This is a genomic window from Pseudomonas sp. AC229, assembly GCF_979254655.1.
In genome coordinates this window covers 114,008-170,742 of record NZ_CEEDHK010000006.1, presented here as the reverse complement: position 1 = coordinate 170,742, position 56,735 = coordinate 114,008, and the positions used below count along the sequence as shown (strand labels likewise).

At 60.4% G+C, this 56,735-nt stretch carries 54 protein-coding genes (2 of these 54 running past the window's edge); 19 read left to right on the top strand and 35 right to left on the bottom strand.

The window, feature by feature from the left end; translation table 11 throughout:
• From AC0IW7_RS10415 to AC0IW7_RS10380, 8 genes are all read left to right on the top strand, one after another.
• Nucleotides 1–291, top strand: the 3' end of a protein-coding gene (locus AC0IW7_RS10415) for an ABC transporter permease (RefSeq protein ID WP_463551045.1). It extends 570 nt beyond the left edge of the window; only the last 291 of its 861 coding nucleotides appear in the window; the start codon falls outside the window, past its left edge; the stop codon is at nt 289–291.
• Nucleotides 288–1,094 (top strand): ABC transporter permease, encoded by an 807-nt coding sequence (locus AC0IW7_RS10410; RefSeq protein ID WP_471817678.1) that lies wholly within the window; start codon nt 288–290, stop codon nt 1,092–1,094. The genes AC0IW7_RS10415 and AC0IW7_RS10410 overlap by 4 nt, the downstream gene beginning before the upstream one ends.
• Nucleotides 1,095–1,101: 7 nt before the next feature.
• On the top strand, nt 1,102–2,229 hold the full coding sequence (locus AC0IW7_RS10405) for an ABC transporter ATP-binding protein (RefSeq protein ID WP_122492303.1): 1,128 nt from the start codon (nt 1,102–1,104) through the stop codon (nt 2,227–2,229).
• Nucleotides 2,230–2,269: 40 nt separating this feature from the next.
• Entirely contained in the window at nt 2,270–3,553 is a 1,284-nt protein-coding gene (locus tag AC0IW7_RS10400) for a nucleotide disphospho-sugar-binding domain-containing protein (RefSeq protein ID WP_471817677.1), read from the top strand.
• Entirely contained in the window at nt 3,546–3,908 is a 363-nt protein-coding gene (locus tag AC0IW7_RS10395) for a cupin domain-containing protein (protein WP_471817675.1), read from the top strand. Before AC0IW7_RS10400 ends, AC0IW7_RS10395 begins: the two co-directional genes overlap by 8 nt.
• Before the next feature lie 106 nt (nt 3,909–4,014).
• Complete coding sequence (locus AC0IW7_RS10390; RefSeq protein ID WP_122449875.1) at nt 4,015–4,359, top strand: cupin domain-containing protein; 345 nt, start codon at nt 4,015–4,017, stop codon at nt 4,357–4,359.
• Nucleotides 4,360–4,364: 5 nt separating this feature from the next.
• Complete coding sequence (locus AC0IW7_RS10385; RefSeq protein WP_471817673.1) at nt 4,365–5,363, top strand: aminoglycoside phosphotransferase family protein; 999 nt, start codon at nt 4,365–4,367, stop codon at nt 5,361–5,363.
• A gap of 52 nt (nt 5,364–5,415) precedes the next feature.
• Nucleotides 5,416–6,897 (top strand): aldehyde dehydrogenase family protein, encoded by a 1,482-nt coding sequence (locus AC0IW7_RS10380; protein WP_471817672.1) that lies wholly within the window; start codon nt 5,416–5,418, stop codon nt 6,895–6,897.
• 21 nt (nt 6,898–6,918) lie between these two features.
• On the opposite strand, the gene AC0IW7_RS10375 is transcribed toward AC0IW7_RS10380, so the two are convergent.
• From AC0IW7_RS10375 to cbiE, 4 genes are all read right to left on the bottom strand, one after another.
• Nucleotides 6,919–8,601 (bottom strand): hypothetical protein, encoded by a 1,683-nt coding sequence (locus AC0IW7_RS10375; protein ID WP_471817670.1) that lies wholly within the window; start codon nt 8,599–8,601, stop codon nt 6,919–6,921.
• Between the two features lie 162 nt (nt 8,602–8,763).
• Nucleotides 8,764–9,498: a cobalt-precorrin-6A reductase gene (locus AC0IW7_RS10370; RefSeq protein ID WP_471817669.1), complete on the bottom strand. Its 735-nt coding sequence runs from the start codon at nt 9,496–9,498 to the stop codon at nt 8,764–8,766.
• A complete protein-coding gene (locus AC0IW7_RS10365; protein WP_471817667.1) occupies nt 9,495–10,592 on the bottom strand; it encodes a cobalt-precorrin-5B (C(1))-methyltransferase in 1,098 nt (365 codons plus the stop codon). Before AC0IW7_RS10365 ends, AC0IW7_RS10370 begins: the two co-directional genes overlap by 4 nt.
• Nucleotides 10,593–10,595: 3 nt before the next feature.
• The gene (cbiE, locus tag AC0IW7_RS10360) at nt 10,596–11,798 is read right to left on the bottom strand and encodes a precorrin-6y C5,15-methyltransferase (decarboxylating) subunit CbiE (protein ID WP_471817666.1); all 1,203 of its coding nucleotides are present in this window, start codon (nt 11,796–11,798) and stop codon (nt 10,596–10,598) included.
• Between the two features lie 131 nt (nt 11,799–11,929).
• On the opposite strand from cbiE, the gene cobG reads away from it, so the two are divergent.
• The 4 genes from cobG to cobJ all read left to right on the top strand — a co-directional run bounded on the left by cobG (nt 11,930) and on the right by cobJ (nt 16,456).
• On the top strand, nt 11,930–13,240 hold the full coding sequence (gene cobG / locus AC0IW7_RS10355) for a precorrin-3B synthase (protein WP_471817664.1): 1,311 nt from the start codon (nt 11,930–11,932) through the stop codon (nt 13,238–13,240).
• Nucleotides 13,240–13,866, top strand: a complete 627-nt coding sequence (locus tag AC0IW7_RS10350) for a precorrin-8X methylmutase (RefSeq protein ID WP_122492295.1) — start codon at nt 13,240–13,242, stop codon at nt 13,864–13,866. Before cobG ends, AC0IW7_RS10350 begins: the two co-directional genes overlap by 1 nt.
• A complete protein-coding gene (locus tag AC0IW7_RS10345) occupies nt 13,866–14,612 on the top strand; it encodes a precorrin-2 C(20)-methyltransferase (RefSeq protein WP_471817662.1) in 747 nt (248 codons plus the stop codon). Before AC0IW7_RS10350 ends, AC0IW7_RS10345 begins: the two co-directional genes overlap by 1 nt.
• Nucleotides 14,613–14,800: 188 nt before the next feature.
• Nucleotides 14,801–16,456, top strand: coding sequence for a precorrin-3B C(17)-methyltransferase (gene cobJ, locus AC0IW7_RS10340; protein ID WP_471817660.1), 1,656 nt, complete (start codon nt 14,801–14,803; stop codon nt 16,454–16,456).
• Here cobJ and AC0IW7_RS10335 read toward each other — a convergent pair.
• From AC0IW7_RS10335 to rpmH, 22 genes are all read right to left on the bottom strand, one after another.
• Nucleotides 16,440–17,345 (bottom strand): SdiA-regulated domain-containing protein, encoded by a 906-nt coding sequence (locus AC0IW7_RS10335; RefSeq protein ID WP_471817658.1) that lies wholly within the window; start codon nt 17,343–17,345, stop codon nt 16,440–16,442. The genes cobJ and AC0IW7_RS10335 overlap by 17 nt on opposite strands.
• Before the next feature lie 161 nt (nt 17,346–17,506).
• Nucleotides 17,507–19,357, bottom strand: a complete 1,851-nt coding sequence (gene glmS / locus AC0IW7_RS10330) for a glutamine--fructose-6-phosphate transaminase (isomerizing) (RefSeq protein ID WP_471817656.1) — start codon at nt 19,355–19,357, stop codon at nt 17,507–17,509.
• A 10-nt stretch (nt 19,358–19,367) separates the two neighbouring features.
• Entirely contained in the window at nt 19,368–20,138 is a 771-nt protein-coding gene (locus AC0IW7_RS10325) for a DeoR/GlpR family DNA-binding transcription regulator (protein ID WP_471817654.1), read from the bottom strand.
• A gap of 228 nt (nt 20,139–20,366) precedes the next feature.
• Nucleotides 20,367–21,725, bottom strand: a complete 1,359-nt coding sequence (glmU, locus tag AC0IW7_RS10320; RefSeq protein ID WP_471817652.1) for a bifunctional UDP-N-acetylglucosamine diphosphorylase/glucosamine-1-phosphate N-acetyltransferase GlmU — start codon at nt 21,723–21,725, stop codon at nt 20,367–20,369.
• Between the two features lie 178 nt (nt 21,726–21,903).
• Nucleotides 21,904–22,329 carry a F0F1 ATP synthase subunit epsilon gene (locus tag AC0IW7_RS10315; RefSeq protein WP_122449889.1) on the bottom strand — a complete coding sequence of 142 codons (426 nt, stop codon included), beginning with the start codon at nt 22,327–22,329 and terminating at the stop codon, nt 21,904–21,906.
• A 44-nt stretch (nt 22,330–22,373) separates the two neighbouring features.
• Nucleotides 22,374–23,750 carry a F0F1 ATP synthase subunit beta gene (atpD, locus tag AC0IW7_RS10310; protein WP_122449890.1) on the bottom strand — a complete coding sequence of 459 codons (1,377 nt, stop codon included), beginning with the start codon at nt 23,748–23,750 and terminating at the stop codon, nt 22,374–22,376.
• Nucleotides 23,751–23,780: 30 nt separating this feature from the next.
• Entirely contained in the window at nt 23,781–24,641 is an 861-nt protein-coding gene (atpG, locus tag AC0IW7_RS10305; protein WP_122492288.1) for a F0F1 ATP synthase subunit gamma, read from the bottom strand.
• 61 nt (nt 24,642–24,702) lie between these two features.
• The gene (gene atpA / locus AC0IW7_RS10300) at nt 24,703–26,247 is read right to left on the bottom strand and encodes a F0F1 ATP synthase subunit alpha (RefSeq protein ID WP_122492287.1); all 1,545 of its coding nucleotides are present in this window, start codon (nt 26,245–26,247) and stop codon (nt 24,703–24,705) included.
• Between the two features lie 21 nt (nt 26,248–26,268).
• Entirely contained in the window at nt 26,269–26,805 is a 537-nt protein-coding gene (locus tag AC0IW7_RS10295) for a F0F1 ATP synthase subunit delta (RefSeq protein WP_122449893.1), read from the bottom strand.
• A gap of 14 nt (nt 26,806–26,819) precedes the next feature.
• Entirely contained in the window at nt 26,820–27,290 is a 471-nt protein-coding gene (locus AC0IW7_RS10290; RefSeq protein WP_122449894.1) for a F0F1 ATP synthase subunit B, read from the bottom strand.
• 54 nt (nt 27,291–27,344) lie between these two features.
• Entirely contained in the window at nt 27,345–27,602 is a 258-nt protein-coding gene (atpE, locus tag AC0IW7_RS10285) for a F0F1 ATP synthase subunit C (protein ID WP_002555987.1), read from the bottom strand.
• A gap of 124 nt (nt 27,603–27,726) precedes the next feature.
• Nucleotides 27,727–28,596, bottom strand: coding sequence for a F0F1 ATP synthase subunit A (gene atpB, locus AC0IW7_RS10280; protein ID WP_471817648.1), 870 nt, complete (start codon nt 28,594–28,596; stop codon nt 27,727–27,729).
• A gap of 16 nt (nt 28,597–28,612) precedes the next feature.
• Nucleotides 28,613–29,017, bottom strand: coding sequence for a F0F1 ATP synthase subunit I (locus AC0IW7_RS10275; protein WP_471817646.1), 405 nt, complete (start codon nt 29,015–29,017; stop codon nt 28,613–28,615).
• Between the two features lie 170 nt (nt 29,018–29,187).
• Nucleotides 29,188–30,060: a ParB/RepB/Spo0J family partition protein gene (locus tag AC0IW7_RS10270; protein WP_122492284.1), complete on the bottom strand. Its 873-nt coding sequence runs from the start codon at nt 30,058–30,060 to the stop codon at nt 29,188–29,190.
• A 9-nt stretch (nt 30,061–30,069) separates the two neighbouring features.
• Nucleotides 30,070–30,858 (bottom strand): ParA family protein, encoded by a 789-nt coding sequence (locus tag AC0IW7_RS10265; RefSeq protein ID WP_122492283.1) that lies wholly within the window; start codon nt 30,856–30,858, stop codon nt 30,070–30,072.
• 18 nt (nt 30,859–30,876) lie between these two features.
• The gene (gene rsmG / locus AC0IW7_RS10260) at nt 30,877–31,524 is read right to left on the bottom strand and encodes a 16S rRNA (guanine(527)-N(7))-methyltransferase RsmG (protein WP_471817643.1); all 648 of its coding nucleotides are present in this window, start codon (nt 31,522–31,524) and stop codon (nt 30,877–30,879) included.
• Nucleotides 31,524–33,416: a tRNA uridine-5-carboxymethylaminomethyl(34) synthesis enzyme MnmG gene (gene mnmG, locus AC0IW7_RS10255; RefSeq protein ID WP_471817642.1), complete on the bottom strand. Its 1,893-nt coding sequence runs from the start codon at nt 33,414–33,416 to the stop codon at nt 31,524–31,526. Before mnmG ends, rsmG begins: the two co-directional genes overlap by 1 nt.
• A 514-nt stretch (nt 33,417–33,930) precedes the next feature.
• Entirely contained in the window at nt 33,931–35,298 is a 1,368-nt protein-coding gene (gene mnmE / locus AC0IW7_RS10250; RefSeq protein ID WP_471817640.1) for a tRNA uridine-5-carboxymethylaminomethyl(34) synthesis GTPase MnmE, read from the bottom strand.
• A 104-nt stretch (nt 35,299–35,402) separates the two neighbouring features.
• Nucleotides 35,403–37,145 carry a membrane protein insertase YidC gene (yidC, locus tag AC0IW7_RS10245; protein ID WP_122492279.1) on the bottom strand — a complete coding sequence of 581 codons (1,743 nt, stop codon included), beginning with the start codon at nt 37,143–37,145 and terminating at the stop codon, nt 35,403–35,405.
• A 2-nt stretch (nt 37,146–37,147) separates the two neighbouring features.
• A complete protein-coding gene (gene yidD, locus AC0IW7_RS10240; protein WP_122449903.1) occupies nt 37,148–37,393 on the bottom strand; it encodes a membrane protein insertion efficiency factor YidD in 246 nt (81 codons plus the stop codon).
• Nucleotides 37,386–37,787: a ribonuclease P protein component gene (gene rnpA / locus AC0IW7_RS10235; RefSeq protein WP_463384321.1), complete on the bottom strand. Its 402-nt coding sequence runs from the start codon at nt 37,785–37,787 to the stop codon at nt 37,386–37,388. The genes yidD and rnpA overlap by 8 nt, the downstream gene beginning before the upstream one ends.
• 16 nt (nt 37,788–37,803) lie before the next feature.
• Nucleotides 37,804–37,938 carry a 50S ribosomal protein L34 gene (rpmH, locus tag AC0IW7_RS10230; RefSeq protein WP_002551315.1) on the bottom strand — a complete coding sequence of 45 codons (135 nt, stop codon included), beginning with the start codon at nt 37,936–37,938 and terminating at the stop codon, nt 37,804–37,806.
• A gap of 535 nt (nt 37,939–38,473) precedes the next feature.
• Here rpmH and dnaA point away from each other — a divergent pair.
• The 4 genes from dnaA to gyrB are packed head-to-tail and all read left to right on the top strand — an operon-like array spanning nt 38,474 to nt 44,628.
• Nucleotides 38,474–39,946, top strand: a complete 1,473-nt coding sequence (gene dnaA, locus AC0IW7_RS10225; RefSeq protein WP_471817636.1) for a chromosomal replication initiator protein DnaA — start codon at nt 38,474–38,476, stop codon at nt 39,944–39,946.
• A 36-nt stretch (nt 39,947–39,982) separates the two neighbouring features.
• Entirely contained in the window at nt 39,983–41,086 is a 1,104-nt protein-coding gene (gene dnaN / locus AC0IW7_RS10220) for a DNA polymerase III subunit beta (RefSeq protein ID WP_122492277.1), read from the top strand.
• Between the two features lie 16 nt (nt 41,087–41,102).
• Nucleotides 41,103–42,206, top strand: coding sequence for a DNA replication/repair protein RecF (gene recF, locus AC0IW7_RS10215; protein WP_471817634.1), 1,104 nt, complete (start codon nt 41,103–41,105; stop codon nt 42,204–42,206).
• 4 nt (nt 42,207–42,210) lie between these two features.
• A complete protein-coding gene (gene gyrB, locus AC0IW7_RS10210) occupies nt 42,211–44,628 on the top strand; it encodes a DNA topoisomerase (ATP-hydrolyzing) subunit B (protein WP_471817632.1) in 2,418 nt (805 codons plus the stop codon).
• 99 nt (nt 44,629–44,727) lie between these two features.
• Here gyrB and phoA read toward each other — a convergent pair whose 3' ends face one another.
• The 5 genes from phoA to glyQ all read right to left on the bottom strand — a co-directional run bounded on the left by phoA (nt 44,728) and on the right by glyQ (nt 50,748).
• A complete protein-coding gene (phoA, locus tag AC0IW7_RS10205; protein WP_122492274.1) occupies nt 44,728–46,173 on the bottom strand; it encodes an alkaline phosphatase in 1,446 nt (481 codons plus the stop codon).
• Between the two features lie 232 nt (nt 46,174–46,405).
• Entirely contained in the window at nt 46,406–47,179 is a 774-nt protein-coding gene (locus tag AC0IW7_RS10200) for a lysophospholipid acyltransferase family protein (protein ID WP_471817629.1), read from the bottom strand.
• 30 nt (nt 47,180–47,209) lie between these two features.
• A complete protein-coding gene (gmhB, locus tag AC0IW7_RS10195) occupies nt 47,210–47,746 on the bottom strand; it encodes a D-glycero-beta-D-manno-heptose 1,7-bisphosphate 7-phosphatase (RefSeq protein WP_471817627.1) in 537 nt (178 codons plus the stop codon).
• Nucleotides 47,747–47,749: 3 nt separating this feature from the next.
• The gene (gene glyS, locus AC0IW7_RS10190) at nt 47,750–49,804 is read right to left on the bottom strand and encodes a glycine--tRNA ligase subunit beta (protein WP_471817625.1); all 2,055 of its coding nucleotides are present in this window, start codon (nt 49,802–49,804) and stop codon (nt 47,750–47,752) included.
• The gene (gene glyQ, locus AC0IW7_RS10185; protein ID WP_108095231.1) at nt 49,801–50,748 is read right to left on the bottom strand and encodes a glycine--tRNA ligase subunit alpha; all 948 of its coding nucleotides are present in this window, start codon (nt 50,746–50,748) and stop codon (nt 49,801–49,803) included. Before glyQ ends, glyS begins: the two co-directional genes overlap by 4 nt.
• A gap of 88 nt (nt 50,749–50,836) precedes the next feature.
• Here glyQ and AC0IW7_RS10180 point away from each other — a divergent pair, with 88 nt between their 5' ends.
• The 3 genes from AC0IW7_RS10180 to AC0IW7_RS10170 all read left to right on the top strand — a co-directional run bounded on the left by AC0IW7_RS10180 (nt 50,837) and on the right by AC0IW7_RS10170 (nt 52,792).
• A complete protein-coding gene (locus tag AC0IW7_RS10180; protein WP_471817623.1) occupies nt 50,837–51,397 on the top strand; it encodes a DNA-3-methyladenine glycosylase I in 561 nt (186 codons plus the stop codon).
• A 155-nt stretch (nt 51,398–51,552) separates the two neighbouring features.
• Nucleotides 51,553–52,440 (top strand): lysophospholipid acyltransferase, encoded by an 888-nt coding sequence (locus AC0IW7_RS10175; protein WP_471817882.1) that lies wholly within the window; start codon nt 51,553–51,555, stop codon nt 52,438–52,440.
• Nucleotides 52,441–52,525: 85 nt separating this feature from the next.
• Nucleotides 52,526–52,792 (top strand): PilZ domain-containing protein, encoded by a 267-nt coding sequence (locus tag AC0IW7_RS10170; protein WP_471817621.1) that lies wholly within the window; start codon nt 52,526–52,528, stop codon nt 52,790–52,792.
• Between the two features lie 14 nt (nt 52,793–52,806).
• On the opposite strand, the gene AC0IW7_RS10165 is transcribed toward AC0IW7_RS10170, so the two are convergent.
• The 4 genes from AC0IW7_RS10165 to fmt form a co-directional block, all read right to left on the bottom strand.
• Nucleotides 52,807–53,127 (bottom strand): hypothetical protein, encoded by a 321-nt coding sequence (locus AC0IW7_RS10165; protein ID WP_471817619.1) that lies wholly within the window; start codon nt 53,125–53,127, stop codon nt 52,807–52,809.
• Nucleotides 53,128–53,157: 30 nt separating this feature from the next.
• Nucleotides 53,158–54,531, bottom strand: a complete 1,374-nt coding sequence (gene trkA, locus AC0IW7_RS10160) for a Trk system potassium transporter TrkA (protein ID WP_471817617.1) — start codon at nt 54,529–54,531, stop codon at nt 53,158–53,160.
• An 84-nt stretch (nt 54,532–54,615) separates the two neighbouring features.
• Nucleotides 54,616–55,944 carry a 16S rRNA (cytosine(967)-C(5))-methyltransferase RsmB gene (gene rsmB, locus AC0IW7_RS10155; protein ID WP_471817615.1) on the bottom strand — a complete coding sequence of 443 codons (1,329 nt, stop codon included), beginning with the start codon at nt 55,942–55,944 and terminating at the stop codon, nt 54,616–54,618.
• Nucleotides 55,941–56,735: the 3' portion of a methionyl-tRNA formyltransferase gene (fmt, locus tag AC0IW7_RS10150; RefSeq protein ID WP_471817613.1), read on the bottom strand. It continues 156 nt past the right edge of the window; the window shows 795 of its 951 coding nt (coding positions 157–951); its start codon lies beyond the right edge, outside the window; it ends in the stop codon at nt 55,941–55,943. The genes rsmB and fmt overlap by 4 nt, the downstream gene beginning before the upstream one ends.

The following is a 56,735-nucleotide window of genomic DNA, read 5'->3' as shown; positions in this document are numbered from 1 at the left end:
GGCGCCTCCGGCTGGATGACCTTTCGCCGGGTGATTCTGCCCTTGAGCGTGCCCGGTATCGCCGCCGGTTCCGTGTTCGTGTTTGTGCTCAGCATCGGCAATTTCATCACCGCCGATCTGCTCGGCGGCAAACAGGTGCAGATGGTCGGCAACCTCATCTATTCGCAGTTCCTCACAGCGCGGGACTGGCCGTTCGGCTCGGCGCTGAGCTTTATCCTCATCGCCATCATGTTGCTGCTCTTGTTTGTGCAGGCGCTGCTGGCCCGTCGCGCGGCGGAGGGCAAAGCATGAGCCGTCAAACCATGGCCAGCTCGACCGCACTCGGCGTGCATTTGTGGTTGGTGTACGCCTTCCTCTACGTGCCGATCCTGGTGCTGATTTTGCTGTCGTTCAACAAGTCCGGCCTGCCCACCTCGTGGAGTGGTTTTTCCCTGAAGTGGTACGGCGCGCTGGCCAATAACAGTGCGGTGCTGTCAGCGGCACTCAATACGCTGATCGTGGCGTTGAGCTCCACGGCTATCGCCTGTGTGCTCGGCACGCTGCTGGCGTTGGGCGTGGAGTTGCGGCGCAAGGGCGACAACAAAGGCTACATCGCCGACACGATGCTAATGGCGCCGATGATCATTCCCGACATCGTGCTGGCCATCGCCCTGCTGAGCTTTTTCAACCTGGTGAAGATGGGCCTGGGCCTGCATTCCATCGTCATCAGCCATGCGGTGTTCAACATCGCCTTTGTCTGCGCCGTGGTGCGTACCCGGCTCAAGCACTTTGACTACTCGATTCTCGAAGCCTCGATAGACCTCGGCGCCAGCTGGTTCACCACCCTGCGCCGCGTGCTGCTGCCGGCGATTTTTCCCGGCGTGATGGCGGGCGGTTTGCTGGCGTTCACCCTGTCGGTGGACGAATTCATCATCGCCTTTTTCAACTCCGGCTCCGGCCAGGCTTCCACCACGTTGCCGATGCAGATCTACGCCATGATCCGCTTCGGTGTGACCCCCGAAATCAATGCCCTGGCAACGCTGGTGATGCTTGTCAGCATCACCGCACTGCTGGCGTCGCAGCGCTTGAACAAGGCCCCGTCTCACCATGAATAAGATCGCCATGAATGAACCGGCCCTTCGCGAACGCGCGGCCGACGATGTGAAAAACGTGCTGGTTCTGGACAAGGTCAGCAAGTCGTACGGCGAACAGTTGGTAGCCGTCGACCAGGTGTCGCTGAGCATCCGCGAGAACGAATTCTTCGCCCTGCTCGGGCCGTCCGGCTGTGGCAAAACCACCTTGTTGCGCATGCTCGCCGGCTTCGAAACGCCGAGTGGCGGCTGCATTTACCTGGACGGCACCGACATCTCGCCGCTGCCCGCCAACAAGCGCCCGCTGAACTTGATGTTCCAGAGCTATGCGCTGTTCCCGAACATGACCGTGCGCAAAAACATCGCCTACGGCCTGGAAATGGAAAAGCTGCCCGCCGCTGAAATCCGTCAGCGCGTGGATGCCGTGCTCGCCACCGCGCAATTGGGCGAGTTGGCCGAGCGCAAGCCGGATCAACTCTCTGGCGGCCAACGTCAGCGCGTGGCGCTGGCCCGCGCATTGGTGAAGCGCCCGCGCGTGCTGCTGCTCGATGAGCCACTCGGTGCGCTGGATAAAAAGCTGCGGGAAAAAATGCAGCTCGAACTCAAGCGCCTGCAACACGAGAGCGGCATCACCTTCATCATCGTCACCCACGACCAGGAAGAAGCGTTGGTGATGTCCGACCGCATGGCCGTGCTCAATGGCGGCAAGGTCTGCCAATGCGGCTCGCCGGCCGAACTGTATGAAAACCCCAACAGCCGCTTCGTCGCCAACTTCATTGGCGTGAGCAACATCCTCGAAGGCGTGCGTCAGACCGACAACAGCGTGGTGGTGCGTAACCGCAGCCTCAAGGTGGAGTCGGCGGTGGGCGAGCTTACGGGTGAAGCGGTGGCGCTGGTGATCCGCCCGGAGCGCTTGCAGGTGCTCAGTTCGACCACGCCGTTGGCCGACGAACAAGCCTGCGTCAATCAGGTAGACGGGCAGATCGTGGAAGTGGCTTACCACGGCCTCGACACCAACCTGCACGTGCAAACCGCACTCAGCGACAAACCGCTGATCGTGCGCGTGCCCTCTTCGCAAGTGGATAACGCCCGGTTTGAACAGGGCGCCAGCATTCGTCTCGGCTGGCAGACGCGGCACGCCCGCGTGCTGACCCGCTAGCCCCACACCCACCCTTTTACGTTCGGCAGGAGTAAGCGTCATGAAGCAAAAGGTCATCGCTTTTTTTCCCGAGGCGGCATACGGCCCGGCACTGAATTCCGTGGGCATCGCCCAGGCGTGCGAAGCGCTGGGGCACAAGGCGGTGTTTCTCACCGACCCCGGCATGAGCGGCGTGTATTCGGGCTACGGGTTTGAAGAGCACATGGTGAATATGTCGGCGCCGATGCCGGCCGAAGAAATGGCCAAGTACTGGGTCGACTTCATCAACGGCCACATTCCCAACTTTCGCAAATCGCCGCTCGAGCAAATTCCCAACTACGTGAAGGAATGCTGGGCCGCCATCGTCGAAACCGCCAAGTGGGCCGAGAAAGATTTGCCCGCCGTGCTGGCCAAGGTGCAGCCGGACCTGATCTGCGTCGACAACGTGATTCTGTTCCCCGCCATCAAGCAGTACGGCAAGCCGTGGGTGCGGATTATTTCCTGCTCGGAAAACGAGATCGAAGATCCGGATATTCCGCCGCATCTGTCGGGCATGAGCGTGCACGACAAAGCCGGGCACGCCGAATTCCGTCGCCGCTTCGAAGAAGAGGTCGGCCCCATTCATGCCGACTTCAACGAATTTCTCGTCGCCCACGGCGAACGGCCTTACCCGCTCGGCACCTTCTTCGAAGCGTCGCCGTTCATGAACCTGTTGCTCTACCCGGACCCGGTGAAGTTCGAACGTCGTCACGCGCTGCCGCCTGAGCAGTTTCACTACCTGCAAGGCTGCGTGCGCGCCGACAAGCCGTACGACATTCCCGAATTCAAAGCCAACAACGACAAGCCGCTGCTGTACGTGAGCTTTGGCAGCCTGGGTTCGGGCGATGTCGACCTGCTCAAACGCTTGATCGTCGCCATCGGCAAGCTGCCGTACAGCGCGCTGTTCAACGTCGGCGAGCACCTGGACGAATACACCGACCTGCCCGACAACGTGCTGATTTCCAATTGGTACCCGCAGCCGTCAGTGATCGAAAAGGTCGACGCGGTGATCCACCATGGCGGCAACAACAGCTTCACCGAATGCCTGTTCTTCGGTAAGCCGGCCATCGTCATGTCGTACGTGTGGGACGGCCACGACAACGCCATGCGCGCCGAAGAAAGCGGCCACGGTTTCAAGCTCGATCGCTACGAATGGAGCGAGGCCGACCTGGCCGCCAAGCTCGACGCCTGCCTCACCGACAGCGCCATGCAAGCGCGCCTGAAGCAAACCAGCGCGTACATGCAATCACGCAAAGGCCCGCAAGACGCGGCAAAAATTCTCGATGGACTGCTTAACCATGACTGAAGCCAATACCAGCACAGCGCCTGCGCTGTACGACGTCAGCACGCGCACCGACCTGGTGGACTGGGGCGTGCAAAGCGATGCCGTGGAGGGCGTGTCCCACTCCAGCGGCCGTCTGCTATTCAAAGGCCCGAACAACAGCCCGGAAACCGGCTTATGGGTGTGCACGCCTGGGCGCTGGCGCCTGTCGATTCCGCGCGACGAGCTGTGCCATTTCGTCAGCGGCCGCGCCACCTACCGCGAAGACAACGGTGAAGTGATCGAGGTGAAAGCCAACACCCTCGTGCTCTTCCCCGCCGGCTGGACCGGCGAATGCCACGTGCAGGAAACCATTCGTAATTTGTACATGCTGGCGTGAGCCAACTACCGATCCCGTAGGAGCGAGCTTGCTCGCGAAGCGCTTGCTCTAAAAGCTTCGCCAGCAAGCTGGCTCCTACAAAAATCATCTTTAAGGAGTTGAAACCATGACCACCCCACACCTCTACAACCCGCTCGAAATCACTGACCTCAAAGACTGGGGCACCATCCCGACCATGCTCGAGGGCGAGTCGAAAGTCTCCGGCGTGGTGTTGCACAAAGGCCCGGAAGGCCAGTCGGAATGCGGCATCTGGGTCTGCACGCCGGGCAAGTGGTTTTGCCACGTCACCAGCGACGAGTTCTGCCATTTCCTCGAAGGCAGCAGCACCTATGTGCATGAAAACGGCGAAGTGATCGAGATCAAACCGGACACCGCCGCCTTCTTCCCCAAAGACTGGAAAGGCACCTGCACGGTCCACGAAACCATCAAAAAGGTTTACATGATCCGGTGATCACCATGGCCGAAACCTACGCCCGCCCTGAACAACGCCGCGCCTTTCTGGCCGGCGCCGGGTACGCCAGCAGTCGCCTTGAGGCGTTGCCGATGGACGCGTCGCGGCGCTGCTATTTCCGTCTGCCGCAGGCCGGTTTGTTGTTGATGGATTCGCCGCCCGGCCTTGAACCCATCGTGCCGTTCTTGACCCTGGCCATGCATCTGCGCGAGCTGGGTTTGTCGGCGCCCCATGTGCTGGCCAGCGACGCGGCAGCCGGTCTGGCGTTGATCGAAGATTTCGGCCAGGCCACCTACACCCGCCTCCTCGGCATGGGCTACGCCGAGCAGCCGCTGTATGAGTTGGCGGTGGATGCCCTGGTGCACCTGCATCAGGCGCCGCGAGCGCTGGCCGTTAATGTTCCCGCATATGACCTCGATGCGCTGTTGGCCGAGGCGGTGCTGTTTATCGACTGGTACGCGCCGCTGCTTGTGGATAAGGCCGCCGCGCTGGCCTTACGCGAGCCTTTCCTGGCGGTGTGTGCGCAACTGGCCAGCGCCGTCGCCAAACGCCGGGAGGCCTTGGTGCTGCGCGATTTCCATGTGGATAACCTGATGCGGCTGGACGGCCAGACCGGCGTTAAGGCCTGTGGATTACTGGATTTCCAGGACGCCCTGATTGGCTCCTGCGCCTACGACCTGATGTCGCTGCTTGAAGACGCCCGCCGTGACGTGCCGGAAACCCTGCGCGACCACCTGCTCACGCGCTACCTGGCCCAGCGCCCGGAAGTGGATGCCGAGCAGTTTGGCGCTGATTACCCGGTATTGGCCGCGCTGCGCCACGCCAAGGTTGCCGGTATTTTCGTGCGCCTGGCACAGCGCGACGGCAAGCAGCATTACCTGGCCCATGTGCCGCGGGTGATCGGCCTGCTCGACCGTGCCTTACGCACCCCGGCGCTGTTGCCGCTGCGCGAATTTCTCGACCGCGAATTATCCGGCTGGGCGCAACCGCTGCCCGCCCACTGACCTTTTTCCTCGGGCTGTGGATAACCCGTCCGCCGCCCCGCCTGGAGCCGCCATGAACCACTTCATCAATCCCGACTTCACCACGCCGCACAGCCAGCGCCTGCGCGACATCATCAACCCCGCCACGCTGGAGAAAGTGGGGCAGATCGCCTTGGGCGACGAGGCCGATGTAAACACCGCCATCGCCGCCGCCAACGCAGCGCAAAAGGCGTGGCGCAAGGTCGATGCGAAAAGCCGCGCGGCGCTGTTACACACGCTGGCTAACGCCATCGAAAGCGAGGTGGCGGTCAACCGCGAAGCCGGACGTCTGATGACGCTGGAAATGGGCAAACCCTTCCCCGAAGCGATGGGCGAGCTGGCCAACTGCGCACCGATTTTCCGCTACTACGCCGAGATGGCCCGCGACGACGCCGGCAAGGTGGCCGGCACCACGCAACTGGGCTCATTCCAGCATGTGCGCTACGACGCCATGGGCGTGAGCGTGCACATCATGCCGTTCAACTTCCCGGTGCTGTTGATGTGCTGGACCGTTGCCGCGTCGCTCGCCGCCGGCAACGCCTGCATCATCAAACCCGCCGAAGCCACCACGCTGTGCACGCTGAAATTCATGGAGCACTTCCGTGTGCTGCCGGCCGGTTTGGTCAGCTGCGTGCCCGGTGATGCGAGCACCGCGCAGTTGTTGATTCAAGCCGAAGGCACCCACGCCGTGGCGTTCACCGGCAGCGTGGCGGCCGGCAAAGCGGTGGCCATGGCCTGCGCCGAGCGCATGAAACCGTGCGTGATCGAAGCGGGCGGCAGCGATGCGCTGATTGTGTCCAAACACGCGCCGCTGGACGTGGCCGTGGCCGGTTCGGTAACAGCGGCATTTCACCTGACCGGGCAGATCTGTACCTCGGCCGAACGGTTCTTTGTAGTGGACGACATTCACGATGCGTTCGTTGAACGCTTCGCCGCCATGACGCAAAAACTGCGCATTGGGCATGGTCTGGAGCACAGCGAAATTGGGCCGCTGGTGAGCGAGGCGGCGCGCGACAAAGTGATGCGCCTGGTCGCCGACGCGGTGGCCAAGGGCGCCACCGTGGTTTGTGGCGGGCGCATTCCGCCGAGCCAGCCGGTGGGTTGGTACTACGAGCCGACCATTCTCACCGGCGTCACTCAGGCCATGGATATCCTCCACGAAGAATGCTTCGGCCCGGTGGCGGCGATCTGCAAAGTGGCCGATTTCGACGAAGCCGTGCGCCTGGCCAACGACTCCAGCTTCGGCCTCGGCGCCTCGCTGTTTTCCACGGACCTTGGCGAAGCCATGGAAGCCGCCGACCGCCTGGAAGCCGGCATGGTGTGGGTGAATAACCCGCTGATCGATAACGACGCCCTGCCCTTCGGCGGCTGGAAAATGTCTGGCATGGGCCGCGAACTTGGGCGCCAGGGGCTCGACGCGTTCCGTCGCTCGAAGATGGTCATCATCGACCACCAGCCGCAGATTCACGACTGGTGGTACCCGTACAAGGACGAGGTGTTTTACCGCGAGGGCTAACGTCGCGCCTGGGGCTAGGCGCTAAAGCTCACCGACAAAACGGTCCGTGGTGTAGAGCGTACAAACCGTATGGGTTTTTTGTTTGGCTGAGCTGAAAAACAGAAACAGTTTCACGAACGCCGAGCTTTCACGGCAGTCGCCACGGTTAACCGAGCCCAGGTGATGCCGGCCGCTGCGCAGAAAGCCAAGCATGTCGGTGGTGTTCTGCGCGGGCACGAGGCTGTCTTGGGAATAGTGAAACAGTGTCACGTCTGCCGAAGGCGCTGTGAGCGTGATGTCGCCGTCAATCAAGGTGTTCAGCAGCATGTGCGTGAGCAGGCGGGGGTATTTCCCCTGTTTGAATTCAGCCAGAAACGCGGGCTGCAACTGGCCATCGGGCTTGAACACATCGTCGGTGTTATAGGCCAGCCCTTCGTAGCTGCGGTAGGTGTCCATGATGGTACGCAGGTGGCCCGGCACAAAGCTCAGGTCTTCATAGCGGGCGTAAGCGTCGCGAGGCTCGCCGGCCATTGTCAGCAACGGCGATTGCAACGTGCGAAGCACGTTGTAGGGGCCTTCGCCGGCATACACCGCTCTCACATCGGCCAGGGCGCTCAAGGACGGCAGCACGGCCATCGCCGAATAACCGCCTTGGGAAGCGCCGAAAATACGCAGGTCACGGCTCAGTTGCGCGCCGTTGAACTGCTCGGCGAAATAGCTTCGCACCGCCATCAGCATGTCTTCGCTCGCAGCCGCGGTGTCCTGCGCGATCAGATACGCCTGGGGTTGGGTCGCGGTGTCGCCCAAACCGATCAAATCGGGGGCGAAATACACATGACCCTTGCCGGCGGCGAGCAGGCCGACCACCACTTCAAGCGTCGCAGCCGACGAGGGTGCCGGGTTGGTTGAGCGCAGGCTGCCATGTTGGCCCAGCACCGTGGCAACCCCGTTGTAATTGAAGGCACTACCGTCCGCATTCTCCGGGTAAATCAGCAGGCCGCTCAGCTCGATCGGCGTGCCGTCGGCACGGCTGCTGGTGTAGGTCAATTTTTTAACCCGTGCCGAGTAACGCGCGTGCGGCTCTGCCAAATTCGGTGCTTCTTTGCCCAGCGCCGCCCTGGCCAGCATTTGGCCAATTTTGTTGTGCACGCTGTCTTTGAGCAGGGTAGTGAGCATTCCGTTAATGGTTGCCGCGCTCAGCTGTGCGGCTTTGGGCAGGTCGGAAAACTTCACGGGCTGATCACTCACCACTACCGGGCGACCGCGCTGGCGTACAGCTGCGCTTGTGGAGAACGACCCCACCTGCCGTCCGGCCTGATGAATCTGATAAACCTTGCCCGTCGCCAGCTCACTGACCGGCGCCAAGGTCACCGCACCCACCACGCCAGTGAGCGGGTTCGACCATTCACTTTGGTATCGCACGACGGTAGCAACCGCATTACCGGCGCCGTCGGTAAGCGTTATGTCGGCGCAGCGTTTCGCCTGCGCCGCCTCATACGTGACGCTTACCTGCGTATTGGTGAAATGGCCTTGGGTGGCGTTGGCCGGCGTCAAACGCAACGGCGTGCAACTGATCACTTCGTTTGACTGGCCCAAGCCAATGTTCAGACCTGGCAGCGCTGCCGGAACAGGACCATGGGTCGTTACCGGGATGGCGTTCTGGCCATGCACAGCCATGGCCAGCACACACGGAGCCAGCGCGAATAAACAGCGAATCGCTTTCATCGGAGAAGCCCTCAAGGCGGATAGGGCTTCGGACTATATGGCGTCAGGAAACCATAATTGCCACGGCGCAAAGATTCAGAGTGGTCTTACCGGGGCGGTTGAACGGGCCTAGGAATCTAGAGGCCACAGCCGTCTCGCAGACCAGGCTCTGCCACGGCGTTTTTACCTGGCAACGGTAGGATCTCGAAGCGCAGCCAACAGCGCTTCACCCGTGCCGAACTCCCGGTCCACCGCTGGCAATATCGGCCGGCGCAGCACCAGCACTGGCAGCCCTAACTCTCGCGCTACCTGCAACTTCGGCTCGGTGCTCTGGCTGCCGCTGTTTTTGCTGATCAGCACGTCGCATTGCAGCCGCGCGAACAGCGTGCGTTCGCTTTCCAATGAAAACGGCCCGCGCGCACCGATGATGTCGGCCCGCGCGGTCGGCGCCTGGCTTTGCAAACAGCGCACGGTCCAATGCTGGTGGTGCGGAATTTCTTCCAGGTGTTCCAGCGGTTCGCGGCCCAAGGTAAACAGCGGGCGCTTGAACGGCGCGAGGCTGTGGATAAGCGCGTTCCAATCCGCCACTTCGCGCCAGTCATCGCCGGCCTGCGCCTGCCAACCGGGACGACGCAGCGCCCAACAGGCAATGCCCGCCAGTCGCGCGGCGCGGGCGGCGTTGGCGCTGATTTGTGCGGCGTAGGGGTGGGTGGCATCGACCAGCAAACTGATGCCGTTGGCGCTGATGAACTGCGCCAGCCCTTCGGCGCCGCCATAGCCGCCGACGCGCACCTGACAAGGCAAGTCATCCGGCACGCGACCGAGGCCGGCGAGGCTGTAGATGTCGTTGGCTTCCAACTGCCGAGCCAGCGCCAACGCTTCGGCCACGCCGCCGAGCAGCAACACCCTCGGCTTCATTGCCCGGCGCCCGCATAACCGACGATGCCGCCTTGACGGTCGATGGCGAACACCTCCACCTGCACGGTCGCCGGCACGATGCTCTGGGCGAATTTCAACGCATGGGCACACACCGCATTGCCCAGCTCGATGCCTTCGGCACTGGCCAACGCCAGCGCTTGCTGACTGGTGTTGCTGGCAATGATCGCCTGCTGAAGCGCGGCACTGGCGCCGATGGCGGCGGCCCACTTGGCGAGTTGAGGCAGGTCGATGCTGGAGTGGCGGCTGTGCAGGTCCATATGCCCGGCCGCCAGTTTGCTGATTTTGCCGAAGCCGCCGCACAGGCTGAGTTTTTCCACAGGCGCAATGCGCAAATGCTTGAGCACGGCACCGACGAAGTCGCCCATTTCCACCAGGGCGGTGTCGTCGAGTTCGTAGTGCTGGCGCATACGGTCTTCGCTGGCGTTGCCGGTGCAGGCGGCCAGGTGGGTGAAGCCGTTGGCGCGGGCGACATCAATGCCTTGGTGAATGGAGGCGATATACGCCGCGCAGGAAAACGGCCGGACGATGCCGCTGGTGCCGAGGATGGACAGGCCGCCCAAAATGCCCAGGCGCGGGTTCATGGTTTTCAGCGCCAGCGCTTCACCGTTTTCCACACAGGCCGTTACTTCGAAGCCGCCGCCGTAGCCGTGCTCGATGGCCAAGCTGAACAGGTGGCTGGTGATCATTTGTCGGGGGACCGGGTTGATCGCCGGCTCACCCACGGCCAGGGTCAGGCCCGGTTTGGTTACCGTGCCGACGCCAGGGCCGGCGAAAAACGCCACCCCAGGTTCGGCCCGCAGACGCACGCGGGCAAACACCAGAGCGCCGTGGGTCACGTCCGGGTCATCGCCGGCATCTTTGAGCGTACCGGCTTCGGCGCCGCCTTCGAAGGGTCGGCAAAATTCCAGCCGCATCAGCACTTCACGGCCTTTGGGCAGCACGATTTCCACCGCATCGCTGACCGTGCCCGCGAGCAACAACCGCGCCGCCGCCAGGCTGGTTGCGGTGATGCAACTGCCGGTGGTGTAGCCGCTTCGCAGCGGCGCAGGTTGTTCGGGGGTCTCGTCGCGCATGGCTCAGGGCTTCACGGCGTGTAACAGGGTGATGGGCAGCGCGGCGCGCCAGGTGTCGAAATCGCCTAAGGGTAGCGCCTGGGCCACGGTGATGCGGGTCAGCTCGCCGCCATGCTGCTCGCGCCAGGCCACCAGCGCCGCTTCGCTTTGCAGCGTTACGGCGTTCGCGACCAATCGGCCGCCGGGCCGCACATGGGCCCAGCAGTGGTCCAGCACGCCGGGAATGGTGACGCCGCCGCCAATGAAAATGGCATCGGCTTGCGGCAAGCCCTGCAAGGCTTCGGGTGCGCTGCCGGCAACCAATTGCAGGCTCGGCACGCCAAGGGCGTCGCGGTTTTGCGCGATCAAGCCCTGGCGTTCGGCGTTGGCTTCTACCGCAATCGCGCGGCAGCTGGGGTGGGCGCGCATCCATTCGATGCCGATGGAGCCACAGCCGGCGCCCACGTCCCAGAGCAACTCACCCGGCATGGGCGCCAGGCGGGCCAGGGTGATGGCGCGCACGTCACGCTTGGTCAGTTGGCCGTCGTGGGCGAAGGCGCTGTCGGGTAAGCCCGGCGTCAGCGGCAACAAGCGGGCGTCGGTATCCGCGATGCAGTCGATGGCCAGCACATTCAGCGCGGCAACTTCCGGCACGGCCCAGGCGCTGGCGATGCCGTCGACGGCGCGCTGCAACGGGCCGCCCAGGTGTTCCAGCACGCGCAACCGGCTGCCGCCAAAACCGCGCTGTACCAATAATTGAGCAATGGTCGCCGGACTGGAGCCATCGTTACTCAGCACCAGCAAACGCTGGCCGGGATGGATATGGGCGTTTAATGCGGCGATGGGGCGAGCCACCACGGACAAGCAGGCGACCTCTTGCAACGCCCAGCCCAACTGCGCGGCCGCCAGGGAAAACGACGACGGCGCCGGGTACACCTGCATTTCATCAGCCGGCACCTGGCGCGCCAGGCTGGCGCCGACGCCAAACAGCATCGGGTCGCCGCTGGCCAGCACGCATACCGGCGTGCCCTGCGCCGCGAGCACCGGCCCGAGGCTGAACGGAATGGGCCAGCCCTGACGTTCGGCCCTCAGGCAATGGGGCAACAACTCCAGCTGACGCGGGCTGCCGATGATCAACCGCGCCTCAAGCAAGGCCCGGCGCGCAGGCTTGCCCAGACCGCTGTAGCCGTCTTCGCCGATTCCCACCACTGTCAGCCACGCCGCCATGGGCACTCCTTTTAAACCGCCGACAAGCAGGCTTTTCCTGGGGTCGGGCAAAGCGGGCATAATAGCGCGTTCGTCGGCACCCACAGCCAGCCACAGCGAACCAGTGAGCCTTTTTGAATAACGTCCAGCCCATGCCCAACGCGCCCCTGCCACGCCATACGGCGTGCCCGGGTTTGCTGCGCATTGTGCAGGCGCGCGACGGCGGCATTTGCCGGGTGAAACTGCCGGGCGGGCGGCTGAGCGTGGTTCAGGCGTTGGCCATCAGCGCCGCTGCCGAACGTCATGCCAGCGGCGTGCTGGAGATCACCAACCGCGCCAACTTGCAGATTCGCGGCGTGCGTGCCGGTGAAGTGCAGGCGCTGATCGCCGCATTGCTGGCGGCTGAACTCGGCCCGCGCAGCGCGGGCGCTGATGACGTGCGCAACGTGATGCTCAGCCCCGCCGCTGGCGTCGATGCTCAGCAATTGCTAGACGTTCGTCCCCTCGCCGACCAGCTACTCAGCCTGCTGGAAACCCAGGAATCGCTGCATCAGCTTTCAGCCAAATTCGCCGTGCAACTGGACGGCGGCGAGGGCATGGCGATGCTTGAGCATCACCACGACCTGTGGTTGAGCGCGCTGGCTGACGGCCGTTTTGTCTTCGGCCTGGCTGGCAAACCCGAGGGCGCCCTGGCAGCGATAAATGCCGAGCAGGTGCCGGCGCTGGTTCAAGCGTGCCTCGAACTATTCCTGCAACGCGCCAGCGCCGAGCACACGCGTATGCGCCATCTTTTGGCGACGTGGCCGACGGCCGCCTTTCTTGCCGAGTTGCAACAGCGCTTGCCGTTTGCCTTGCAGCAAGACGATGCCGTCAGCAGCTGGCATCGCGCGCCTGCCGAACCCTGGGCGCACCTCGGAATTCGCCCGCAGCGGCAAGCGGGCCTGGTGATGGTCGGCGCCGCGCCCACGCTTGGGCGAATCTCGGCGCAACAGTTGGCCGCCGTCGCTGCGCTAGCCCGTGATTCGGTGTACCTCACGCCCTGGCAAAGCCTGCTGCTGCGCGATGTGCCGCACAACGAGGCGCGAGGCCTGGCCCAGCAGTTGAACACGCTGGGTTTACTCACCGACAGCGCCGCCCCGTTGGCGCGCTTGGTGGCCTGTAGCGGTTCCACCGATTGCAGCAAAGGCCTGGCCGACAGCAAAGGCGACGCCCTGTTGTTGGCCGGCGCCCTGGCCCAACGCACTATCGCCATCGAGCAGGTGCACCTCAGCGGTTGCAGTCGCTCGTGCGCTGCCGCCCACACCGCGCCGCACACCTTGCTGGCCGTCGCGCCTGGCCGTTACGACCTTTACCAACGGGACACCCACCTCAGCGGTTTCGGCCGCGTGCTGGCCCGTCATCTGACTATTCTTGAAGCCGCCGACACACTGGCCGCGCTGCCCGACCCCATGGAAGCCCTTTGATGCTTGAGTACATCCGCGATGGCCAGGAAATTTACCGCCACTCGTTTTCCATCATCCGCGCCGAAGCCGACCTGAGCGGCATTCCAGCCGACCTGGAAAAACTCGCCGTGCGCGTGATTCACGCCTGCGGCATGGTCGATGTGGTGCAAGACCTGCGCTTCTCGCCAGGCGCCGGCACTGCCGGGCGCAACGCCTTGGCTGCTGGCGCGCCGATTCTGTGCGACGCGCGCATGGTTTCTGAAGGCGTAACGCGCACTCGTCTGCCGGCCAACAATCAGGTGATCTGCACACTCAATAATGAAGGCGTGCATGACCTCGCCCGCGAGCTCGGCAACACCCGCTCGGCCGTGGCACTCGAACATTGGCGCGCGCATATGGAAGGCGCCGTGGTGGTGATCGGCAACGCCCCGACCGCGCTGTTCTATCTGCTGGAAATGCTCGATGCCGGCGCGCCGAAGCCCGCGCTGATTCTCGGCTTTCCGGTCGGGTTCGTCGGTGCCGCCGAATCGAAAGACCTGCTCGCTGCCGACAGCCGTGGCGTGCCGTATGTGATTGTGCGAGGCCGCCGCGGTGGCAGCGCCATGGCCGCCGCCGCTGTCAACGCCCTGGCCACGGAGGTGGAGTGATGCTTGTAAAAGGTCGCCTGCTGGGCATTGGCGTTGGGCCTGGGGATCCGGAACTGATCACCCTCAAAGCCTTGCGCTTGCTACAAGCCGCACCGGTGATTGGCTACTTCGTGGCGAAAGCCAAAGTTGCCGCCGGCCAGCATGGCAACGCCTTCGGCATCATTGCCGGGCACCTGACCGAGGCGCAGCAGCGCCTGCCGATGGTGTATCCGGTAACCACCGAAAAGCTCGCCCCGCCGCTAAGCTACGAGAACATCATCAGCGACTTCTACGACACCTGCGCCGAGCAGATTGCCGAGCACCTGGAAGCCGGCCGCGACGTGGCGGTGATCTGCGAAGGTGACCCGTTCTTCTACGGTTCCTACATGTACCTGCACGACCGCCTCGCCACTCGCTACCCCGCTGAAGTGGTGCCGGGCGTGTGCTCCATGCTGGGCGGCGCCTCGGTGCTGGGCATTCCGCTGGTGTATCGCAACCAGAGTTTGGCGGTACTGAGCGGCGTGTTGCCGGCCGACGAGCTGAAACAACGCCTGGCCGCCACCGATGCCGCCGTGGTGATGAAGCTGGGGCGCAACTTCGACAAAGTGCGTGGCGTGCTCGAAGAACTGGGCCTGGCTGGCCGGGCGAAATACGTGGAGCGCGCGACCATGGAGAATCAACGGATTGTGCCGCTCGACGAAGTGGAGCCGATGGCCTCGCCGTATTTTTCGTTGATTATTGTGCCGGGGGAAAAGTGGCAGGCGTGAGGTAAGCGTTTCGCCGCAACCCTCTCCCCCAGCCCCTCTCCCGCCAGCGGGCGAGGGGAGCTAATCGGTGATTGGTTTAGAACCGCGTTCGCAGACCCACCACAATTCAGTCTCCTCGCCCCTCGGGGAGAGGGTTAGGGAGAGGGGGCCGCACAAACGCCACCCGCCCGCCGACCACCGGAGCCCCAATGTCCCCCGCCATCATCATCCTCGGCACCGGCGCCCTGACCACCGCGCGGCGCATTCAAGCGCTGTATCCCGGCGCGCAGGTGTACGGCCTGAACGAGCGCGTAAGCGCCGATATCGGCTACAGCGATTTCGGCAACACGCTCCGCGAGCTGTACCAAAGCAACCGCCCGCTCATTGCCCTGTGCGCCGCCGGCATCGTCATCCGCTGCCTGGCGCCAATGCTGCAAACCAAAGGCGCCGAACCGCCTGTGCTGGCCGTCGCCGAAGACGGCAGCGCCGTGGTGCCGCTGCTGGGCGGCCTGGCTGGCGTGAATACGCTGGCACGCGAGATTGCCGCTGAGCTGGCCGTGGCGCCGGCCATCACCACCAGCGGCGAGCTGCGCTTCGACACCTGCGTGCTCAACCCGCCAAGTGGCTATGTGCTGGGCGATATCGAGCAGGGCAAGCGCTTTGTTTCCTCCCTGCTCGGCGGGGAAAACGTGCGTATCGAGGGCGACGCGCCCTGGCTGGAGCAGGCGCGCCTGCCGCTGGCCGGCGATGCTCAGCTGCGCATTCGTATCAGCACGGACGCCAATGGCGGCGCCGACGAATTGCTGATTCACCCGCGCAGCGTGGTGGCGCTCAATCCGCCGGCTAATGCGCAAGCAATCGAACACAGCCTGAGCGCAGCCGGGATCAGCGCCCTCGCCCTCGCCTGCCTGCTGTGCACCCGCGACCGAATGACCGACAGCGCTTTGCTGGCCACCGCCGAACAGCTTGGCGTGCCCCTGCGCTTCAGTGACGACCTGGCCCTGAGCGACGCGCACCGTCTGGTGGAAAGCGAAGGCCTGAGGCTGGCGATCGCCGAGCAACCCGTGGTTATCCACAGCCTCGGCCAGCCCCGTGGCCGGCTTACCGTGGTAGGCCTTGGACCCGGCGCCGCCGCCTTCACCGCGCCGGCGGTGAAGCGTGCCCTGGAAGAAGCCGAAGACGTGCTCGGCTACGAAACCTACGTGACCATGGCCGGCCCGTTCCGCCCGGACCAAGTGCTGCACAACAGCGACAACCGCGAAGAAATCGCGCGCTCACGCCACGCCTTCGAATTGGCCGCGAGCGGTCGCCGGGTGGTGGTGGTGTCGTCTGGCGATCCGGGCGTATTCGCCATGGCCGCCGCCGTGCTGGAAGCGCTTGAAGCCAGCAGTGACGCGCACTGGCATGCCGTTGAATTGCAGGTGTTGCCCGGCGTGTCCGCCTCGCTGGCCACCGCCGCGAAAGCCGGCGCGCCATTGGGTCATGATTTCTGCATGATCTCGCTCTCGGACAACCTCAAGCCGTGGGAGGTGATCGAGCTGCGACTAAAACACGCCACCCTCGCCGACCTGGCGCTGGCCTTCTACAACCCGATTTCCCGCGCCCGCCCTTGGCAGTTGGGCCGTGCGCTGGATGTGGTGCGCGAACAACGCAGCCCCGACACGGTGGTGGTGCTCGGCCGCGACATCGGCCGCCCCGCCGAAGCGCTGAGCGTGACCACACTCGGCGAGCTGACCCCGGAAATGGTCGACATGCGCACGATGGTTATCATCGGCTCCAGCACCACCCGCCGCTTCGCCAAGGCGGGCAGTGAGGTGGATTGGGTGTATACGCCGCGGTCGTATCCGGCTACTCGCTCTTCTTGAAGCGATAGAACAGGTTCGGCTCGCTCACTAGAAACAGATCGCCATTGCTGCCCATGGCCATGCCTTCGGCCTGGGGAATGTCGGCTTTCAGGCCCTGATTGCCGGCGCGCAGGTTGAGGCTGCTGAGCGGCTCGCCTTTCTGATCCAGCTCGATGACCATTTTTGATTCGTCCGAGAGCGCCCATAGGTGCTGGGTGCCCACGTCGTAATAGAGGCTGGACAGGTCGGTGAGAAACAGGCGCTTGTCGCGCTCGGGGTCAGTGCGCACTTGCAGGCGTAGCGGGCCGGGGGCGTGTTGCATAAAGCCGCTGACTTCGAAAATGCGCATCGGGTCGCGTTCTTTGGCGATGAACAGGCGCTGATTGGCCGAGTCGTACGCCAAACCCTCGAAGCCTTTGTTTTCTTCGCCGACGCTGCTGAGGTCGAGCTGGTGGGCGTTGATGGGATCGTTGATGTTGATAACCGTGGTGTCGGCGTTCACATGCACTTCGGTGAGCCGGCGTCGGCGTTCCTCGACGATCACGTACACGCCGGGGCGGATGTACTCGATGGCTTCCGGGTCTTTAAAACCTTCGAGGGGGATGCGTCGCAGCACGTCGCCTTCCAGCGACAGCTCAAGGAAATGCGGTCGTTGGTTGGTGACGCTGACCAGGGTGTTGCGCTCGGGGTCGAACGACAATGCGGACACATTGGTTTCGCTGCCAATGGTGCGACCTTCGATGTCGACGTAATAACCCGGCAGCCGTTGCGCGCTGGCGGGGTTTTCCGCTTGTTCAAGCTGAAACCAGACACGCTCGAAGTAACGGTTGTGCTGGGCCATTGCCGCAGTGCTGACCAGCGCCAAGGCCAAACAGCCCTGCACTGCTCGGGAAGCAAACAGGCCTTTCATTTCATGCTCCGCTCTAGCTGAAGTGCCGCCGAGTATGGCGGGCGGCTATTACAGGATGAGTTGTAATAGTTAACCGCAGGTTTCAGAGGCGAAGCGGGCCGAATAGTTCGTTGTGCGGGACGAAGCGGCTGTGGATAAGTGTTATCCACAGCCGCGTTCGGTTATTCCACGGTCACGCTTTTTGCCAGGTTACGCGGCTGATCGACGTCGGTGCCGCGCAGCACGGCCACGTAATACGAAAGCAATTGCAGCGGCACGGTGTAGAGGATGGGCGCCAGCGCATCGCAGATGTGCGGCATGTTCACCACGTGCGTGCCTTCGCCATTGCTCATGCCGGCCTGGCCATCGGCGAACACGATCAGCTCGCCGCCACGGGCGCGCACTTCCTGCAGGTTCGATTTGAGCTTTTCCAGCAGCTCGTTGTTAGGCGCTACGGTGACCACCGGCATGTCGCTGTCGACCAGCGCCAACGGGCCATGTTTGAGCTCGCCAGCCGGATAAGCCTCGGCGTGAATGTACGAAATTTCCTTGAGCTTCAAGGCACCTTCCATCGCCACTGGGTATTGCGCGCCACGGCCGAGGAAAAGGGCATGGTGTTTTTCGGCGAACAGTTCGGAGATTTTCTCCACCGTGGCGTCCATGGCCAAGGCTTCACCGAGGCGGGTTGGCAAGCGGCGCAGGTCGTCCACCAGGCCGGCTTCGACACCGGGCGCCAGGGTGCCGCGAACTTGGCCAAGGGAGAGCGTCAGCAGCATCAGCGCAACCAACTGGGTGGTGAACGCCTTGGTGGAGGCGACGCCGATTTCCGGGCCGGCTTGGGTTAGCAGCGTCAGGTCGGACTCGCGCACCAGGGAGCTGATGCCCACGTTGCAGATGGCCAGGCTCGCCAGGTACCCACCCGCATCTGACGGTTTGGCTTTGCCGTTGCGCAGGGCGGCCAGGGTGTCTGCGGTTTCACCGGATTGCGAAATGCTGACGAACAACGTTCCCGGCTGCACCACCACTTTGCGATAACGGAATTCGCTGGCGACTTCGACCTGGCACGGGATGCCGGCAAACTCTTCTAGCCAGTAACGGGCAACCATGCCGGCGTGATAACTGGTGCCGCAGGCGACAATCTGTACGTTTTGAACCTTGGCAAACAACTCGGCGGCTTGCGGGCCAAACGCCTGGACCAGTACGTGATCGGTGCCCAGACGACCTTCGAGGGTGCGTTGCACCACCACCGGTTGTTCGTGAATTTCCTTGAGCATGAAGTGGCGGTAAGCGCCTTTGTCGGCCGCTTCGGCGCCTTCGTGGTACTGCACGCTCTCGCGCACCACGGGCTCGCCGGCGACGTTCCAGATGTGCACGCTGTCGCGGTGGATTTCAGCGATGTCGCCTTCTTCCAGGTACATAAAACGGTCGGTGACCTGGCGCAGTGCCAATTGGTCGGACGCCAGGAAGTTCTCGCCCAGGCCAAGGCCGATCACCAGCGGGCTGCCGCTGCGGGCGGCTAGCAGACGGTCGGGTTGCATGGCGCTGATCACGGCCAGGCCATAGGCGCCGTGCAGGTCTTTAACGGTGGCTTTGAGCGCCACGGTGAGGTCGCCCAGCGCTTTCAATTTGTGGTCGAGCAGATGGACGATGACTTCGGTGTCGGTGTCCGAGGTGAACACATAACCCAGTTCCTGCAGCTGTTTGCGCAGCGCTTCGTGGTTTTCGATGATGCCGTTGTGCACCACGGCCAGGTCATTGCCGGAGAAGTGCGGGTGGGCGTTGCGCTCGCTCGGCGCACCGTGTGTGGCCCAGCGAGTGTGAGCAATGCCGAGACGACCCGCGAGCGGTTCGACGGCCAGCGCCTGTTCCAGCTCGCCAACTTTACCGACGCGGCGACGGCGCTCAAGCAGGTTGTCGTTACTGAAAACCGCCAGCCCGGCGCTGTCGTAGCCGCGGTATTCCAGACGTTTCAGGCCTTCCACCAGAATGGCGGTGATGTTGCGTTCAGCCACTGCGCCGACGATGCCACACATACATTTCTCCTTAAGCTTGCAACGCCGCGCAGATCACATTGACCCCACGCGCGCTGATGGATGCGCGCGTCTCACTGTCGAGGCGGTCATCGGTGATGAGGGTTTGGATGCTGCTCCAGGGCAGTTCCAGGTTGGGAATCTTGCGGCCGATTTTATCGGACTCGACCATGACGATGACCTCACGGGCCACCTCAGCCATCACGCGGCTAAGACCGAGCAGTTCGTTGAATGTGGTGGTGCCGCGCGCGAGGTCGATGCCGTCGGCGCCGATAAACAATTGGTCGAAATCGTAGGAACGCAGCACCTGTTCGGCGACCTGACCCTGGAACGACTCGGAGTGCGGGTCCCAGGTGCCGCCGGTCATCAGCAACACGGGTTCGTGCTCAAGCTCGCTAAGGGCGCGGGCGACGTTCAGGGAATTGGTCATAACCACCAGGCCGGGCTTATGACCGAGCTGGGGAATCATGGCGGCGGTGGTGGTGCCACTGTCGATGATGATGCGCGCGTGTTCTTTGATACAGGCGACGCCGGCGCGGGCGATGGCGTGTTTGTACTGGGAAACGGGCTGCGCGCTGTCGGCAATCAATTCCTGCGGCATGGGGATCGCGCCACCGTAGCGGCGCAGCAGCAAACCGTTGCTTTCAAGGGCCGCGAGGTCTTTGCGAATGGTGACTTCGGACGTGCTGAACGCTTTGGACAGCTCATCGACACTCACCTCGCCGTGCTCGGAAAGCAGGGAGAGGATGGTGTGGCGACGTTGCGGTGTGTTGCGTTTGGACATGCGTTAAGTTTCGGTTCGAAAGATAAGTGCTCGAATCAAAACAAAACGAAGGTTTTGCGTCAAGCAAAGGATAAAACAAGCATCCAATTTCTTGTGCTGCAGCCAGGTTCTTCAGTCCTCAGGTCCGAGCTCGTCTCGAAATACTGGATTCCCGCTTTCGCGGGAATGACGGGTAGCGGGCCGGAGTCTTTCGTCATCCCCGCGAAGGCGGGGATCCACGGACCGGCGTTATTTCTTGGTAGGTCGCTTCCAGCCTTCGATGTTGCGCTGCTTGGCGCGGCCGACGCCGAGGGTTTCGGCAGGAATGTCGGCGGTGATCACGGAGCCGGCGCCAGTGGTGGCGCCATCGCCCAGCGTGACGGGCGCCACGAGTGCGCTGTTCGAGCCAATGAACACGTCGGCGCCCAACACGGTGCGGTGCTTGTTGGCGCCGTCGTAGTTGCAGGTGATGGTGCCGGCGCCAATGTTGGTGCGGGCGCCGATTTCAGCGTCGCCCAGGTAACTCAGGTGGCCGGCTTTGGCGCCTTCGCCCAGCATTGCATTCTTAAGCTCGACGAAGTTACCCACATGGGCCTTGGCACCTAGCACCGAGCCGGGACGCAGACGGGCAAACGGGCCGCAGTCGGCGCCTTCGCCCATCTCGGCACCTTCCAAATGGCTGTTGGCTTTGACAATCGCGCCGTTGCGCAGCGTGCTGTTTTTGATCACGCAGTTGGGGCCGATCTGCACGTTGTCTTCAATAACGACGCGGCCTTCGAGGATGACGTTGATGTCGATGAGCACGTCGCGGCCGACGGTGACTTCGCCGCGAACGTCGAAACGAGCCGGGTCGATCAGCGTGACGCCCTGGGCCATCAGACGGCGGGCGGCACGGTATTGATAGTGGCGCTCCAGTTGAGCCAGCTGGATGCGGTCGTTAGCGCCGAGTACTTCCATCTCGTCGGTGGCTTGCTCGGTGGCGACCACCAGCCCATCGGCGACGGCCATGGCGATTACGTCGGTGAGGTAGTACTCGCCTTGGGCGTTGCTGTTGGACAGCCGACCCAGCCACTCGGCCAAGCGCTTGCCGGGTACGGCGAGAATGCCGGTGTTGCCTTCGCGAATGGCGCGTTGGGCGTCGTTGGCGTCTTTGTGTTCAACGATGGCCTGCACGCTGCCCTGCGCGTTGCGCACGATACGGCCGTAGCCGGTGGGGTCGGCGAGCTCAACGGTGAGCAGGCCCAGTTGTTGATCGGTGACCAATGCCAGCAGGCGCTGCAAGGTTTGCTCTTCAATCAACGGTACGTCGCCGTAGAGAATCAGCACCTTCTCAGCGCTCAGTTTGGGCAGCGCCTGGGCCACGGCGTGGCCGGTGCCTAGTTGTTCGGCTTGCAGCACGAAGGAGAGGTCGGCAGCGGCCAGCTGCTCGCGAACCTTGTCGGCGCCATGGCCAATCACCACTTGCAGGCTGCTGGGCTGCAGCTGGCGGGCGGTGTCGATAACGTGTCCGAGCATGGATTTACCGGCGATGGGGTGCAGCACTTTCGGCAATGCCGAACGCATGCGGGTGCCTTGGCCGGCGGCGAGGATGACGATATCGAGTGACATGGGGCGGGGTCCTGAGCAGGTTGAAAATGGGTTCGGCGAACGGGGTGTTCAGCGAGAAGTGCGCAAGAACTATCAGTAGCGATGAGCGTGCCCGGTAGGGCGAAAAAGCCTATTTCAGAAAAAGAAAAAGGGTAGCCAAGGCTACCCTTTTACTCGATCGCGATGAAGCGCTGCGGGGTTAGCCGCCGAACTTCTTGCGAATTTGCTGAACGGTGCGCAGCTGGGCTGCAGCCTCGGCCAGACGGGCAGCGGCGGAACCGTAGTCGAATTCCGCGCCTTTCTCATGCAACGCTTTCTCAGCGGCCTTAACGGCCTCTTGAGCGGAAGCTTCATCCAGGTCGTCTGCACGTTGCACGGTGTCGGCCAAAACCTTAACCATGTTCGGTTGCACTTCCAGGAAACCACCGGAGATGTAGAACACCTCGGTGTCGCCGCCTTGCTTGATCAGGCGAATCGGGCCCGGCTTCAAAGCAGTGATCAGCGGGGCGTGACCCATGGCGATACCAAGATCACCCAAGAGACCGCTCGCAACCACCATCTCCACCAGACCGGAGAAGATTTCGCCTTCTGCGCTGACGATATCGCAATGGACTGTCATAGCCATTTGCTTGCCTCAACCTGATTAGCGCCCGTTTCCGGGCGCTGGGATTACAGTTTCTTGGCTTTCTCGATAGCTTCTTCGATGCTGCCGACCATGTAGAACGCTTGTTCTGGCAGGTGGTCGTAGTCACCGTTGAGGATGCCTTTGAAGCCAGCAATGGTGTCTTTCAGGGAAACGTATTTGCCCGAAGCACCGGTGAAGACTTCAGCCACGAAGAACGGCTGCGACAAGAAGCGCTGAATCTTACGAGCGCGGGATACCAACTGCTTGTCGGTTTCCGACAGCTCGTCCATACCCAGGATCGCGATGATGTCTTTCAGCTCTTTGTAGCGCTGCAGAACGTACTGAACGCCGCGAGCGGTGTCGTAGTGGTCCTGGCCGATTACGTTCGGATCCAGCTGGCGCGAAGTCGAGTCGAGCGGGTCGACCGCTGGGTAGATACCCAGGGAGGCGATGTCACGGGACAGAACGACGGTGGCGTCCAAGTGGGCGAAGGTCGTCGCTGGCGACGGGTCGGTCAAGTCGTCCGCTGGTACGTATACCGCTTGGATCGAGGTGATCGAACCTTGCTTGGTCGAAGTAATACGTTCTTGCAGAACGCCCATCTCTTCGGCCAGGGTCGGTTGGTAACCTACTGCAGAAGGCATACGGCCCAGCAGTGCGGATACTTCGGTACCGGCGAGGGTGTAACGGTAGATGTTGTCGACGAACAGCAGAACGTCGTTACCTTCGTCACGGAATTTCTCGGCCATGGTCAGACCGGTCAACGCTACGCGCAGACGGTTGCCTGGTGGCTCGTTCATCTGACCGTAGACCAAGGCTACTTTGTCGAGAACGTTGGAGTCCTTCATCTCGTGGTAGAAGTCGTTACCCTCACGAGTACGCTCACCCACACCAGCAAACACGGAATAACCGCTGTGCTCGATGGCGATGTTACGGATCAGCTCCATCATGTTTACGGTTTTACCAACACCGGCACCACCGAACAGACCGACCTTACCGCCTTTGGCAAACGGGCAAACCAGGTCGATAACCTTGATGCCGGTTTCCAGAAGGTCGTTGCCGCCAGCTTGTTCCGCGAAGGAAGGAGCCGGGCGGTGAATGCCCCAGCGCTCTTCTTCGCCGATCGGGCCGGCTTCGTCGATTGGGTTGCCCAGTACGTCCATGATGCGGCCCAGGGTCGCTTTACCGACCGGTACCGAAATGGCTGCGCCAGTGTTGTTGACGTCCAGACCGCGCTTCAAGCCTTCGGTCGAGCCCATCGCAATGGTACGAACCACGCCGTCGCCCAGCTGCTGCTGAACTTCGAGGGTGGTTTCGGCGCCTTGAACTTTCAAGGCGTCGTAGATGCTCGGAACCTGATCACGTGGGAATTCCACGTCAATCACGGCGCCGATGATTTGTACGATACGTCCGCTACTCATAGCTGGATCCTCTGAATATTTGAACCGGTATCAAACCGCGGCAGCGCCGCCAACGATTTCCGAGATCTCTTGGGTGATCGCCGCCTGACGTGCCTTGTTGTAGATCAGCTGCAAATCGCTGATCAGATCACCGGCGTTGTCAGTCGCATTCTTCATCGCGATCATCCGGGCCGCTTGTTCAGCAGCGTTGTTCTCGACCACCGCCTGGTAAACCTGCGACTCCACGTAGCGCACCATCAGGCCGTCAAGCAGCTCTTTGGCGTCGGGTTCGTAGAGGTAATCCCAGTGATGCTTGAGATCTTGATCCGGATCGGCTTCCAGCGGAATCAACTGCTCCACTGTCGGCTTCTGCGTCATCGTGTTGACGAACTTGTTGGAAACCACGGACAGGCGATCAATACGGCCATCCAGGTAGGCATCCAGCATCACCTTGACGCTGCCGATCAGATCATTGATCGACGGCTCTTCGCCCAGGTGGCTGATTGCAGCGACGACGTTACCGCCGAAGTTGCGGAAAAACGCCGCACCCTTGCTGCCTACTACGCAGATATCGATCTCTACGCCGTTCTCGCGGTTTACCGCCATGTCCTTGACCAAGGCCTTGAACAGGTTGGTATTCAAGCCACCGCACAGACCACGGTCACTGCTCACTACGACATAACCGACGCGCTTAACTTCGCGGTTGATCATGAACGGGTGGCGGTATTCCGGGTTAGCGTTGGCCAGATGACCAATCACCTGGCGGATACGCTCCGCGTAAGGACGGCTGGCAGCCATGCGCATTTGTGCTTTGCGCATCTTGCTGACAGCGACCTTTTCCATGGCGCTGGTGATCTTTTGCGTGCTTTTGATGCTCGCAATCTTGCTGCGAATCTCTTTTGCGCCTGCCATGCAACACCTATATAGGTACACCTATCGGCTAGCAGGATGGGGGCCGCAGCCCCCATCGCACTTACCAGGTTTGGGTGGCTTTGAACTTCTCGATACCGGCTTTCATGCCTGCGTCGATTTCGTCGTTGAAGTCACCCTTCACGTTGATCTTGGCCATCAGATCGGCCAAGTCGCGGTTGAAGTAAGCAATCAGAGCCTGTTCAAAGCTGCCGATTTTCGCGATCTCGACGTCGACCAGGTAGCCACGCTCGGCGGCATACAGGGACAACGCCATGTCGGCGGTGGACATCGGCGCGTATTGCTTCTGCTTCATCAGCTCGGTAACACGCTGACCATGCTCAAGCTGCTTACGGGTGGCTTCGTCCAGGTCAGAAGCGAACTGGGCGAAAGCCGCCAATTCACGGTACTGAGCCAGAGCGGTACGGATACCACCGGAGAGCTTCTTGATGATCTTGGTCTGAGCAGCACCACCAACACGCGATACCGATACACCGGCGTTCACTGCCGGGCGGATGCCGGAGTTGAACATCGCCGATTCCAGGAAGATCTGACCGTCGGTGATGGAAATCACGTTGGTCGGAACGAACGCGGAAACGTCGCCAGCTTGGGTTTCGATGATCGGCAGAGCAGTCAGGGAACCGGTTTTGCCAGTTACGGCACCGTTGGTGAACTTCTCTACGTACTCTTCGGATACGCGGGATGCGCGCTCCAGCAGACGGCTGTGGAGATAGAACACGTCACCTGGGTAGGCTTCGCGGCCTGGCGGACGGCGCAGCAGCAGGGAGATTTGGCGATACGCCACAGCCTGCTTGGACAGATCGTCATAAACGATCAGCGCGTCTTCACCGCGGTCACGGAAGTATTCGCCCATGGTGCAGCCGGCGTACGGTGCAATGAATTGCAGCGCAGCGGATTCGGAAGCACTGGCCGCGACGATGATGGTGTTAGCCAACGCGCCGTTTTCTTCCAGTTTGCGAACCACGTTGGCGATGGTCGATTGCTTCTGACCGATCGCTACGTATACGCAACGGATGCCGCTGTTTTTCTGGTTGATGATGGCGTCGATGGCCAGAGCGGTTTTACCGATCTGACGGTCACCGATGATCAGCTCACGCTGACCGCGACCAACCGGGATCATGGCATCGACGGCCTTGTAGCCAGTTTGCACTGGCTGGTCGACCGATTTACGCCAGATCACGCCCGGTGCAACCTTTTCAACCGCGTCGGTAGCGACGTTGTTCAGCGGGCCTTTACCGTCGACAGGGTTACCCAGAGCATCGACTACGCGACCCAGCAGTTCCGGACCAACCGGAACTTCGAGGATGCGGCCGGTGCACTTGGCGCTCATGCCTTCAGCCAGCGACTGGTATTGACCCAGAACCACGGCGCCGACGGAGTCGCGCTCAAGGTTCATGGCCATGCCATAGACGCCGCCCGGGAACTCGATCATTTCACCGTACATAGCGTCGGCGAGACCGTGAATACGCACGATACCGTCGGAAACGCTGACGATGGTGCCTTCGTTGCGGGCTTGGGAGGCCACATCGAGCTTGTCGATGCGACCCTTGATGATTTCACTAATTTCGGAAGGATTGAGTTGCTGCATTGCTCTGCTGCCCCTTCAAACTCAAAGTTTCAATGCTTCGGCTAGTTTCGCGATTTTGCCGCGAACTGAGCCATCGATAACCAGGTCGCCGGCGCGGATTACGACGCCACCAATAAGGCTGGCATCCTCCGCAGCGTGCAGGCGCACTTCCCGGCCGAGCCGTGCACTGAGAACCTTGGCGAGTTTGTCTTGCTGTTCGTCGTTCAATGCAAAAGCACTGACCACATCCACATCGACCGATTTTTCCTGCTCGGCTTTCAACAGCTCGAACAATTCGGCGATTTGCGGCAGCAGCGCGAGACGATTGTTCTCGGCTAATACCTGGATGAAGTTCTGTACCTTGGCATCGAACTTGTCACCACACACCTCGATGAAGGCGGTGGCCTTGTCTGTACTCGTCAAACGCGGGGCCGTGAGCACGCGCTGTACGGTGGCGTCTTGCGACACCTCCGCAGCCAGGCCGAGCATGGCTGACCAATTGGCCAGTTGCTGGTGGGCCTGAGCGTACTCAAAAGCTGCCTTGGCGTAAGGTCGGGCCAACGTGGTCAGTTCTGCCATGATCGCGCCCTCGCTTAAATTTCGGCTGCCAGTTTGGAAACCAGCTCCGCATGCGCGTTTTGGTCGATAGTGGCGCCCAGAATCTTCTCAGCACCGCTGATCGCCAAGCCACCCAGTTGGGCACGCAGGGCGTCTTTGACGCTGTTCAGTTCCTGTTCGATCTCGGCCTGAGCCTGAGCCTTCAGGCGCTCACCTTCGACACGGGCCTGATCGCGAGCTTCGTCGACGATCTGGGTAGCGCGCTTTTTGGCTTGCTCAATGATTTCAGCTGCCTGGGTTTTGGCTTCGCGCAGTTGCTGACCCACTTTCTCGTGGGCGAGCTCCAAATCGCGAGCCGCACGGCTTGCAGCGTCCAGTCCATCAGCAATCTTCTTTTGACGCTCTTGCAAAGCCGCGATGACCGGAGGCCACACGTACTTCATGCAAAAGAGCACAAAGATGAAGAAGGCAACGGACTGGCCAATCAGGGTTGCATTAATGTTCACGCCAACACCTCGCTCGTTCGTTGTCCGTCAAACCAATCACTCAAAAATGAGTGATTAGCCTGCAAGTTGACCAACGAAGGGGTTCGCGAAGGTGAAGAACAGTGCGATACCAACACCGATCATGGTCACGGCGTCCAGCAGACCAGCGACGATGAACATTTTAACTTGCAGCATCGGAACCATTTCCGGTTGACGCGCAGCGCCTTCCAGGAATTTGCCGCCCAGCAGGCCGAAACCAATGGCGGTACCCAGGGCACCCAGGCCAATCAGCAGAGCTACGGCGATCGCGGTCAGACCAACTACAGTTTCCATCTTTCCTCCCGACTTTTTATGTCGTATTGGTTAGTTTTTAAGGTAAAGCGGTAAAGCAAACTTGCTCGCCCTTGCGGGCTGCGACCCCAGGCAGAGGCCGCTCACTGCCAGCGCTTGCGCGCTATCAGTGGTTGTCTTCGTGCGCCATCGACAGATAAACGATGGTGAGCATCATGAAGATGAACGCTTGCAGGGTGATGATCAGAATGTGGAACACCGCCCATGCCCACTGCAGCGCCACACCCAGGCCGCTCAGCCACAACAGACCACTGCCGAACATCACAGCGATCAAAATGAACACCAGCTCACCGGCGTACATGTTGCCGAACAACCGCAGTGCCAACGAAATAGGCTTGGCAATCAGGGTGACGAACTCCAGCAGGAAGTTAACCGGGATCAGAAGGATCTGAACGGCGATGTTCTTACTGCCGAATGGGTGCAGGGTCAGTTCACCGATGAAGCCACCGATGCCTTTGACTTTGATGCTGTAGTAAATAATCAGCGCGAACACCGAGAACGCCATGCCGAGGGTGGCATTCGGGTCAGTGGTGGATACAGCGCGGAAAGGAATGTGGTGATCGCCGGAGATCAGGATGGCCAGTTGTGGAATCCAGTCCACAGGCACCAGGTCGATGGCGTTCATCAGGAACACCCAGACGAAAATGGTCAGAGCCAGGGGCGCGATAACCTTGTTGCGGCCGTGGAAGCTGTCCTTAACGCTGGTGTCGACGAATTCGATCATCACTTCAACGAAGTTCTGCAAACCGCCAGGCTGGCCGGAGGTGGCTTTCTTTGCAGCCATGCGGAACAACAGGATGAAGATCAGACCCAAGGCTACGGACCAGCCCAGGGTGTCTACGTGAAAAGCCCAGAAGCCCATTTCTTTGGCTTCTTGTGCAGTGTGGGCAAAGCCCCAATCGCCGCTTGGCAGTTTCCCAAAGGTCAGGTTCTGCAAGTGGTGCTGGATGTAGCCCGAAGCGGTCTGTTCTGCCATGTGTGCCTCAAACGCCCTAAGGTCTCAAAAATCTTGTTGTAAGCAGGGGAGCGAACCAATTGACCAACTGGGTCAGAAGGAAAACGCCAAATACCGCCAGCGCATCCAGAGGTTTCACCCCTGCAAAGGTCAGTGCAAACAGCACTGCCGTCAGAATCAACTTGCCCGCTTCGCCGGCATAAAAAGACCGGACTATCGCTTGGGCTGCCCGGGCTCCGCTGAATCGGAAGGCCTTATGGGCAAAGTAAATATTCGGTAACCAGGCAATCAAACCGCCGAGCGCGCCAGAGTAACCACTTACCGCGCCGCGCCATTGCCACAAAACGACGGCTGCGATTAGCAATACGACGAGTTGAACCAACAACACGGGGAACACCGGCAAACGATGGAAGGGCAGGCGGTTGGGCGTGCGGGCATCCATCAACTGTCTCCGGCTTTCGGCCTCTGGTGTCTGTCGCTGTAAATCAACGACTTGGCATAGTTTGTGCCGACAAAATGCGCGCAGAGTATAGGGGGCGTTCCCCCCCTATTCAACTGCCCGGTAGTGATTTCCGACTACACGCTACATGACTAATTATGTCGGGAAAGGCTTCACTTGATGTGGGCCAATACGCCTTGTAACTCGTCTAACGAGTTGTAGCGGATGACCAACTGCCCCTTACCCTTCTGTCCATGCTTGATCTGCACCGGCGAGCCCAGCCGCTCTGCAAGGCGCTGTTCAAGCCGACTGATGTCAGGATCGGCTTTAGGAGCCGTAGTCGGTTTCTCTTTTGTGCTCATCCACTGACGAACCAGTGCCTCAGTTTGGCGCACGGTCAGCGCTCGTGCGACAACGTGTCGCGCCCCTTCAACCTGCTGTTCCGCCGGTAAACCGAGCAGCGCACGGGCGTGGCCCATTTCCAGATCGCCGTGGGAAAGCAAGGTTTTGATTTCTTCCGGAAGAGATATCAGGCGCAGCAGATTGGTGATGGTGACGCGTGACTTGCCGACCGCTTCAGCGACTTGCTGTTGGGTCAGTTGGAATTCTTGCTGCAACCGCTGCAAGGCTACGGCTTCTTCGATCGGGTTGAGGTCTTCGCGCTGGATGTTTTCGATCAGTGCCATGGCAATGGCCGCTTCATCCGGCACTTCGCGAACCATGGCCGGAATCTTGTCCAGTCCGGCTTGCTGGCTGGCACGCCAACGGCGTTCACCGGCGATGATTTCAAACCGGCCATTACCGATCGGGCGCACCACAATCGGTTGCATCACGCCCTGGGCGCGGATGGACTGCGCCAGCTCTTCGAGGGCAGTAGCGTCCATGTCACGGCGCGGTTGATATTTGCCGCGCTGAATCAGATCCAGTGGCACGTATTGCAGCTCACGGGTGTCGACGTGCGCGGCTTCTTCCTGCAAAGCATTAACGCTGGTACCACCCAGCAGGGCGTCCAGTCCGCGTCCGAGACCTCGTTTTTTGCTGGCCATGGATAATCCTTATGCTTTTGCGGTTCGGGTGGCGCTGCGCTGACGCCGGGACAATTCACCGGCCAGTGCCAAGTAGGCGAGGGCGCCACGGGATTGCTTGTCGTACGCCAAGGCCGGCATGCCAAAACTCGGCGCCTCGGCCAGGCGCACGTTGCGGGGAATAACGGTGTCGTAGAGCTGGTCGCCGAAATGCGCTTTTAGCTGGGCGGACACATCGTTGGTGAGGCTGATGCGCGGGTCGTACATGGTGCGCAGCAGACCTTCGATTTTCAGCGAAGGGTTAAGCAGCTTGCCGATGCGCTGGATCGAGTTGACGAGATCTGTCAGCCCTTCGAGGGCGTAGTACTCGCATTGCATCGGAATGATCACGCCGTCGGCGGCCACCAAGGCGTTGACCGTCAGCATGGACAGTGAAGGCGGGCAGTCGATGAGGATGTAATCGTAATTTTCGCGGATCGGTGCCAGCGCTTCGCGTAGCCGGTGTTCCTTGGCCGGCATATGCAGCAACGCCACCTCGGCGGCGGTCAGGTCGCGGTTCGCCGGAAGCAGCTGATAACCACCGTGCTCGGAAAACTGCATGGCTTGCGCCAAGTCGCATTCGCCAATGAGCACGTCATACACCGAGTGCTCCAGCGCCAACTTATCCACACCGCTGCCGGTGGTGGCATTGCCCTGTGGATCCAAGTCGATGAGCAGCACACGGCGCTTGGTCGCCACCAGCGATGCAGCGAGGTTGATGCACGTGGTGGTTTTGGCCACACCGCCTTTCTGGTTGGCGATGGCGATTACTTTAGCCATGGTCAGCGTCGGTCCCGATCATATGATGCGGCGCAGTATCAACAGATGCCGTTGACCTTGGCAACCGGGAACCTTGAGCACGTGCGTTGCAGCCAATTTAAAGTCGGCGGGCAGCGCTTGCAGCTCGTCGTCGGGGTGCACGCCTTTCATGGCCAACCAGCGCGTTTCGGTGTCGCCTAGATGCCGAGTCCACTCTGAAAAATCCTGCAGCGAACTGAATGCGCGTGAGCAGATTCCGGAAAATGCCTGGGCGGGAGTGAATGCCTCGACCCGGCTGTGGATAACTTCCAGGTTCGACAGTTTGAGCTCGAGCTTCACCTGCGTGAGAAACCGCGTTTTCTTGCCGTTGGAATCCAACAACGTGAATTGGCGCTCTGGGAACATGATCGCCAACGGAATGCCCGGCATTCCACCGCCGCTGCCGACGTCCAGCCACGACGTTCCGCCCTCGGCGACAAAGGGCACCACGCTCAGGCTGTCGAGCAGATGGCGGGAAACCATTTCGTCCGGGTCACGCACGGCGGTGAGGTTGTAGGCCTTGTTCCACTTAATCAGCAAAGCGAGATAGCCCAACAGATGGGCGTGTTGCTGTTCGGTCAGTGCAACGCCCAGCTCGGCGGCGCCACGGGACAATTCTTCAGCATGTTGCGCAGTAACCGATGACATCAGGCGCTCTGCTCCAGCTCACGACCAGCACTGCGCTTTTTCAAGTTGATCATCAACAGGGAAATCGCCGCCGGCGTTACGCCTGGAATTCGCGAGGCCTGGCCCAGCGTTTCCGGGCGACCTTGGCTGAGCTTGCTCTGAATTTCTTTAGAAAGACCGGCAATGGCGGTGTAGTCGATATCCGCTGGCAGCTTGGTGTTTTCGCTGGCACGCAGGCGGGCAATTTCGTCTTGCTGACGGTCGATGTAGCCGGCGTACTTGGTTTTGATTTCCACCTGCTCAGCAACCTGCGGATCGTCGTGGCCGGGGCCGGTTACGACGATCAAGCCGGCGTAGTCCACTTCAGGACGGGTCAGCAGGCTCATCAGGTTGTATTCGTGGGTCAGCGGCGTACCGAAGCGCGCGGCAATCGCATCGCCCTGCGGCGTGTTCGGGCGCACCCACGTGCTCTTCAGCCGTTGCTCCTCGCGCTCAATGCCTTCGCGCTTGGCGCAGAACGCCGCCCAGCGACGGTCGTCGACTAGGCCCAGCTCACGGCCTTTTTCGGTGAGGCGCAGGTCGGCGTTGTCTTCGCGCAAGATCAGGCGGTACTCGGCACGGGAGGTGAACATGCGGTACGGCTCTTGGGTGCCGAGGGTGATGAGGTCGTCGACCAACACGCCGATGTAGGCCTCGTCACGGCGCGGGCACCAACTGTCTTTGCCTTGCGCACGCAATGCAGCGTTGGCGCCGGCCAACAGGCCCTGGGCGCCGGCTTCTTCGTAACCGGTGGTGCCGTTGATCTGACCGGCAAAAAACAGCCCGGCAATCACTTTGGTTTCGAGGCTGTATTTCAAATCGCGCGGATCGAAGTAGTCGTACTCAATGGCGTAACCCGGGCGAACGATATGGGCGTTTTCCATGCCGCGGATCGAACGCACCAGCTCCAGCTGCACGTCAAACGGCAGCGAGGTCGAAATGCCGTTGGGATACAGCTCGTGGGTGTTCAGGCCTTCAGGCTCGATAAACACCTGGTGGCTGTCCTTGTCGGCAAAGCGGTGAATTTTGTCTTCAATCGACGGGCAGTAGCGTGGACCGATGCCTTCGATCACACCGGAATACATCGGCGACCGGTTGAGGTTAGCGGCAATGATTTCGTGGGTGCGGGCGTTGGTGTGAGTAATCCAGCAGCTCACCTGGCGTGGGTGCTGTTCCTTGTTGCCGAGGAACGACATCACCGGAATGGGCGTGTCGCCTGGCTGTTCGGTCATCACCGAGAAGTCGACGGAGCGGCCATCAATGCGTGGCGGCGTGCCGGTTTTCAGGCGACCGACCCGCAACGGGTGTTCGCGTAAACGTTGGGCCAGCGCGATTGAAGGCGGGTCGCCTGCACGGCCACCGGAGTGATTCTGCAAGCCGATGTGGATAAGTCCGCCGAGAAAGGTGCCCGTGGTCAGCACCACCGATTCAGCGAAGAAGCGCAGGCCCATCTGCGTAACAACGCCGCGAACTTGGTCTTGCTCGACGATCAGGTCGTCACAGGACTGTTGGAATATCCACAGATTGGGCTGGTTTTCCAGGGTTTCGCGAATCGCTGCTTTGTACAGCATGCGGTCGGCTTGGGCGCGGGTGGCACGTACGGCTGGGCCTTTGCGGCTGTTGAGTACACGGAACTGAATGCCGCCTTTGTCGGTGGCTTCAGCCATGGCGCCGCCCAGTGCGTCGATTTCTTTCACCAGATGGCTCTTGCCGATGCCACCTATCGCCGGATTGCAGCTCATGTGTCCGAGCGTGTCGACGTTGTGGCTGAGCAGCAAGGTTTTGACGCCCATCCGTGCCGCGGCGAGCGCTGCTTCAGTGCCGGCATGGCCGCCGCCAATAACGATGACATCAAAACGGGAAGGGAAATCCACCACGCACCTCGTGCCTGTTGAGAATTGGAGAGGCTTTTAACTGACCCGAAAAGGGGAAAAGCGGAAAGCCGGCAAGTATAGGGATTTACCCGAACTGAAAGAAGCCTTTTGAACAAAAAATAGCCAACCTTCTGCCCTGCGCCGGCGAGCCGTACCGAGGCTGTTAATAAATAAGGAGAGAAGAGAATTTTTTTAAAGCTTTGTTTTTATGTTTATTACTTATGCAGCTATTTTCTGTGGATAGAACGCTGGAAGCCACGCGTAGCAGGGTGTACAGAAATGTATAAGGCTGTGGCCAGGTAGGCGGGAGGGCTTTGGATAACGGCCTTAAACCTGTGGATGGAAGGGCAAGTTGTGCACAGGGCGATTCATCCCCAGCTTTGCCCCCTGCTTATCGACTGGGCTTAGGGGCGCTTATGCACAGGGTTTAAATAGGGGCTGTGGTTAACCCATCGCGCATAAAAAAGCCCTGTCGACGTGGGTACGTGAACAGGGCTGGTTGGAACGGTCGCGTTTATTTGCCGATGCAGAAGCTCGAGAAGATTCGTCCTAACAAGTCGTCGGAACTGAACGCGCCGGTGATTTCTCCCAATGCCTGTTGGGCAATGCGCAGGTCTTCAGCCAGCAACTCGCCTGCGCCGGCCAGGTTCAGCTGCGCGTAACCGTGTTCCAGTGATTGGCTGGCATGCTGCAGCGCCTCCAAGTGACGGCGCCGGGCGCTGAAGCTGCTTTCAGCGGTCTGCTCGTAGCCCATGCACGCTTTGAGATGATCGCGCAGCAGCTCCAGGCCTTCTGCCGAGCGAGCGGACAGGTTGATGGTGACATGGCCGTCCTCGCTGACCTCAAGTCCGATCGCGTCACCCGACAGGTCGGTTTTGTTGCGAATTAACGTGACCTTGGCAGGATCCGGCCTAGCGCTAAGAAATTCCGGCCAGAGCGCAAATGGGTCTGCCGCCTCGCGTGAAGTGGCATCCACCACCAACAGCACGCGGTCCGCTTCGCCAATCGCTTTTAGCGCGCGTTCTACACCTATTTTTTCTACTTGGTCATCGGTGTCACGCAAACCCGCCGTGTCGACGACATGCAGTGGCATACCGTCGATGTGGATATGTTCGCGCAGCACATCGCGGGTGGTGCCGGCGATTTCCGTAACGATCGCTGCCTCCCGACCAGCCAGAGCGTTTAGCAGGCTGGATTTGCCCGCATTGGGGCGACCCGCGATCACCACCGTCATTCCGTCACGCAGCAACGCGCCCTGGTTGGCCTCGCGCTGGACAGCGGTCAAATCGCTGCGCACCTCGTTGAGCATGCTCAGTACATGGCCGTCGGCAAGAAAGTCGATTTCCTCTTCGGGAAAGTCGATCGCGGCTTCTACATAAATACGCAGAGCAATCAGGCGCTCGGTCAGACCATGAACCCGACGTGAGAACTCGCCCTGCAAGGATCGTAGGGCATTGCGCGCCGCTTGCTCGGAGCTGGCCTCAATCAGGTCGGCAATGGCTTCTGCCTGGGCCAGATCAAGCTTGTCGTTGAGAAAGGCGCGTTCGCTGAATTCGCCGGGTCTGGCCAGACGGGCACCTAGTTGGAGGCAGCGACGCAACAGCAGGTCCAGCACCACAGGACCGCCATGCCCCTGCAATTCAAGAACGTCCTCGCCGGTGAAGGAGTTCGGACCGGGGAAGTACAGGGCCAAGCCTTCGTCCAGTACCTGATCTTGCTCACCGTGAAACGCTCCGTAATGGGCATAGCGCGGCTTGAGGGTGCGCTGGGCGATGGCTTCGGCAATGGCTTGGGCGCGCGGACCGGAAACGCGGACGATCCCCACTCCGGCACGGCCCTGGGCGGTGGCAACGGCGGCGATGGTTTCTCGTGCAGTGTTCATGGCGCGGTTCTCATGATTGAGCCCTCATGGCCGGAGGGCAGATAGCAAAACGCCCCGCCACGTATTGCTCGGGCGGGGCGCTGTTTCAGCTTAGCAAGCCAGACTTAGGCGTTGGCCGTCTTGGCTGCGGCTTCGATCTTGCGAGTGATGTACCACTGCTGGGCGATGGACAGGCAGTTGTTGACGACCCAGTACAGCACCAGACCAGCCGGGAACCACAGGAAGAAGAAGGTGAAGATGATCGGCATCATTTTCATCACCTTGGCCTGCATCGGATCTGGCGGCGCGGGGTTCAGCTGCTGCTGGATGAACATGGTGGCGCCCATGATCAACGGCAGAATAAAGAACGGGTCTTTGATCGACAGGTCGGTGATCCAAAACATCCAGGGTGCCTGACGCATCTCGACGCTTTCCAGCAGCACCCAATACAAGGCCAGGAAGACCGGCATCTGCACCAGAATCGGCAGGCAACCGCCCAAGGGGTTGATCTTCTCTTTCTTGTACAGCTCCATCATGGCTTGCGACATTTTCTGCCGGTCATCGCCATGCTGCTCTTTCAAGGCCGCCAGTTTCGGTGCTACGGCGCGCATGCGGGCCATCGATTTGTAGCTGGCAGCGGAAAGCGGGAAGAACAGGCCCTTGATCAGCATCGTCAGCACGATGATCGACCAGCCCCAGTTACCCAGAATGCTGTGGATATGTTGCAGCAACCAGAAAATCGGCTGGGCAATGAACCACAGGATGCCGTAATCGACGGTCAGCTCCAGCCCCGGCGCGAGCGAGCCAAGGTGCTTCTGGATTTTCGGACCGGCATACAGGATTGCCGACACTTCACCTTTGCTGCCCGGCGCTACGCTGACGCTTGGGGTGGTAAAGCCAACAATGTAGCGGCCCTGGGAATCTTTACGGGTTTGCACACTGTTGTCGTTGTCCTGGCTTGGAATCCAGGCAGTCACGAAATAGTGCTGCAACCAGGCAACCCAGCCGCCTTTTACGGTTTCTTTGGCAGGCGCCTTGTCGATATCGCTCATCGACACTTTTTTGTAGGCCGAATCGTGAGTGGCCATTGCCGCGCCGAGGTAGGTCGCGGTGCTGGTGGCAGCAGTTTTCGACGGGTCGTCACTGTTGTCGCGTTTGAGCTGCGCATACATGTTGCCAGCCCAGGCTTCAGCGCTCTGGTTGTCGATCAGGTAACGCACATCAACCTGGTACGACGACGGATCGACGCAACCGGGTTTCTTCAGCTCTTGTTCTTTAACCGAGCATTCAGGGTTCAAACCGCGTTTGAAGCTGAAGCGTTTGATGTAATTGACGCCGCCTTGGCTGAAGGTCAGATCGACCGTCAGGCTATTTTGGCCGTCCGCCAGTTGGTAGCTTTTCTGAGCGCTCTGCCAAACGGCACGGCCGTTAGCCGAGTCCGGCGCATTCGCGCCGATCAGCCCGCTTTGTGCCAGGTAGGTGCGCTCGTTGCCGTTGTCAAATAACTGGAACGGCACGTCCGGACGATCTTGACGGCGCGGGTATTGCGGCAGCGTCAGTTGGACGATATCGCCACCACTTGGATCGATGGCCAGTTCAAGCACGTCTGTCTTAACGCGGATCAGGTCTTTGCTCGCCTGAGGGGCGGCGGCAACGGCTTCCGGTTGGCTGGACGGGGCGCTTGGAACGTCACTGTTGGCGGTGTTGTTAGCAGCAGGAACGTCGGGAAGCGCAGCAGTGTTGCTGGTCGCAGCGGCTGTGTTCGCAGTCGGCAAGGACGTTTGTCCGTAGTCTTCGTTCCACTTGAGAACCATGACGTAGGACACGATTGCGAGCGCGGCGATCAGGATCGAGCGTTTAATATCCATGATTACTCGGCCATCGAAGGGGGTCGGGAAATGGGAGCGCCTGGAACCGGATCGTAACCGCCGGGATTCCACGGGTGACAACGGCCAAGCCGACGCAGAGTCAGCCAGCCACCGCGCATAAAACCATGGTGTTCAATGGCTTCATACGCGTAGCAGGAACAGCTGGGGTAGAAACGACAGTGACTGGCCATCAAAGGGCTGATGGCGTAGCGATAAACCTGAATGGACGCGAGGGCCAGTTTACGCATGGGGACTGTCGGTAACCCCTGATTGCGGGATAGCTTCCGGGCTCGGCTTGCTGCGTGCCAAGCGTTTCCAGAGTTTGCCGAACTGGTTTGCCAATTCAGTGTTCTCCAGATCACCTAGGCCTTTACGCGCGACAACCACGATATCCCAGCCAACCAGATTGTCCTGGTTGAGGCGGAATGAATCGCGGATGACGCGTTTGAGGCGGTTGCGTTCAACAGAGAGCTTGACGCTCTTCTTACCGATGACCAGACCCAGGCGGGGATGATCAAGATCGTTGTTGCGCGCTAGAAGCAGGACGTTTTTACCCGGAACCTTACCGCTGGGGGAGTCGAAGACTGTCTTGAATTGTCGAGGGGTTAGCAGGCGCTTTTCCCGACTGAAGTCTTGACTCACCACCGATGCCGAATTATCAGACGGCCAGACGCTTACGGCCTTTGGCGCGACGACGGGACAGAACAGCACGGCCGTTCTTGGTAGCCATACGGGCACGGAAACCGTGGGTGCGAGCGCGCTTGATAGTGCTGGGTTGGAAAGTGCGTTTCATGGTGCGTTACCTGGGTGGTCGACAACGGGCCGGAATGGCCCCCGTTTTAAGAGACCGGCGATTCTAGAGAAACCAGGCGGTCAGGTCAATTTCCAACCAGCATTTCTCTGATGGAAAGCGCGTAGATAAAGAATATTAAGAAGAGAGATTTAAATCTTTTTTAAAATGTTAACTACTCTTAGCAGCTGAGATTCTGTGGATAAAGTGCTGCGCCTATTGCTACGCCTGGCTTACAGCCAATGATAAGCCTGTCCAGAAGGCGTGTGTAGGCTGTACCAGAGCTGCGTATAAGCTGGGGATGAAAGGCGTTTTTATCCACAGCCGAGTTATGCACGGCTTTTTCCTACGGGTTGTCCCACGGCCTCCTGGCTAGTTATCCACAGACTTTAGTGATTCGCCGCTTCGTCAGTAAAAACGGAGTAAGGCATTGATTTTACGCGTCGAAAACGTTCGTCTCGTGTGGATAAGTAGGTTGGGCTGCGGGTACAATGCACCCTGTTTTGGGCGTTGCAGCCTATTTGGCTAGGGGATGTTTGTGTCGGTGGAACTTTGGCAGCAGTGTGTAGAGCTTCTACGCGACGAGCTGCCCGCCCAGCAATTCAATACTTGGATTCGTCCACTGCAGGTTGAAGCCTCCAGCGATGAATTGCGCGTGTTCGCACCCAACCGGTTTGTGCTGGATTGGGTGAATGAAAAATACATGAGCCGCCTGTTGGAGCTGCTGAATGAGCGCAGCGAAGGCATGGCGCCGGCCATCTCCTTATTAATAGGCAGCAAACGCGCCGCGGTTCCGCGGGCCACCATGTCGTCCCCTGCACCTCAGCCTATCAGCGCGCCAATTGCCGCGCCGGTTCGTGAGGAAGCGATGGCAGCGGCTGTCAGCAGCGAGCCGTCGCGTGCGAGCTTCGACCCTATGGCTGGGGCCAGTTCGCAAACCGCCCCCGTTCGTAATGAACGCTCCGTTCAGGTTGAAGGCGCGCTCAAGCACACAAGCTATCTGAACCGCACCTTTACCTTTGAAAACTTCGTTGAGGGCAAGTCCAACCAACTGGCGCGCGCGGCGGCGTGGCAGGTCGCGGATAATCCGAAGCATGGTTACAACCCATTGTTTCTATATGGCGGCGTTGGTTTGGGTAAAACGCACTTGATGCATGCGGTGGGCAACCACCTATTAAAGAAGAACCCCAACGCCAAGGTCGTGTACCTGCATTCCGAGCGCTTTGTAGCCGATATGGTGAAAGCGCTGCAGCTGAATGCCATTAATGAATTCAAACGGTTCTACCGTTCCGTCGACGCGCTGCTAATCGACGACATTCAGTTCTTCGCAAAAAAAGAGCGCTCCCAAGAAGAATTCTTCCACACCTTCAACGCGCTTCTAGAAGGCGGCCAGCAGGTGATTCTCACGAGTGACCGTTACCCGAAAGAGATCGAGGGCCTGGAAGAGCGTTTGAAGTCGCGCTTTGGCTGGGGCTTGACGGTCGCGGTCGAGCCGCCGGAGTTGGAAACGCGCGTGGCGATTCTGATGAAAAAGGCGGATCAGGCCAAAGTGGACCTGCCGCACGACGCCGCCTTCTTCATCGCTCAACGCATCCGCTCCAACGTACGCGAACTCGAAGGTGCGCTGAAACGCGTAATCGCCCACGCCCACTTCATGGGCCGCGATATCACCATCGAGCTGATTCGCGAGTCCTTGAAGGATCTGTTGGCGCTGCAAGACAAACTCGTTAGCGTCGACAACATTCAGCGTACCGTCGCTGAATACTACAAGATCAAGATTTCCGATCTGCTGTCCAAGCGGCGCTCCCGTTCCGTGGCGCGACCTCGGCAGGTGGCTATGGCGCTGTCTAAAGAATTGACCAACCATAGCCTGCCGGAGATCGGCGACGCGTTCGGCGGTCGTGATCACACCACGGTATTGCACGCTTGCCGTAAGATTGCTGAACTTAGGGAATCCGACGCGGATATCCGCGAGGACTACAAGAATCTGCTGCGCACGCTGACCACCTGACCTATTACGCAGCCCACGAGGCAAAGGGACTAGACCATGCATTTCACTATTCAACGCGAAGCCCTGTTGAAACCGTTGCAACTGGTCGCTGGCGTGGTTGAACGCCGGCAGACATTGCCGGTGCTGTCTAACGTGTTGTTGGTTGTTGAAGGCCAGCAGCTTTCGCTGACAGGTACGGATCTCGAAGTCGAACTGGTTGGCCGTGTAACGCTGGAAGAGCCGGCAGAATCGGGTGAGATCACCGTTCCGGCGCGCAAGCTCATGGATATCTGCAAAAGCCTGCCTAACGATGCGTTGATCGATATCCGCGTCGATGAAACCAAACTGGTGGTCAAGGCCGGCCGTAGTCGCTTCACTCTTTCCACTCTTCCCGCCAACGACTTCCCGACCGTTGAAGAAGGCCCAGGCTCGTTCACCTTCACGCTTATTCAAAGCAAGCTGCGTCGCCTTATTGAGCGCACCAGTTTCGCGATGGCTCAGCAGGACGTTCGCTACTACTTGAACGGTATGCTGATCGAAGTACAAACCGGTGTGTTGCGTGCCGTGGCTACCGACGGCCACCGTCTCGCAATGTGCTCGATGGAAGCCGGTATCGAACAGGCTGACCGTCACCAAGTGATCGTTCCGCGCAAAGGCATTCTTGAATTGGCGCGCCTGCTTACCGAGCAAGACGGCACCGTCGATATCGTGTTGGGTCAGCATCACATCCGCGCGACAACGGGCGAGTTCACCTTCACCTCCAAGCTGGTGGACGGCAAGTTCCCTGACTACGAGCGCGTGCTGCCTAAAGGTGGCGACAAATTGGTACTGGGTGATCGCCAAGCCCTGCGTGAAGCATTCAGCCGTACTGCAATTCTCTCTAACGAAAAGTACCGCGGCATTCGTCTGCAGTTGGCTAACGGTCTACTGAAAATCCAGGCGAACAACCCTGAACAGGAAGAAGCGGAAGAAGAAGTGGCCGTTGATTACAACGGTGGCTCGCTGGAAATTGGCTTCAACGTGAGCTATCTGCTCGACGTGTTGGGCGTGATGACTACTGAGCAGGTTCGCCTGATTCTGTCTGATTCCAACAGCAGCGCACTTGTGCAAGAGTCTGGCAACGATGACTCGGCATACGTCGTTATGCCGATGCGCCTCTGACCTGAATCGAGTTTAGATGTCCCTCAGCCGCGTTACGGTCACCGCGGTGCGCAACTTGCACCCGGTGACACTCTCTCCTTCCCCCCGCATCAACATCCTTTCCGGCGCAAACGGCAGCGGTAAAACCAGCCTGCTCGAAGCCATTCACTTGCTTGGTTTGGCGCGCTCGTTTCGCAGTGCTCGGCTGTTGCCGGTTATTCAGTACGAGCAGGAAGCGTGCACCGTGTTTGGCCAGGTCGAACTGGCGGAAGGCGGTTCCAGCAACCTGGGCGTTTCACGCGACCGCCAGGGTGAGTTTCAGATTCGAATTGATGGGCAGAATGCGCGTAGCGCTGCTCAGCTTGCTGAAGCGCTACCGTTGCAATTGATCAATCCGGACAGTTTTCGTTTGCTTGAAGGTGCTCCGAAAATACGCCGTCAGTTCCTGGACTGGGGAGTGTTCCACGTGGAACCTCGCTTTATGCCCGCGTGGCAAAGGCTCCAGAAGGCCCTCCGGCAGCGGAACTCGTGGCTGCGGCATGGTACACTTGACGCCGCTTCGCAGGCGGCCTGGGACCGCGAGTTATGTGTCGCTGGCGACGAAATTGATACCTATCGGCGCAGCTACATACAGGCCCTGAAGCCGGTATTCGAGGAAGTGCTTCATGAGCTGGTAGAGCTTGAAGGACTGACGCTTAGTTATTACCGAGGTTGGGACAAAGACCGGGATTTGCAAACGGTGCTCAGCTCGACACTGCAGCGCGACCAGCAACTTGGCCATACCCAGGCGGGACCTCAGCGAGCCGACCTACGTTTGCGTCTAGGCGCTAATAACGCTGCTGAAATTTTGTCGCGAGGCCAACAGAAGTTAGTGGTTTGCGCCCTGCGAATTGCCCAAGGGCACTTGGTTAGTCAGGCACGTCGCGGCCAGTGCATTTATCTGGTGGATGATTTGCCGTCCGAACTGGATGAGCAGCACCGAAACGCGTTGTGCCGTTTATTAGAAGATTTGAACTGCCAGGTATTTATTACCTGTGTAGACCATGAATTGTTGCGGGGGAGCTGGCGCACGGATACGCCAGTTGCCATGTTCCACGTGGAACATGGCCGTATCACCCAGACCCACGACCATCGGGAGTGAAGGCATGAGCGAAAATCAAACGTACGATTCGTCCAGCATCAAAGTGCTGAAAGGCCTGGACGCCGTACGCAAGCGGCCCGGTATGTACATCGGCGACACCGATGACGGCAGCGGCCTGCACCATATGGTTTTTGAGGTGGTCGACAACTCCATCGACGAAGCCCTCGCCGGGCATTGCGACGATATCAGCATCATCATCCACCCAGACGAATCCATCACCGTTCGCGACAACGGCCGTGGCATCCCGGTTGATGTGCATAAAGAAGAAGGCGTATCGGCGGCTGAGGTCATCATGACCGTGCTGCACGCTGGCGGTAAGTTCGATGACAACTCGTACAAGGTTTCCGGCGGCCTCCATGGCGTGGGTGTTTCCGTTGTAAATGCCCTCTCCGAGCTGCTGCTGTTGACCGTTCGCCGTAGCGGCAAAGTATGGGAGCAAACCTACGTGCACGGCGTGCCGCAGGCCCCCATGCGCACCGTGGGCGACACCGATAAAACCGGTACCGAGATTCACTTCAAACCGTCCGCCGAGACGTTCCAGAACATTCACTTCAGCTGGGACATTCTCGCCAAGCGTCTGCGCGAGCTGTCGTTCCTGAACTCTGGCGTCGGCATCGTTCTCAAAGACGAGCGCAGCGGCAAGGAAGAGCTGTTCAAGTACGAAGGTGGTCTGCGTGCGTTTGTTGAGTATTTGAATACCAACAAAACCCCGGTCAACCAGGTGTTTCACTTCAACGTTCAACGTGACGATGGCGTGGGTGTTGAAGTGGCGTTGCAGTGGAACGACAGCTTTAACGAAAACCTGCTGTGCTTCACCAACAACATTCCGCAGCGCGACGGTGGTACTCACCTCGCCGGTTTCCGCTCGGCGCTGACCCGCAACCTGAACGCTTATATCGAACAGGAAGGTCTGGCCAAGAAGCACAAGATCGCCACCACGGGTGACGATGCTCGTGAAGGCCTGACCGCCATCATTTCGGTAAAAGTGCCGGATCCAAAATTCAGCTCGCAGACCAAAGACAAACTGGTTTCTTCCGAAGTGAAAACAGCGGTCGAGCAGGAGATGGGCAAATACTTCTCCGACTTCCTGCTGGAAAACCCGAACGAAGCCAAAGCAGTCGTCGGCAAAATGATCGACGCCGCGCGCGCGCGTGAAGCCGCTCGTAAGGCACGCGAAATGACCCGCCGTAAGGGCGCGTTGGACATCGCCGGTTTGCCGGGCAAGCTGGCGGACTGCCAAGAGAAAGACCCTGCCCTCTCCGAACTTTACCTAGTGGAAGGGGACTCTGCTGGCGGCTCCGCCAAGCAGGGACGTAACCGTAAGACTCAAGCGATTTTGCCGCTCAAGGGCAAGATTCTGAACGTGGAACGTGCGCGTTTTGACCGCATGATTTCGTCGCAGGAAGTCGGCACGCTGATCACTGCCCTCGGGTGCGGTATCGGTCGTGAGGAATACAACATCGACAAACTGCGCTACCACAACATCATCATCATGACGGACGCCGACGTCGACGGCTCGCACATCCGTACGCTGCTGTTGACCTTCTTCTTCCGCCAATTGCCAGAGCTGGTTGAGCGCGGCTACATCTATATCGCTCAGCCACCGCTATACAAGGTCAAGAAAGGTAAACAAGAGCAGTACATCAAGGACGACGAGGCCATGGAGGAATACATGACCCAGTCGGCCCTCGAAGATGCCAGCTTGCACGTTAACGAGAACGACCCAGGAATTGGCGGCGAGCCGCTGGAGCGTCTGGTTAACAACTACCGCATGGTGATGAAGACGCTTAAGCGCCTGTCGCGCATCTACCCGCAAGAGCTCACCGAGCATTTCGTTTATCTGCCGGCCGTAAGCCTGGACGATCTGGGCAGCCAGGCGGGCATGCAAGCCTGGCTCGAGGAGCTCAACGAGCGTTTGCGCACCATGGAGAAATCGGGCTTGGTTTACAAAACCAACCTGCGTGAAGACCAGGAACGTCACCTCTGGCTGCCAGAGGTCGAACTCATCTCCCATGGCGTTTCAAACTTCGTCACCTTCAACCGCGACTTCTTCGCCAGTAACGACTACAAAACCGTTACCTCCCTGGGCGAGCAGTTGAACAGCTTGTTGGAAGAAGGCGCCTATGTGAAACGTGGCGAGCGCAAAAAGCCGGTCACCACCTTCAAAGAAGCGCTTAACTGGCTCCTCACCGAGAGCACCAAACGCCACAGCATTCAGCGCTACAAAGGGCTGGGCGAGATGAACCCCGACCAACTGTGGGAAACCACGATGGACCCGGACGCACGCCGGATGCTCAAGGTGACTATCGAAGACGCCATCAGCGCCGACCAAATCTTCAACACCCTAATGGGCGACGAAGTGGAACCGCGCCGCGAGTTCATCGAAGCCAACGCCTTGGCGGTGTCGAACCTGGACTTCTAAGCCCGGTTTTACGCACGACAAACAAAAACCCCAGCACATCGCTGGGGTTTTTGTTTTTAGCGCGCTAATCCGCCTTCCCTAGCGGTTTAACCGAGGGTGTTACTTCAAGCCCAGGGCATTACGCATGGTGAAGTACAGATCGGTTTGGTCAGTGAGCCCGGTGATGTTTGCGGCATGCGGGCCATACGCTGCAACGCGCAGTTGCGAGCCGGTGTGCTCCTGAGAGCTGCCTTCCGAGTTACCGTAGCTGACGGCCATTACTGCGCCGTCTTTGGTGTTAAGCGCTTGGGTAAGCCCTGGCGCCGAAGTGTCCAAGGCAACAATCTGGCTGGAATGCGCATGGTCGGCGGTCACGATAACCAAGGTGTTGCCATCGGCTTTGGCGAATGCCAGAGCCATCTGAACCGCTTCATCGAGGTCGACGGTTTCGCCGATCTGACCGCACGGGTTGGCGGCGTGGTCTTGTTTGTCGATGGACGCACCTTCCACCTGCAGGAAGAAACCGTTGCGGTTGTCTTTGAGCAAGTCGATGGCTTTAACCGTCATTTCAGCCAGCGTCGGGGTGCTGGCGGTACGTGCGGCGTTCGGTTGGCAGGTTACCGGCGCTTGGGTCAAGTTGCCGTGGTAAGTGGCAGTTGGGCCGATCCAGCGGGTTGGCATATTGCCTGGCGAGAACAGACCAATCACGGGTTGCTTCTGGTTGGCCACGCGGATTTTCTTCAGCTCTGCGGCATTGCTTACCAGAACGAAACCACGGGCGGCCGCCTGGTCGCGCAGGGTTTTGCCCGACCATTTGCCTGCCTTGGCCACTTCAGCGAAGGTCGCTGCGCCACCGCCGAGGGTGATGTCTGGGCGCACGTTCAGCAGTTGCTCGGTAATGGACCCAGCGCCGCCCTTCTCCAAGGCGTTGCTTGGGCATTGAACCGAGGTCGCCACCGGGCCATAGCATTTGCGGCCGGTCACGTGGGAAAACAGGGCCGCCGGCGTGGCGTCTTGCAATTCGGCGGTGGACACGTTGCCAGTAGCCATGCCGCGCAGCTTCGCCAGCTCCAGAATGGTTTGGTGCGGCTTTTCGTGGATGTCGACACCCAGGGCGCCGTTGTAGGTTTTCACGCCGGTGGACCACGCCGTGGCAGAGGCCGCCGAGTCGGTCACGTAGTCCGGCTTGCCGGTGTCTTTGTGCAACGCGTAGTGGGTGTACTGGCCGGTCAACGGCAGCGCGTCGATGCCTTTGAAGTAGCCACCCGCGCCCTCGGCGTAGTTACGTGCCAGGGTGATTTCCGAGTCGCCCATGCCATCGCCAATCAGCAAAATCACGTTTTTGGCTTTGCGGTCGGACAACGAGGCTTTGATCGAATCGGTCAGGTCGCGGCCCACACGGCGCGCGCCGGCGTACTCGGTGATGTCGCCACGGGCCTCACGGTTGTAGAGGCTCTTGCTGACTTTTTCTTTTTCGTCATGGTCGTGAGCGGCGCTAACGCCAGAGAACGACAGCAAGGCAGCGGAAACGGCGAGGGACAAAGCCAGCGGTAAGGCGGTAGTCATCTGAAGAATCCTTATGCAGATGGGCAGGAGAGAATTTGCTTCTCGCGACTACTGCCAGCAGCGCTGGACCGACGAGAAAAAATCAAGCAAACCGAGAGTAGGGATGCTTGATTAACGTCGCGTTACAGCGCGCGGGCGAACGGCAACGTTGTGCGCCATGCCCACCATTTGTGCCGACCTGAATGCAAAAACCCCGGCGCGGTGGCCGGGGTTTTTATCGACGCGATTATGGCTAGAGCTGAACCGGCGTTTCGGTCACTGGGTGCTCGCCGTACAGCGCGCCCATATCCCGTTGTGCCTGTTCCACCCAGGCGAAGGCGCGGTCGTTCAGTGCGGCAATGGCGCGTGGCCCGGTGCCTTCGGCGTGCATCACCGGGCCGATCATCACTTGAATGGTCCCAGGTTTTTTGCCCCAGCCTTGTTTGGGCCAGAACTCACCGGCGTTGTGGGCAATTGGCAACACCGGCAGGTTCGCATTGACCGCCAATGCGGCGCCACCGCGTGAGAACTTGCCAATCTGCCCCGCCGGCACGCGCGTGCCCTCGGGGAATATCAGCACCCAAATGTTTTGCTGCAAGCGCTCGTGACCCTGCTTCGCCAGCTCTTTTAGCGCGGCTTTTGGGTTGTTGCGGTCAATGGCGATGGGTTTGAGCATGGCCATGGCCCAACCGAAAAACGGTACGTACAGCAGCTCGCGTTTGAGTACTTGGCTGAGCGGCGCGAAGTAGCACGAGAGGAAAAAGGTTTCCCAGGTGCTTTGGTGTTTGGAGAGGATCACGCAGCGCTGGGTAGGCACGTTCTCAGCGCCATGCACTTCATAGCGAATGCCAAGCATGATCTCGGTGAGCTTCACGGCGAAGCGGCACCAGTTGACGTTGATGAAACGGTAGCGGGCTTCAAACGATTGGAAGGGCGCGACGAAGAAACTCAGGCTGCACCAGAGCAAGGCGCTGCCGCCGAGGAGGATATAAAAGAGGAAAATTCTGATGGCCAGCACGATCGACATTTAGCGTTATCCGTCGCGGGCAATCCCCGCCTATTGGGTGTGGAGTAACTGCGCGGCAACCGCCGCCAAATCGTCAAATATCAACGTCCCTTTCGGCAGCTCGCTGCCCAGGGTTCTTTCGCCTTTGCCGGTCTTCACCAGAACAGGCTGACAATCGACGGCCAGCGCGGCGTCCAGGTCACCTCGACTGTCGCCGACAAACCACACGCCTGCAAGATCTGTGTGGTAATGCGCAGCGATAGTTCGCAGCATGCCGGGTTTGGGTTTACGGCAGTCACAACCGTCGTGCGGCCCATGTGGACAATGCACCACCAGCCCCAGTTCACCGCCCTGCTCGGCCACCAGCGCACGCAACCGTGCGTGCATGGAATCGAGCACCGCTTCCGAGTAATAACCCCGTGCCAGGCCCGACTGGTTAGTGGCCACTGCCACCGTCCAGCCGGCCTTGCTCAGTTGCGCGATGGCCTCGACGGCGCCGGGGAGCGGAATCCACTCCTCGAGCGTTTTGATGTAGGCGTCGGAGTCGTGATTGATCACCCCATCGCGGTCGAGTATCAGCAACTTCACGGTTTACCCCAGCAGCGAAATGTCGGCGACGCCCAGGAACAGGCTGCGCAATTTAGCCAACAAGGCATAACGGTTTGCACGCACCGACGGGTCTTCAGCGTTGACCATAACGGCCGCAAAGAAGGCGTCCACCGGGTCACGCAGCGCCGCCAGCTGGGCCAGCGCTTCGCTGTACAAACGGGCCTGGGCCAACGGTTGTACGGCGTGGTCGGCTTGCTGAATCGCGGCATAAAGCGAGAACTCGCTAGGCGAATCGAAGTAATGCGCTTCAATGCCCGCCGCCACGGCGCCCTCGGCCTTGCTCAACAGGTTGGACACGCGCTTGTTGGCGGCGGCCAACGCGTCGGCTTCCGGCAGTTTGCGGAACGCCTGAACCGCTTGTACGCGTTGGTCGAAGTCCAGCGGCGACACCGGCGCTACTGCACGAACAGCCTGATACACGGCCACTTCCACGCCTTCGTCTTCATAACGGGCGCGCAGGCGGTCGAAGATGAAGTCTTGCACCTGGGAGGCGAGGCCGGCCGGTTTGACCTTGGCGCCGAATTGCTCGATGGCAAAACCGATGGTGGCGACCAGATCGAGGTCGATTTTCTTCTCGATCAGGATGCGCAAAATACCCAGCGCAGCACGACGCAAGGCGTAGGGGTCTTTGCTGCCGGTGGGCAGCATGCCGATGCCGAAAATACCTACCAGCGTATCGAGCTTGTCGGCGATCGCCACCGCCGCGCCCGTGAGCGTGGTGGGCAGCTCGGCGCCGGCGCCGCGTGGCATGTACTGCTCGTTCAGTGCCAGGGCAACGTCCTGCGGCTCGCCGTCATTCAGCGCGTAGTAGTAGCCAGCGATACCCTGCATTTCCGGGAATTCGCCGACCATTTCCGTGGCCAGGTCGCACTTGCTCAGCAAACCGGCGCGGGCAGCCCAGCGGCTATCGCCACCGATGCGGGCGGCGATAAAGGCAGCTAGCAGGGAAACGCGCTCGGCTTTGTCGAACACCGAACCCAGCTGCGCCTGGAACACCACATTGGCGAGGCGCGCGTTGAAGGTGTCGAGCTTCTGCTTCTTGTCTTGCTTGAAAAAGAACTCGGCGTCGGTCAGACGCGGACGAACCACTTTCTCGTTGCCCGAGATGATTTGCGCCGGGTCTTTGCTCTCAACGTTGGCCACGGTAATAAAGCGCGGCAACAGCAGGCCGTTGGCGTCCAGCAGGCAGAAGTACTTCTGGTTGTCCTGCATGGTGGTGATCAAGGCTTCTTGCGGCACCGCCAGGAAGCGCTCTTCAAACGAGCACACCAGCGGCACCGGCCACTCGACCAACGCGGTAACTTCGTCGAGCAACGCAGGCGGCACGATGGCGGTGCCGTGTTGCTCGGCGGCCAGCGCGTCGACGCGCTTGCTGATCAAGCTGCGGCGCTCGGCAAAGTCAGCCAGTACATAGGCACCGCGCAGGTCTTCCAGGTAAGCGGCTGGCGAGCTGATGCGCACGCTTTCGGGATGATGGAAGCGGTGACCGCGCGACTCGCGGCCGGCTTTCTGGGCCAGAATCTCGCAGTCCACTACGTCGTCGCCAAACAGCATGACGAGCCATTGGGTTGGCCGTACGAACTCTTCTTTGCGCGCGCCCCAACGCATGCGTTTGGGAATCGGCAGGTCATTCAGCGAGGCGCTAACGATGCCGGCCAGCAGGCCCACGGCGGGTTGGCCAGGAATGCTTTGGCTGAATTTTAGTTTCGCGCCGCTGCGATCAATGGCGGAAATATCCACGCCGCATTTTTTTGCGAAACCAAGGGCCGCCTGAGTGGGGTTGCCGTCAGCGTCGAAGGCGGCCTGAACGGGAGGGCCGTCCAGATTGACGCTGCGATCCGGCTGCTGCTCGGCCAGTTGATCAATGATCACGGCCAGACGGCGAGGCGCTGCGTACACACGGCTGCCGGTGTAGCTCAGCCCCGCGCTTTTAAGGCCTTTCTCGATGCCGGCCAGAAAGGCGTCACCGAGGGTTTTCAGGGCTTTGGGTGGCAGCTCTTCGGTGCCCAGTTCAACCAGAAAATCACGTGCACTCATTCTGCTGCCTCCAGCTTGGCCAATACTTCATCGCGCAGATCGGGTGCCGCCATCGGGAAGCCGAGGCGGGCACGCGCTTGCAGGTAGCTCTGGGCTACCGAGCGAGCCAATGCCCGCACACGAAGGATGTATTGCTGACGGGCAGTCACCGAAATCGCGCGGCGAGCATCGAGCAGGTTGAAGGTGTGCGAGGCCTTGAGCACCATTTCGTAGGTCGGCAGCGGCAGCTGCAACTCGATCAGGCGATTGGCTTCGCTTTCATAGAAATCGAACAGCTCGAACAGCTTGTCGACGTTGGCGTGTTCGAAGTTGTAGGTGGACTGCTCCACCTCGTTCTGATGGAACACATCGCCGTAGGTGACCTTGCCGAACGGGCCGTCGGTCCACACTAGGTCGTAGACCGAATCCACGCCCTGCAGGTACATGGCCAGGCGCTCGAGACCGTAGGTGATCTCGCCGGTCACCGGGTAGCACTCGATGCCGCCTACTTGCTGGAAATAGGTGAACTGGGTGACTTCCATGCCGTTGAGCCAGATTTCCCAGCCCAGACCCCAGGCGCCGAGGGTCGGCGATTCCCAGTTGTCTTCAACGAAACGGATGTCGTGCACCAGCGGATCAAGCCCAATGCGTTTGAGCGAGCCGAGGTACAGCTCTTGGAAGTTGTCCGGATTGGGTTTTAGCACTACCTGGAATTGGTAGTAATGCTGCAAGCGGTTGGGGTTTTCGCCGTAGCGGCCATCACCGGGACGGCGGCTGGGTTGAACGTAGGCGGCGTTCCAGGTTTCCGGGCCGACGGCGCGCAGAAACGTGGCGGTGTGGAAGGTGCCGGCGCCGACTTCCATATCGTAAGGCTGAAGCACCACACAACCTTGCTCGGCCCAATACTGTTGAAGGGCGAGGATCAGATCTTGGAAGGTGCGCACGGCAGGCGTAGGCTGGCTCACTAATTTCACCTGTACTGAGGGCGACAGAAAGGGTGGGAGTATACCCGATTCATCCCGCAAACCACCCTCGCCCTCCCCTAGGAGCCCTATGCCACGCTGCTTCTGGTGCAATGAAGACCCGCTTTACATCACCTACCACGACCAGGAATGGGGCGTACCGCAACGCAATGCGCAGCACCTGTTCGAGATGCTGCTGCTCGAAGGCTTTCAAGCCGGGCTGTCGTGGATAACCGTATTAAAGAAGCGCGAACGCTATCGCCAGGTGCTGTTTGGTTTCGACCCGCAGCGTCTGGCGCAACTGAGTGATGAAGAAATAGCCGTGCTGATGCAAGACCCCGGCATCATTCGCAATCGACTCAAGCTCAACGCTGCACGGCAGAACGCGGCGGCCTGGTTGCGCTTGCCTGATCCAGTTGGGCTGCTGTGGTCATTTGTTGGCGGCGTGCCTAAGGTCAACCACTTCCCGGGCCGCAGCCATGTGCCCGCCGTAACGCCGGAAGCCGAGGCCATGAGCAAGGCGCTGAAGAAAGCCGGCTTCACGTTTGTTGGCCCCACCATTTGCTACGCCTTTATGCAGGCCACCGGCATGGTCATGGACCACACCCAGGATTGCGACCGCTACGCCGAACTCACCGCACACCATCGGTAGGAGCCAGCTTGCTGGCGAACCGTGCAACGCAGATCTCCGGGGTTTGCAGGGTTCGCCAGCAAGCTGGGCTCCTACAAGGTGTGGAATTGCCGGCCATAACCGAAGCGGCTCAAGGTGGTTACAATGCGCGCCTGTTCGAATGTGTGGAGTACGTGGTGGAGAAGTTCAAAGGTGCGTTGATCGTGGGGTTTCTGCGTCTGTTCGCCTTGCTGCCGTGGCGAGCGGTGCAGGCCTTGGGCAACCTGATCGGCTGGTGCATGTGGCGCTTCCCCACCCGCTCGCGCGCCGTTGCCGATATCAACCTGCGCAAATGTTTTCCCGAGTTGGACGCCGCTGCCCACGACCGCTTGCTGCGCAAAGCGCTAATGGACATTGGCAAAACGCTGACCGAAAGTGCCTGCGCCTGGGTTTGGCCGGCGCAGAAATCACTCAAGCTGGTGCGTGAAGTTGAAGGCCTGGATGTGCTGGAAGCGGCCCTTGCGTCCGGCAAAGGCGTGGTGGGCATTACCAGCCACCTCGGCAACTGGGAAGTGCTCAACCACTTCTATTGCAACCAGTGCAAACCGATCATTTTCTACCGTCCGCCAAAGCTCAAAGCAGTCGATGACCTGCTGCGTAAGCAACGTGTGCAACTGGGCAACCGGGTCGCGCCGTCGACCAAAGAAGGCATCCTCAGCGTCATTAAAGAAGTTCGCCGAGGCGGCGCGGTCGGCATTCCCGCCGACCCTGAGCCGAGCCTGTCGGCTGGCCTGTTCGTGCCGTTTTGCGCCATCGAGGCGCTGACCAGTAAATTCGTTCCGGGCATGCTCGCCGGCGGTAAAGCGGTCGGCGTGTTCTTGCATGCGCTGCGCCTGGAAGACGGGTCGGGCTACAAAGTCATCCTCGAAGCCGCGCCCGAAGGCATGTACAGCGAAGACACCCGCGAGGCGGTCGCTTCTATGAGTCAGGTCGTCGAGCGCTATGTGCGCGCTTACCCAAGCCAGTACATGTGGACGATGAAGCGCTTCAAGAAACGTCCCGAGGGTGAGGAGCGCTGGTACTAACTGGCCAATTGCCGGGCTCGCTGCACTAGGCGAGCGCGGCAATTTGCGTTATTAACAGGGACCGTTGACCAGGAAGCCGGGCTCTATGTCCAACCAGCGACAATCGCCACGCACCTCACTGAAGTGCCGGATCAAAATCAGCCACCCAAGCTTCGGTGAGCTGCTCGCCCAGACCCGCGATCTTTCCGATGGCGGCGTATTCGTTAAACACGAACAACTCACCAGCCTCGTGCTCGGCGACATCGTCACCGGGCAGGTGCAAGACCTGCCCATCGAGGCGCCCGTGTTGCAGATGGAAGTGATGCGGGTGAATGGCGATGGCGTAGGGCTGCGGTTTATTCGCGAAGACTGAGCACCGTGGGCCGTTTATTCCGAGCCCTGTGCTTTATTCAGCTTTCGCACGAATACCGTCATTTCCTTCTCGGCCTGCTTATCGCCGTGAACCTGCGCGGCGGCGATGCCTTGCTGCCACGCGGCACGCGCTGCCGCCGTGTCGCCAAGCCCCGAATGGGCTTTGCCCAATAGCTTCCAGGCCGCCGAATAATTGGCATCGAATTCGACGCAGCGCTGCAGGTGTTCGGCTGCTTTGGCGTGCTCGTTGAGGTCCAGATATCCCTTGCCTAGGCCAAAACGCAGCAAGGCATTGTCGATGCCTTTGCCGAGCATTTTTTCGAGAGATTCGAGCACGCGGGCCTCGGCTTATTTGCAGTCGCGCAATTAGAAGAACGTCAAGCCAACCTGGAACAGCCGCTCGACGTCGCGAATATATTTCTTGTCCACCAAAAACAGAATCACGTGATCGCCCGACTCGATCACCGTCGCGTCGTGGGCGATCAGCACTTCCTCGTCGCGCACCAGTGCGCCAATCGTGGTGCCCGGCGGCAAGGCGATGTCGCCGATGGCCTTGCCGATCACCTTGCTCGACTTCGCGTCGCCATGGGCGATGGCTTCGATGGCTTCCGCTGCACCGCGGCGCAGGGAATGCACGCTGACGATATCGCCGCGGCGCACGTGCGCCAGCAAGGTGCCGATGGTGGCGAGCTGCGGGCTGATGGCGATATCGATTTCACCGCCCTGCACCAGGTCGACGTACGCCGGGTTGTTAATCAGCGTCATCACCTTGCGCGCGCCCAGGCGCTTGGCCAGCAGCGAGGACATGATGTTGGCTTCGTCATCATTGGTGAGCGACAGGAAGATGTCGGCGTCGCTGATGTTTTCTTCCACCAATAGGTCGCGGTCCGAGGCGCTGCCCTGCAGCACGATGGTGCTGTCCAGCGTCTCGGACAGATACCGACAACGCGCCGGGTTCATCTCGATGATTTTGACTTGGTAGCGGCTTTCAATCGCCTCGGCCAGGCGTTCGCCAATGTGGCCGCCGCCAGCGATCACGATGCGTTTGTTGTTGTCCTCGAGCCGGCGCATTTCACTCATAACCGCGCGTATGTGCGCCTTGGCGGCAATGAAAAACACTTCGTCATCCGCTTCGATCACGGTATCGCCGCGCGGCAGAATCGGCCGGTCACGCCGGAAAATGGCGGCAACGCGGGTGTCGACGTTGGGCATGTGCTCGCGCAATTGGCGCAATTGTTGGCCCACCAGCGGCCCGCCGTAATAAGCCTTCACCGCCACCAATTGCGCTTTGCCTTCAGCGAAGTCGATGACTTGCAGCGCACCTGGGTGCTCGATCAGGCGTTTGATGTAGTTGGTTACCACCTGCTCGGGGCTGATCAGCACGTCGACGGGAATGGCGTCGTTATCGAACAGGCCGGAGCGCGTGAGATACGCGGCTTCGCGCACGCGGGCGATTTTCGTCGGGGTGTGGAACAGCGTGTAGGCCACCTGGCAGGCGACCATGTTCACTTCGTCGCTGTTGGTGACGGCCACCAACATGTCGGCGTCGTCAGCGCCAGCCTGGCGCAGCACGGTCGGGAACGAGCCTTTGCCTTGAATGGTGCGGATATCCAGACGGTCGCCCAGGTCGCGCAAGCGGTCGCCGTCGGTGTCGATCACGGTGATGTCGTTGTGTTCGCTGGCCAGGTGCTCAGCCAACGTGCCGCCCACCTGACCGGCGCCGAGAATAATGATCTTCATCCGTGTGCATTCCTAAAGCGGCAGATAGCGAAGCGGAAACGGCCTCGAAAATAGCAGACCTGTACCGCGCCTGCACAGGCACGGCTAGGCGCGTGGCGCGGCGGCAATCTTGATCAGTTTGGCGTAGTAGAAGCCGTCGTGACCGCCCTCTTGCGCCAGCAGCTGGCGGCCGTGGGGCTGTTTCAGGCCCGGTGGCGGGTTACCCAGTTGACCGGCGATGTCCAACTCGCGCGCGCCGGCTGTGCGGGCCAGGAAGGCATCGACTACTTCGGTATTTTCTGTGGGCAACGTCGAGCAGGTGGCGTAGACGAGTACGCCGCCCACTTCAAGCGTGGGCCATAAGGCATCGAGCAGTTCGCCTTGCAGCGCGGCGAGCGCGGGAATGTCGTCGGCTTGGCGGGTCAGCTTGATGTCGGGATGGCGGCGGATAACACCGGTGGCCGAGCACGGCGCGTCGAGCAAAATGCGCTGGAACGGTTTGCCGTCCCACCAGGCCTCGGTCTGCCGCGCATCGGCGGCTATCAACTCTGCACTCAGGCCAAGGCGCGCGAGGTTTTCTTTCACGCGCACCAGGCGCTTGGCTTCCAGATCAATTGCCACCACGCCGGCCAAGGCGGGCTCGGCTTCCAGCAGGTGACAGGTTTTGCCGCCCGGCGCGCAGCACGCATCGAGCACGCGCTGGCCGGGCGCCAGGTCGAGCAAGTCGGCCGCCAATTGCGCGGCTTCGTCTTGCACGCTGACGCGACCTTCAGCGAAGCCCGGCAATGTGGTGACGTCGCAGGCTTCGGCCAGCACCACGCCGTCGCGGCTGAACGGGCAGGCGCTGGCTTCGAAGCCCACGCGTTTAAGCTCTTCGAGGTAGTCGTCACGGCTGCCGAGCCGGCGGTTCACGCGCAAAATTAAAGGCGGATGGGCATTGTTGGCAGCGCAGATGGCCTCCCAATGCTCGGGCCAAAACGCCTTTAGCGCTTTTTGTAACCAGCGTGGATGGGCGGTTCGCGCCATGGGGTCGTGGTCAAGCTCTGGCAGCAGCGCCTCGTATTCGCGCTGGGCACGGCGCAGCACGGCGTTGAGCAGGCCTTTGGCCCAGGGTTTCTTCAACTTTTCAGCGGCGCCGACCGTTTCGCCGATGGCTGCGTGCGCCGGGATGCGCGTATAGAGCAGCTGATACAGGCCGACCAGCAGCAGCGCTTCCACATCACGGTCGGCAGATTTGAAGGGCTTTTCCAGCAAACGCTCAGCGAGTGCGCTGAGGCGTGGCTGCCAGCGGGCGGTGCCAAAGGCCAAGTCTTGGGTCAGGCCTTTATCGCGCGCCTCGACTTTATCCAACTGCTTGGGCAGCGAGCTGTTCAGCGACGCTTTGCCAGACAGCACGGTGGCAAGCGCATTGGCCGCCGCCAGACGCGGATTCATGCGCCAGCCCCCAGTACGGTGCCCACGGCAAATTGCTCGCGGCGGCTGTTAAACAAATCCGAGAAATTCAGCGCTTTGCCGCCCGGCAATTGCAGGCGGGTCAGACGAAGTGCGTGGGTACCGCAAGCAACGACTAAACCGTCGCGGCTGGCCTGAAGGATTTCTCCTGGCGCGCCGTGGCCTTCGGCCGGCTGCGCGGCGAGCACTTTCAGCGTTTCGCCGTTAAGTGTGCTGTGGCAGATCGGCCAAGGATTAAAGGCGCGCACCAAACGCTCCAGTTCTTCGGCCGGGCGCGTCCAGTCCAGACGTGCTTCGTCTTTATTGAGCTTGTGGGCGTATGTCGCTAACTCGTTGTTCTGAACTTCGCCGTGGAGCGTTCCGGCAGCCAGGCCGGCAATCGCCTGCAATACCGCAGTCGGGCCCATTTCGGCGAGGCGGTCATGCAGACTGCCGCCGGTGTCGTCACCACTGATGGCGGTGGTCACTTTGAGCAGCATGGGACCGGTGTCCAGGCCTGCTTCCATCTGCATGACGGTTACGCCGCTTTCCCCATCGCCGGCTTGCACGGCGCGCTGAATCGGCGCCGCACCGCGCCAGCGCGGCAGCAGCGAGGCGTGACTATTAATGCAACCCAGGCGCGGCGTATCGAGCACCACTTGCGGCAGGATCAAACCGTAGGCAACCACGACCATGAGGTCGACATTCAGCGTGGCCAATTCGGCCTGGGCGGCCGGGTCGCGCAGGGTCGGCGGTTGCATGACCGGAATGTTGTTTTCCAGAGCCAACTGCTT

Coding starts and splice junctions, on each gene's coding strand:
- AC0IW7_RS10180 (WP_471817623.1), top strand. CDS start 50,837: ATGCCACGCTGCTTCTGGTGCAATGAAGACCCGCTTTACATCACCTAC.
- recF (WP_471817634.1), top strand. CDS start 41,103: ATGTCCCTCAGCCGCGTTACGGTCACCGCGGTGCGCAACTTGCACCCG.
- AC0IW7_RS10370 (WP_471817669.1), bottom strand. CDS start 9,498: ATGAAGCCGAGGGTGTTGCTGCTCGGCGGCGTGGCCGAAGCGTTGGCG.
- atpB (WP_471817648.1), bottom strand. CDS start 28,596: ATGGCAGAACAGACCGCTTCGGGCTACATCCAGCACCACTTGCAGAAC.
- AC0IW7_RS10395 (WP_471817675.1), top strand. CDS start 3,546: ATGACTGAAGCCAATACCAGCACAGCGCCTGCGCTGTACGACGTCAGC.
- AC0IW7_RS10345 (WP_471817662.1), top strand. CDS start 13,866: ATGCTTGTAAAAGGTCGCCTGCTGGGCATTGGCGTTGGGCCTGGGGAT.
- AC0IW7_RS10365 (WP_471817667.1), bottom strand. CDS start 10,592: ATGCGCGACGAGACCCCCGAACAACCTGCGCCGCTGCGAAGCGGCTAC.
- AC0IW7_RS10275 (WP_471817646.1), bottom strand. CDS start 29,017: ATGGATGCCCGCACGCCCAACCGCCTGCCCTTCCATCGTTTGCCGGTG.
- AC0IW7_RS10400 (WP_471817677.1), top strand. CDS start 2,270: ATGAAGCAAAAGGTCATCGCTTTTTTTCCCGAGGCGGCATACGGCCCG.
- AC0IW7_RS10200 (WP_471817629.1), bottom strand. CDS start 47,179: ATGTCGATCGTGCTGGCCATCAGAATTTTCCTCTTTTATATCCTCCTC.
- AC0IW7_RS10410 (WP_471817678.1), top strand. CDS start 288: ATGAGCCGTCAAACCATGGCCAGCTCGACCGCACTCGGCGTGCATTTG.
- rsmB (WP_471817615.1), bottom strand. CDS start 55,944: ATGAATCCGCGTCTGGCGGCGGCCAATGCGCTTGCCACCGTGCTGTCT.
- AC0IW7_RS10170 (WP_471817621.1), top strand. CDS start 52,526: ATGTCCAACCAGCGACAATCGCCACGCACCTCACTGAAGTGCCGGATC.
- cobG (WP_471817664.1), top strand. CDS start 11,930: ATGCCCAACGCGCCCCTGCCACGCCATACGGCGTGCCCGGGTTTGCTG.
- AC0IW7_RS10335 (WP_471817658.1), bottom strand. CDS start 17,345: ATGAAAGGCCTGTTTGCTTCCCGAGCAGTGCAGGGCTGTTTGGCCTTG.
- AC0IW7_RS10385 (WP_471817673.1), top strand. CDS start 4,365: ATGGCCGAAACCTACGCCCGCCCTGAACAACGCCGCGCCTTTCTGGCC.
- AC0IW7_RS10405 (WP_122492303.1), top strand. CDS start 1,102: ATGAATGAACCGGCCCTTCGCGAACGCGCGGCCGACGATGTGAAAAAC.
- atpG (WP_122492288.1), bottom strand. CDS start 24,641: ATGGCAGGCGCAAAAGAGATTCGCAGCAAGATTGCGAGCATCAAAAGC.
- AC0IW7_RS10350 (WP_122492295.1), top strand. CDS start 13,240: ATGCTTGAGTACATCCGCGATGGCCAGGAAATTTACCGCCACTCGTTT.
- yidD (WP_122449903.1), bottom strand. CDS start 37,393: ATGCGTAAACTGGCCCTCGCGTCCATTCAGGTTTATCGCTACGCCATC.
- mnmE (WP_471817640.1), bottom strand. CDS start 35,298: ATGAACACTGCACGAGAAACCATCGCCGCCGTTGCCACCGCCCAGGGC.
- AC0IW7_RS10325 (WP_471817654.1), bottom strand. CDS start 20,138: ATGTCCAAACGCAACACACCGCAACGTCGCCACACCATCCTCTCCCTG.
- trkA (WP_471817617.1), bottom strand. CDS start 54,531: ATGAAGATCATTATTCTCGGCGCCGGTCAGGTGGGCGGCACGTTGGCT.
- cobJ (WP_471817660.1), top strand. CDS start 14,801: ATGTCCCCCGCCATCATCATCCTCGGCACCGGCGCCCTGACCACCGCG.
- atpA (WP_122492287.1), bottom strand. CDS start 26,247: ATGCAGCAACTCAATCCTTCCGAAATTAGTGAAATCATCAAGGGTCGC.
- rsmG (WP_471817643.1), bottom strand. CDS start 31,524: ATGTCATCGGTTACTGCGCAACATGCTGAAGAATTGTCCCGTGGCGCC.
- dnaN (WP_122492277.1), top strand. CDS start 39,983: ATGCATTTCACTATTCAACGCGAAGCCCTGTTGAAACCGTTGCAACTG.
- cbiE (WP_471817666.1), bottom strand. CDS start 11,798: ATGGCGGCGTGGCTGACAGTGGTGGGAATCGGCGAAGACGGCTACAGC.
- phoA (WP_122492274.1), bottom strand. CDS start 46,173: ATGACTACCGCCTTACCGCTGGCTTTGTCCCTCGCCGTTTCCGCTGCC.
- glyS (WP_471817625.1), bottom strand. CDS start 49,804: ATGAGTGCACGTGATTTTCTGGTTGAACTGGGCACCGAAGAGCTGCCA.
- AC0IW7_RS10315 (WP_122449889.1), bottom strand. CDS start 22,329: ATGGCTATGACAGTCCATTGCGATATCGTCAGCGCAGAAGGCGAAATC.
- gyrB (WP_471817632.1), top strand. CDS start 42,211: ATGAGCGAAAATCAAACGTACGATTCGTCCAGCATCAAAGTGCTGAAA.
- AC0IW7_RS10295 (WP_122449893.1), bottom strand. CDS start 26,805: ATGGCAGAACTGACCACGTTGGCCCGACCTTACGCCAAGGCAGCTTTT.
- AC0IW7_RS10265 (WP_122492283.1), bottom strand. CDS start 30,858: ATGGCTAAAGTAATCGCCATCGCCAACCAGAAAGGCGGTGTGGCCAAA.
- AC0IW7_RS10380 (WP_471817672.1), top strand. CDS start 5,416: ATGAACCACTTCATCAATCCCGACTTCACCACGCCGCACAGCCAGCGC.
- rpmH (WP_002551315.1), bottom strand. CDS start 37,938: ATGAAACGCACTTTCCAACCCAGCACTATCAAGCGCGCTCGCACCCAC.
- glmS (WP_471817656.1), bottom strand. CDS start 19,357: ATGTGTGGCATCGTCGGCGCAGTGGCTGAACGCAACATCACCGCCATT.
- atpE (WP_002555987.1), bottom strand. CDS start 27,602: ATGGAAACTGTAGTTGGTCTGACCGCGATCGCCGTAGCTCTGCTGATT.
- glmU (WP_471817652.1), bottom strand. CDS start 21,725: ATGTCACTCGATATCGTCATCCTCGCCGCCGGCCAAGGCACCCGCATG.
- AC0IW7_RS10375 (WP_471817670.1), bottom strand. CDS start 8,601: ATGAAAGCGATTCGCTGTTTATTCGCGCTGGCTCCGTGTGTGCTGGCC.
- AC0IW7_RS10390 (WP_122449875.1), top strand. CDS start 4,015: ATGACCACCCCACACCTCTACAACCCGCTCGAAATCACTGACCTCAAA.
- atpD (WP_122449890.1), bottom strand. CDS start 23,750: ATGAGTAGCGGACGTATCGTACAAATCATCGGCGCCGTGATTGACGTG.
- yidC (WP_122492279.1), bottom strand. CDS start 37,145: ATGGATATTAAACGCTCGATCCTGATCGCCGCGCTCGCAATCGTGTCC.
- AC0IW7_RS10270 (WP_122492284.1), bottom strand. CDS start 30,060: ATGGCCAGCAAAAAACGAGGTCTCGGACGCGGACTGGACGCCCTGCTG.